Source organism: Gammaproteobacteria bacterium (genome assembly GCA_040183005.1).
Lineage (GTDB): Bacteria > Pseudomonadota > Gammaproteobacteria.
The window spans coordinates 1-57,671 of the sequence record JAMPIW010000007.1 but is presented as its reverse complement, the minus strand read 5'-3'; the positions used below and the strand labels follow the sequence as shown (position 1 = coordinate 57,671).

Genomic DNA, 57,671 nt, shown 5'->3' with positions numbered 1-57,671 from the left:
ATGTGTGGGTTTTGGGCATCATGCGCTATGAGTTTGCACAACTCGGAATCATCTGGGTTGATGATTATTTCGATGACGGCGCTGTCTTTTGTCTCAACCTTCTGCGCCCCGGCCCACAACTGCTTAATGGCGTCATAGCGATTGACCCAGATACCTCCGATGGCAACCCGGCTAGGTTTGCAATTGGTAACCTTCCCCGAAGGATTAGGAACCCCTGCCGTAACAATTTCGGTGTGGCGCCAAATGGCAACCGCATTGCCAGCCGCATCGAAGGCGATCTGGGGGAGATCGGCATCCCCAGCGTTGTCATTCTCGATCATCTGCGGCCTGCCCCAGCCGGAACCTGCCACATATCGATTGGCCCAGATATTCTTGCGCGTGCCATCGAACTTGGCCCATACCGCAAACGCATTGCCGTTGCCGTCGACCGCGATTTGAGGGTCAAACGACGCGTTAGATACAACACCCGTGTGGCCGGGTATCGGGCCGATTTGCGGCTGCTCCTTATCGCCCCCGCCGCATGCGGCAAGAACAAGAACAATCACCAGCAATGCAATCCTGGAGGCCAGCGGCATGACAGTTTCCTTAGTTTTGAACTTTTATTTTATTAAACGGTTGTACCAGACATCCCACCACGCACCCCTGCGCTGTTGCCATACAACAATCGGATTGCCGCTGCCACCCACGGCAACTTGAGGGGCAACCGCATCACCCTCATCATCGGTTTCGACAAGTGCCGCGCTTTCCCATCCCGAAGCGCCAACATAGCGGTTGACCCATATGTTATGGTGGGTGTCGTCAGACTGGTCCCACACCACCACGAAACTACCTTTACCATCTGCGGCAATGCTGGGATTGTAAGCATCATGTGCTGTGACTTTGCACTCAGAGTCCACCTTTTTGACGAAGGCACTGTTGTCCGTCTCCACGCGCTGAAGCCCAGCCCACTGTTGACTACTTGCATCGTAGCGAATCGCCCAGATGCTCCTGATAAAGACCGAAACAGGCTTGCAATCGGGGGCCTTTGTGTCTGCTATAACAACTTCGGATTGCGTCCATACGGCAATCGCATTGCCGTCGGCATCGAAGGCGATCTTGGGCACCAATGCATCCCCTGCGTTGTCGGCTCCTATCGGCACCTCTCCTCTCCAAGAGCCGGATATATAACGTTTCGCTAAAATGTTATACCGCGCACCATCGGATTGACTCCACACGGCAATCACCTTACCGCCGCCATCCAAACCTATCTGCGGATTGATCGCCGCGCCCGCATCGTTGCTTTCAACGAGTGTTGCCGAGCCCCAAATAGGCTTCTTGAGAGCAGCTGAGAAACTACTATTATTAGAATAGATACTGCTGATAGGCGTGGCATCGGGAAGACTGGACTGTTGCCATACAACAACCGCATCGCCTAAGCTATCCATTACAACCCGAGGGTTATATGCGTCATGCCCTTTCGCGTCATCCGTCTCAAGTGACGCCACGGCGCTCCATGTCAAGTCATCATACCGAACAGCCCGGACACTCCATACGTTATAACGTTTATTCTGGGTCCCTTGCTCCAAAAATGGACCATCGGCATGGCGCCAAACGACAGTGGCCTGGCCGCTCGGGTTTACCGCAATCTGGGGTTCGTGTGCATCGGCGATTTCTGTCTCGATGAGGGCAGGCGCGCCCCACCCCACCCCAGCGGCGTAATGACTTGCCCAGATGCTGGAGATGGGAGCAGCGCTGCTGTTATCGTGCTGCTCCCAGACTACCCAGGCGTTGCCGCTGCCGTCCATCGCAATCTGAGGACTGCGCGCATCTCCCTTGCCATCGTCTATGGGTTTCGCAACGGTATCCCAACCGGCTATTGCATCATAATGCCTGGTCAGAATCCTCCAATAGCGAACCTCGTCATCCCACTGTTGCCACACGGCAATTGCGTTGCCGTTGCCATCCATGACAATCCGAGGGGCGACCGCATCCCCTCTATTGCCCAATGTGAAGCGCCAAACATACGGCGCCGCCAGGGGATTGCCAGCAAGGTCTTTTGCTCCTGTGGTAATCGTGGCCGTATAGAGGGCATTGCCATCAAGATCCGCGGCAGGGGCAAAGGTCACGGTGTTGCCACTGTAACTGATCGTGCCTGGAACGGAGCTTCCAACCGCACCCGGAATGAGACTACCGCCCGCGCTCACGATAAATGTGACGCCGCTCAGCGTGGCGGGGTTCATGGCCTCTGAGAATGTTGCGGTGATGACGGGCCTTGCCGTGATGACGGGCCTTAATCCCACATTTTTTGCGCTATCAAGGGGGGTAGACACTTTAACTCTGGGGGATACAGTATCAGGAAGCGGCGGCGTTTCATTACTCCCACCCCCACAGGCGGAAAGAATCAGGCTGAACAGCACCGCAACGAGCAACACATGACCTGAACTCGTCCGCATGGACCCTCCCTCAATAGGAAATATTGTTTTTGTATCGAGCAAGTGTCCATCCATGGCACCGTGCCTGTCAATACACTCTTGCTTTATCTCCCCCACAACCATGCCGCACCGCGCACGCCGCTGGAATCGCCGTGCAGGGCGGGGACCAGGCGGGTATCTACGCGATCCGAGAACACATAACTACCCCACAGGCGGGGAACATTGCTATACAAACGCGACAGGTTCGACACTCCACCGCCTAACACGATCACATCCGGGTCAAGGATATTGATCACACTCGCCAGGGCGCGCGCCAGGCGGTCTTCGTAGCGGGCGAGTGTTGCCTCGCATACTTCATCGCCCGTAGCAGCGAACACGCTTATTGCGTCCGGCGTGAGACTATCGCCGGTGAGCGCAAAATGATCGCGTGTCATGCCTGGGCCGGAGAGCAGGGTTTCGATACAGCCCGTCCTGCCGCAATAGCACGGCGGGCCGGGCCACTCGTGTTGCTGCGGCCATGGCAAGGGATTGTGGCCCCACTCTCCGGCGATGGCGTTCGGCCCCGCCAGCAACCGGCCATGCGCGACGATGCCGCCACCCACGCCGGTGCCGAGGATGACGCCAAACACCACATCTGCACCCGCCGCCGCGCCGTCGATAGCTTCCGACAGGGCAAAACAATCGGCGTCGTTCGCGATACGCACAGGGCGGGCCAGCGCTTGCTCCAGATCCTGATGCAAGGGCTTACCGTTCAGGCAGGTGGAGTTGGAGTTTTTGATCAGGCCGCTGGCGCGCGATACCGCCCCCGGCGTGCCGATGCCAACGCTGCCATGCGTGCCAAGTTCGGACTCGATGCCCGTCACCAGATCAATGACGGTGCATAGTGTGCCGTTATAGTCGCCGCTGGGGGTGAGCAAACGGCGGCGGGCAAGGATGGCACCGTTATCATATAGCGCGATGGCCTCGATCTTGGTGCCTCCGAGGTCGACGCCAATGCGTAGGGCGTTTGTCATCGGTTGTCTGGATTAAACGCAGGCTGGTTCGGAATACTGCTGCGCACCTGATCAAGATGCCCGCACATCAGGCGCACGCCTTCCAGGATGCGAGGCGTGGGACGGGTGATCAGGTCAGGACGGATGGCAAGCAAACGACCGCGCTTTTTGACGGCCTGCAATTGCGGCCAGCGCCGCCACTCGTCGAGCCAGGGGGCGCGCTTTTCGCCGGCGCTGCTGACGATGATGGCTTGCGGGTCGGCCGCAAGCACGGCCTCGATATTCACTTCCGGCGCCAGGACGGGAAGATCGGCAAAGATGTTAGCGCCGCCACACAACCGTATTGCATTGCCTATCAGCTGCGTGCCGTTGACTGTCATCAGCGGGCGATTCCATATCTGAAAAAAGACACTCACCGGGCGACGCTCGGCGTACTGATTACGCAAACGCGCATATTCCGCGCGAAATGCCGCTGCCGCCTGCCGCGCTAGCGCTTCCGTTCCCGCCAGGCGTCCCAAGGATTCAATATTCGCCGCCGCATCCTCAAAACGACGCGGCTCGCTGACATAGATCTTCAACCCAAGCTGGCGCAACTTTTCGATCTGTGATTTGGCATTGCCGCTATCCCAGGCGACAATCAGGTCGGGACGCAGCGCGACAATCGCCTCCAGATCAAGATTATTGCTGTCGCCGACGCGGCGTATCCGGCCAGCTTCGGGCGGGTAGTCGCTATAGCTGACCGCGCCCACCACGTATGCCCCGGCTCCTGCCGCGAACAGATTTTCGGTAGCGTGCGGGGCGAGGCTTACGATGCGCCGCGCCGGGCTGGCCAGAGACACGGTGCTGCCAGTGTCGTCCTTTACGGTAATGGCGGCCGCGGAAACCGACGAGAATATGCAAAGGAGACAAACGATACTAAAACGGAGATGGCGAAACAGAAAAATCATCAGGGTCTCAGGTTTTGAAATGACGTTAAAGAAAAAGCGGTTAGCCACAGAGAACTCAGAGTTCACAGAGAAAGAAACCAAGGGTTACCCTGGATTTCCCCTTATCCCAGATTGTCCCACGGCGAAATAAGGGAGTACACCGCCGTTCGTGGTGAGCTTGTCGAACCATGAACGGCCCTTCGACAGGCTCAGGGCGAACGGTTTTGGAGCGTGGGACAATCTGGGCTTATTCCAATTTTATTTCTATCTCCGACTGTCCTCTCCCCAACGGCTTCGCCCCCCTCGCTACGCTTTCCCCGCCTTGCGGGAGAGCAACTGTGTGATCACGCAGAACCCGTGTCACCTCTGCGTTCTCTGTGGCTTACGTCTGAGGTTGATCGGACAGTACGCCCAGTAATTTTTTGTGCTCACAGCTTTTGCGAAATCGCTTTCTCCAGCGCGCCCAGCAGGCGGGGATCATCAGGTGTCATAGAGCTCTCGAAATCGGCGATCACCTTGCCCTCCCGGTCAATCAGGTATTTGTGAAAATTCCATTGGGGATAGCTGCCGTTGCGCTGGCGCGCGAGCTCCTGGTAGAGCGGGTCGGCGTGGTGCTGCGCGACTTTGGTCTTTTTGAACATGGGGAATTTGACTTTATACGTCGCGTCGCAGAAGTCCTTGATGGCCTTGTCATCACCTGGCTCCTGCTGGCCGAAGTCGTTGGAGGGGAAGCCCAGCACGTAAAATCCTTGATCCCTGTAGCGCTGGTACAGTGACTCCAGGCTCTTGTACTGCTTGGTAAAACCACAGAAGCTGGCGGTATTGACCATGAGCAAAACCTTGCCCTGATATTCCCGGCAAAGATTGACGGGCACTTTTCCGCCGAGCGGGATTTTTTCGAAGTTTAACGCGGGTGAACAGGTATCGGCAGCGTGGGCATTGCCAATGAAAAAGCCAAACAGCGTGACAAGAAGTAGTTTCTTCAACATGGTTGCTATTCTCCTCTTGATGCAGGGGTTAAATGGCATACACCTTCGACCTTTATATCTTGATGCAGTTCCGCACTGAATTATCCTGATCGCTAGCCGTCCAGAGAAGCGGTCAACTGCCGTTTTTAGGATTATGCTTTTACCCCCACACCAGCACCACGATCATCAGCACACCGGCCTCCGTCAACTCGCATATCGCTCCGGCGATATCGCTGGTCAGCCCGCCGATGCGGTGAATCATCATGCGCCGCAATACGTAACCGGCCACCAGCAGCAAGAACAGCAGTATCAGCCCGCCCCATCCCACCAGGAATAACGTGCCTGCAGCCACCGCGAGCAGCGTCCAGCCCACCGCCTGCTTCGGCACATTGGCTGCGCGTTCCGCGCCGACTTCATCCGTCTTGGCGTAGGGGGTATTCAGCAGCAGCGCGGCAATTGCAGAGCGGCCCAGCACAGGGGCCAATAAAATAATTTCCAGCGCCGATTCGGCCACCAGCACCGACAACGCGGCAAATTTCATGATCAGCGTCAGCATCACCACCATCATTGCCGCCGGGCCGCTGCGCGGGTCCTTGAAGATTTCCAGAGTGCGCTGCCGGTCGCCATGGCCGCCTGCCCAGGCGTCGGCGCTGTTCGCCAGCCCCATGATATGCACACCACCGGTAATCAACGTCCACACCAGCAGCAGCAGGGCCGCCTGCACACCTGGATCGGTGTCGGAAAGCAGCCAGTGCATCAGCACCAGCAGCACACCAATCAACAAGCCCACCAATGGATAGGCCAATACCGAGCGCCCCCAGTCCTGCGGTGTGGGATAGGGCTGCGCGGGTACCGGGATACGGGTCAGTAACTGCAACGCCAGCCAGAACGAACTCAGCATTACAGTGCCCCCGCGTGAAATAGCAAAGACGGCAAAATTTGCCCCTCACTCTCATCCATGCGGATGCGCGTGATGCCGGCGTTCGGCACCTGCAGGCGGAACATGCGCTCCAGCGGCATGTCCAGCACGCGGTGCACGATCATGCGGATGACGCCGGCATGGCCGACGATCAGAACATGCTTTCCGGCATGGCGCGTCAACAGATCCTCCCAAGCGGGAATCACGCGGTCACGAAATGCGGTGAGGGGCTCCGCACCTGGAGGACTGGTATTAAGCGGATCGGCCCAGAACTGCTTCAGCAATAGAGGATTTTGCGCGGTGACTTCAGCGGCGGTAAGCCCTTCCCATTCGCCGAAGCCGATTTCAATTAGGCGTTGATCAAACTCCAGGGGCAATGCGTGGCGCGCCGCCAGTTCGCGGGCAAAATCGGCGCAGCGCGACAGCGTGGAACTGACGATCACGTCCCACGGGCGATGGTCGGCCACGGCCGCGCGCATTTGCGCCCAGCCCTTTTCGCTCAGGGGGTCATCAATCTGGCCGCGGTATTTACTACCCCCCACCGGCTCGCCATGGCGAATTAAATCTATTATCGTCAACTTATTAACCTAAACAAGGATCAGAGGCCAGGGAACGCCCCAGCCCCCGTTAAACTCAGATTACCCACCCAGTCACGGTAATGAAAGCAATCACTACCAGCCACAACGCCACCGTGCGCCACACCAGCGCCATGGCCGCTTTTACTTGCAGGGTATCGGCGAGGTGTTCATCCGTGCGTACGCGCAGATCATCGCCATCCATGCGCAGGGCGCCAAGACCACTCGCCACCAGTACGCCCTCGCATCCATTCATCCAGTCGGCGCGCTTGCCACGCCCTTCCTCCCGCCATTTATACATAGCATCGGCAAAGCTGCCGGCCATGGCATAACTCAACGCCGTTAACCGCGCAGGAAGCCAGCCAAGTATGCCACACAACGCTGAGCTTGCGTCAGCATAGCCGCTGGTTTCCTGCGGTTGCTGGCTCGCCGCCAGATTTTTCAGAAGGGATGACAGCCTGTAAAGGACCGCGCCCATCGGGCCAAGCACGATAAACCAGAACAGCACCCCAAAAATACGTTCGCAGGCCTGAACCAGAATGGCTTCGATAACGGCATAAACCAGTTGTTTCGAATCGACCGGCGCACCGGCGGTGCCTATCAGTGCAACCGCGTAGCGACGCGCAGCTTCCTTGTCGCCCGCTCTGTACGCATGAATAAATTCGCGGGTCTCGCTATCCAGATCCCCTGGACCTAAACAAAGAAGCAGGACTGCAACTGAAAAGACGAATGCCAGCACGCCCAACATCTCGCCAAGCATGTAATGCACCGCAGCCACGCCAAACGCCACAGGGAGAATTGTGAGCAGCACGCCTGCCGCGCCTTTCCAGCCAGCGCCTCCACCCAGCCGCGTCTCTACCCATCCGGCAAAACGCCTAAACCAGCCGAAGCTCCGCCATACCGCGATTTTCCCCCAAACACGATCCAACGCCAGGCCGACAAAAATCTCAAGCAGTATCATGATCCGGCTCCGTCCCTATTGCCTGTCCCAATAGCATGCGCAATCTATCCCACTCGAAGGCAGGGCCGGGGTCCGTCTTGCGTCCCGGCGCGATATCGCTGTGGCCCACAATGCGATCAGGCGTGATGGCGGGATAGGCCGCCATCATCTCGCGCACAACTTCCGCAAGGGCGAGATACTGTGCATCCTCGTAAGGCTGGTCATCACACCCCTCCAGCTCGATGCCGATGGAAAAATCATTGCAGCGATTGCGGCCATCGAAACACGACTGCCCTGCGTGCCAGGCACGCTGCTGTAATGACACATACTGGATTATCTCACCATCGCGGCGGATCAGCACATGCGTCGACACGCGCAGCCCGGCGATTTCCTGGAAATAGGGGTGCGCGTGCGGATCGAGGGTGTTGGTAAATAGCGCATCAATCCACGGGCCGCCAAAGTCGCCGGGCGGCAGGCTGATGCCATGAATCACCAGCAGGTCGATCACTGTGTCTGGCGGGCGCTCGTCATGGTTAGGCGACGCCACCTGGCGCGCGCCTTCCAGGCAGCCGCTAGCCACATCCACTTTCATGCTCAACATGCCATTAGCTTACGGCCATCGGCGTGACAAACATAGCATCACCATAGCTAAAAAAGCGGTAGCGCTGCTCTATCGCATGGCGATAGGCCTCCATGACACGCTGATAGCCGCCAAAGGCGCACACCAGCATCAATAGCGTGGATTCCGGCAGGTGGAAATTGGTGATGAGTGCGTCCACACTGACAAAACGGTAACCGGGATAAATAAATATGTCCGTATCGCTCTGAAAAGGCTGGATGCTGCCGCTACGCGAGGCGCTCTCCAGGCTACGCACCGCCGTGGTACCTACAGCAATCACACGCCCTCCCCGCGCACGCGTGGCACGCACCTGCTCGCACACCGTAGCGCTCACTTCCACATATTCGGAGTGCATGTGATGATCTTCGACCCGCTCGCTGCGCATCGGCTGGAAAGTGCCCGCACCGACATGAAGCGTAACAAAAGCTGCTTGCACTCCCATGGCGCTGATCTGCGCCAACAAGGGGTCTGTGAAGTGCAATCCGGCGGTGGGTGCCGCCACAGCACCGGGGCGACTGGCATAGACGGTCTGATAACGCTCACTGTCACCTCCCTCGGCGGCCCGCGTTATATAGGGCGGCAACGGCATGCGGCCAATCTTTTCAAGAATGGCAAACACTGGGCGCGGATCATTAAAACGGAGCTCAAAAAGATCGCCCTGTCTGCCCAGCATCTCCACCTCAACCTGCCCCTCCAGCATCAGCAACCCACCGACACGTGGCGGCTTGCTGGCCCGCACCTGCGCCAGGATACGATGCTCGTCCAGCACCCGCTCCACCAGCACCTCCACCTTGCCGCCAGTGGGCTTGATCCCGAACAGCCGCGCGGGAATCACCCGTGTATCGTTAAACACCAACAGATCGCCCGGCCTCAGCAGATCCGGCAATTCCTCGAAGCGGCAGTCTTCGGGCGCCCTCGCCTCGTTCAGACACAGCAAACGGCTGGCGCCGCGCACCTCCGGCGGATGCTGGGCGATGAGTTCTTCAGGAAGATCGTAATGAAAGTCGCGGCGTTGCATGGCGCGCGAATAGTAGCAGCTTTGCCACACCCGTTCGAGGGGGCATGAAGCATCCCGGCAAAAAAACTCCAACCAGCATCTTGCCGATCTGAAGAAATACTTTATACTAGCCGACTTCGTGCAATCCTAAGCCGGGATGGCGGAACTGGTAGACGCGCCAGACTCAAAATCTGGTAATCGTAAGGTTGTGAGAGTTCGATTCTCTCTCCCGGCACCACGCACCTTATACGAAAAACCAATTAAAGAAAGCCCCTTGGCACTTTTTTTGCGTACCTATCTAAGGGGCGCCCTTCGCGGCGCTTTCCCCTTTGGTTACCATATCCTCTATCTATTGCTAAGATGCGCTACTAAAAAATTAAAATACATTTTGGAGCACTTATGCCCGGCACACGCTATACACTAGAAGTCCAACCCCGCATTCCCGCACGCCTGAATGGGCTGACGGAGCTTGCCAACGACCTGCTTTACAGCTGGGACCGCCAGGTACGATCACTTTTTGCCCATCTGGACTATGACCTATGGGAAAGCAGCGGTCACAGCCCCAAGGTGTTTCTGCGCCGCGTCTCGCAGCAACAGCTTGACGAGGCGGCGCAGGACCGCATCTTCATGGAGAGCTACCACCGGGCGATGTCCGCCTACAACAGCTACCACCGGGAACATACCAGCTCAGACACCGAGCAGTTGCTCGACCACAAAACTGACTTGGTGGCCTATTTTTGCGCCGAGTTCGGTTTTCACGAAAGCCTGCCCATTTACTCCGGCGGCCTTGGCATCCTGGCAGGGGATCATTGCAAGGCAGCCAGCGACCTGAATATCCCTTTCATCGCAGTGGGCCTGTTGTACCGGCAGGGATATTTCACTCAGACCATCGACGGGTACGGTAACCAGATCGCCCATTACACGCCCACCAACTTCGCCGACCTGCCGATCATCCCTGCCTGCGATAAAAACGGCGCGGAAATCCATGTGCATGTGGACTTGCCGGGACGGCGCGTCATGCTCAAGGTATGGCAGGCAAAGGCCGGGCACATCACGCTGTATCTGCTGGATTGCGACTTGCCGGATAACTCCGAACAGGACCGCACCATCACCTACCAGCTCTATGGCGGCAATATCGAAACGCGCATTCAGCAGGAAATCGTGCTTGGCATCGGCGGGGTGCGCGCATTGCGCGCCCTAGGACGCCGCCCCACGGTGTGGCACATCAACGAAGGACACTCCGCCTTCCAGATCCTGGAACGCTGCCGCGAACGCGCCCAGCGGGGATGGGATTTCGATAGCGCCCTGGAGTGCATCGCCGCAGGCACCGTGTTCACCACCCACACCCCCGTCCCGGCAGGCCATGACATCTTTGATCATAGCCTGATCAGCGGTTATTTTGCTGATTACATCAAGCAACTGGGGCTCAACCTCGACGACTTCCTGCAACTCGGCTCCAGCCCCGGCAGCCAGGGTGGCTTCAATATGACCGCCTTGGCCCTGCGCGGCTCACGCCTGCACAATGGCGTCAGCCGCATTCACGGCGGCGAGGCGTCGCACATGGAGGGTTACATCTGGCCACAGGTGCCGCACGAGGAGAACCCCATCAGCTACGTTACCAACGGCGTGCATGTCCCCACCTTTTTGGCGCGTGAATGGGTAAACCTGTTCGACATGCGTCTCGGCGGCGAATGGCGCCGGGAGCTGCGCAACGAGAATTATTGGCGGTGCGTTGACGAGATACCCAACCACAGCTATTGGAGCCTGCGCCAGTCTCTTAAATCCAAGCTCCTGGAAAACGCACTGCGCCGCGCCACGCTGCAACACCGCCGCAACGGTTGCAGCGTCACGCAAATCGAACGCCTCACGCGCTATCTCGCGCCTGACAACATCGACACCCTGGTGCTCGGCTTCGCACGCCGCTTCGCCACCTACAAACGCGCCGCACTGCTGTTTAACGATCCCGAGCGCTTGGCACGCCTGTTGAGCGACCCCAAGCGTCCCGTTATCCTGATCTTTGCCGGCAAGGCCCACCCGCGCGATCTGCCCGGCCAGCAACTGATCCAGACCATTCACAACTTCTCACGCCGCCCGGAATTCGAGGGCCGCATCCTGATGCTGGAAGGTTATGACCTGGCGCTGGCACGCAAACTGGTGACCGGTGTGGATGTCTGGCTCAATACACCCGAGTATCCCCTGGAAGCCAGCGGCACCTCCGGTCAAAAAGCGGGCATCAACGGCGTCGTCAACCTCAGCGTGCTGGATGGCTGGTGGGGGGAAGGCTACAACGGTGAAAACGGGTGGGCCATCAGTCCGCATGGGCCCCAATACGATGCCCTCCAGCGCGACGGGGAAGAAGGCCAGGAATTGCTTGATCTTCTGGAGCACGAGGTCATCCCCCTCTACTACGACCGCAACGGCCACGGCTATTCGGAAGGATGGGTGAAAAAGTCCAAGGCATCCATGAAGTCACTCATGCCGCACTTCAACTCGCAACGCATGGTCATGGACTACGTCACCCGCTACTATGCGACCGCCAACCGCCAGTGCAAGGTTCTCTCCGAACAGGATGGCGCCCCGGCGCGCGAGCTTGCCCAGTGGAAGAAAAAAATCGCTCACGGCTGGCACAACGTTCAAATACGCCGCATCGACGACGCGCCCCAGGAGATAAAAGCCGGCAACACCTTGCCCATCCGTGTCACCGCCAACTTGAATAATCTGCTGCCAGAGGACGTGGTTGTGGAATGCCTCGTAGGCACCACCTCCGAGGGCGGCGAGTTTGTTATTAACTCCCGCCAGCAGTTAGCGGCAACAGGGTCCAATACTACCGGCGAGACCCTCTTCAAACTCGACTTCTCGCCAACCCTTTCGGGGCTCCAGCATTACAAGCTGCGCATTTACCCTTACCACAAACTGCTCAGCCACCCATTTGAAACGGGTTGTATGATCTGGCTGTAAAAAATCTCTGGTGAACCTCAAGGATGAGGATTGCCAGAGTAATCCACTCAACAATTACCCTGTTGACAGTAAGTTAATTTCCATTTAAAGTGTATTGAAAGTATATTTTAATGATCGCATCTCGTTATTGAACTAATTTGCTGGCCCAGAAAAGGCCTTATTTTTTATCCACTAACATGTATTTTTTATACATTATTATAGGCGGCCATCATGAATACTCCGTTGCGTGACGATACAGAGACGCGTTACCAAGCGGTCACATGCGCTCTCGTAAATCCGAAAACGCACGTCAGCAAGCATTTTGTAGTGGGGCGTAAGGATTATTAACCTGTTATTGAACATGGATTTTTATACATTTCACAATCGAGGAGAGAACTCATGAATACAAGTCTGTTTGAGAAACTGGGCGGTGATGCAGCGGTAGATGCAGCGGTAGATATTTTCTATCGCAAAGTCTTGAATGATGACCGTATCAGTTCTTTCTTTGAAGGGGTCGACATGGACAAGCAGGCCGCCAAGCAAAAAGCCTTCCTGACCATGGCCTTCGGCGGCCCACATAACTATACCGGCAAAGACATGCGCGCAGCTCACGCCCCCCTGGTGGAACGAGGCCTTAATGACAGCCATTTCGATGCGGTAGCTGAACATCTTCAAGCCACACTTAAAGAGCTTAACGTGCCTGCTGAATTGATTGCCGAGGTTATGGCGATTGCGGGCAGCACCCGCAACGATGTGTTGTGCCGCTGATATAGGCACACGCGGGTACTCCCGGGGCATCCTCTATGTCAGATCTCATCCCCTCTTCCTTGGCGGAGGAAGGCTCCCCTTCCACCCCACCTTTCTCCATCAAACGGGAAGGGGATGAGTTTAGGCCATTGCCCTTAACTAATGAGGTGTGCCATGCCACGAATCTTCTTTGAAAAACAAAGCTACACATGTCAGGACAATGAATCCGTTCTGGATTGCCTGACAGGCCATGGCGTGCCTATTCCATCCTCCTGCCGTAGCGGTATCTGCCAAACCTGCCTGATGCGTGCCGTTGAAGGTGAGGTACCGCTGGCCGCGCAGCAGGGGCTGAAAGAAACCCTGCGGGTACAGAATTACTTTCTGGCCTGTGCATGCAAACCCACGAATGATCTCAAGGTCGCCCTGCCTGATACAGAAATCGGCGCCAGAACCAAGGTAACGGTTTTGGCAAAAGAAGTGCTGGGCGGCAATATCACTCGCTTGAGACTGGGATGCACCCTCCCCCTCGATTACCATCCCGGACAGTTTGTGCAGTTGCATCGCGATGACGGCCTGGTACGCAGCTATTCCATTGCGAGCCTGCCTCAACTTGAGGAACCCCTGGAACTGCATATCCGCCACCTGCCGGACGGACGCATGAGCGGCTGGGTGCATGACATCCTAAAAACAGGGGATACGCTGGAAATATCCGGACCAACGGGACAAGGGTTTTACTTGCCGGGCCAGCCAGATCAAGGGCTGCTATTGATCGGCACGGGATCGGGGCTTGCTCCCTTGTGGGGCATTGCGCGCGACGCCCTGGCACAGGGCCACACCGGCCCGATCCACCTGTATCACGGCAGCCGCGATGCGTCCGGCTTGTATCTGATCGACGAACTTCGGGAGCTGGTAGAGCAATATCCCAACCTGAATTACACCCCCTGTCTATCCGGCCCGAACATACCGAAAGGATTTACCGCCGGGCGCGCTGAACAAGTGGCCTTTTCGCACCTGCCCAAGTTAACCGGCTGGCGCGTCTTTCTCTGCGGTCATCCCACCATGGTGGCCGCCACCAAGAAAAAAGCCTTTCTTACCGGTGCATCGATGAAGGATATTTACGCCGATCCTTTTATGATCGCGGCTGATCGCGTCAAGCCTGCTGCCTGAGCAACAATCAACCTTAAAACCGCTTTTTGTCCACGAAAAATACGAAATTCACGAAATAAAACAAAAACATGGATTGCTTCAGCAATTCACCGGATGGGTGGCAAGTAAAATCGCTATATGTATTTGAGTATTTTCGTGTTTTTTTTCGTGACTTTCGTGGATAACTGAGTTTTTTAGGATCAAACCTTTGCCTCAAATACAAAGAAGCTTTTTATTTTCCGCCAGACATATTACCCTGCCCAACAGTCAGCGTGATTTGTCCGGAGTATTGAATAATGAAAGGCCGCTTCATCACCATCGAAGGCATCGAAGGCGTCGGCAAGACCACTAACCTGGAATTCATCCGCCACACGCTTGAGGCGGTGGGTAAGCCGGTTGTGGTGACCCGCGAACCCGGCGGCACGCCGCTTGGGGAAGAAATTCGCAGCCTGGTGTTGGGCCATCGTGACGACGGCATGACCAGCGATACCGAACTGCTGCTGATGTTCGCGGCACGTGCCGAGCATCTGGCACGCGTGATTCGCCCGGCGCTTGAAGCCGGTCAGTGGGTATTAAGCGACCGCTTCACCGATGCCACCTATGCCTACCAGGGCGGCGGGCGCGGCATCCTCAAAGGACGCATTTCGGTACTGGAGCAGTGGGTGCAAGGTGATTTGCAGCCCGACCTGACGCTATTATTAGACCTGCCCGTGGCGCTAGGCCTGACACGGGCAGGGCGGCGTAGCGCGCCGGATCGTTTCGAGTCGGAACAGACAGCCTTTTTTGAGCGGGTGCGGCAGGCCTATCTGGCGTTGGCGACGCAGCATTCTGAGCGCTACAGGGTGATAGACGCCTCCCAACCGCTGGATGTGGTTCAACACACCATAAAGCACGCCCTATCGGATTTTCTCGCCGCATCATGAATGAATTACTTCCCTGGCATAAAGCCCAATGGCAAACGCTGACCCGGCGCCTGCGCGACAATGTCCTGCCACACGCCCTGCTACTGAACGGCCCCCCCGGCGTTGGCAAAAATCACTTTGCCGGCCTCTTTGCCCAGTCAGCACTGTGCGAAAACACGCCAGCGGACGGCCTTCCTTGTGGGACATGCCGCGGTTGCCTGCTCAATCAGGCGGGCTCGCATCCTGATTACAAACGGGTAAGCCCGCTGGAAGACAAGAAGATCATTGGCGTTGATCAGGTGCGCGAGATCGGCGAGTATTTTTCCTTGAAATCACATTATGCGGGTTACAAGGTGGTCATCATTTCCCCCGCTTCCGCCATGAACACGCAAGCCGCCAACAGCCTGCTCAAAACCCTGGAAGAACCCCCGGCCCGTGCGCTACTGATATTGGTCACTGACAGCGCCGCGCTTTTGCCCGCAACCATCCGCAGCCGCTGCCAGCGGATCGACTTCACTAAACCGCCGCAGGATCTCGCCCGCGACTGGCTCACCACCCGGATTGAACCGCCTCATGATGCCTCGGTGTTGCTGGCACTCGCCGACGGCGCGCCACTTGCCGCCTTGGAACTCGCCAGTGGTGATAAGATAGGCCAGCGCATGGCGATGTTCGCGGATTTTGAGATACTCTCCCGGGGACAAGCCTCGCCGGTTGCAATTGCCGGGGCATGGCTGAAGTTTGAGCTGAAAGAGACGCTATATTGGATACGCGGCTGGATAACCGACATGATCCGCATCAAATCGGCTATCCACCCCCCTGCCCTGGCCAATCGGGACATACAACAGCGTTTGCAAGTCCTGGCGTCGATGCTAGACTTAAAGACTCTCCATCGCCAGCTTGACCGTATCAGCGAAGCGGCGCGGCTGGCAAGCGGGCAGATCAACGGACAGATGTTGCTGGAAGACATATTGATTGCCTGGACGGCATGCCTTTCCAGGCAGGCACGGAAAAAAGATGGTTAAACATGGCTGAAGAAGAAAGCTCAAGCACCACCCCGGCAGCCCAGCGGCAAGGCATACTGTCGCTTGCAATAAAGGACAAAAACGCCTTATATGCCTCTTACATGCAGTATGTCAAAAACGGCGGGCTGTTTATTCCCACCAACAAACCCTACAAGATCGGCGACGAAGTCTTCCTGCTGCTCACGCTCATGGAAGAGACAGAAAAAATTCCGGTAGCAGGGCGCGTCGCCTGGATCACCCCCAAAGGCGCACAAGGCAACCGGATTGCAGGGATAGGCGTGCAATTCGGCAGCGATCCAGAGAGCGATCTGGCGCGCAAGAAGATCGAAACCTACCTGGCGGGGACGCTGACATCGGGACGCCCTACGCATACCATGTGACGCCCCAAAAATCCCCCCTACCCCCCTTTTGCTAAGGGGGGATAAATCAGCAAAGGGTTGTAAACCATGCCCGCCTTACTCGTTGACTCCCACTGCCACCTCGACCGCCTCGACCTCGCCGCCATTGGCGGCGACATGGACGCGGTGATGCAAACCGCGCGCGAGCACGGCATCGGGCATATGTTGTGCGTCTCCATCGACATGGAAAGCTATCCGGCCATGCTGTCGCTGGTGAAACAGTACGATCACGTATTCGCCTCAGTGGGCGTCCACCCCAATGAGCGGGAGGGCCGTGAACCCAGTATGGAGGAGCTGATTACGCTGGCGCAGGATTCTAAAATCGTCGCCATCGGTGAAACCGGCTTGGACTATTTCCGCAATGAAGGCGACCTCGAATGGCAGCATGAGCGCTTCCGCCGCCACATCGCCGCCGCGAAAATAACCGGCAAGCCATTGATAGTGCATACCCGCGAAGCCAAGCAGGACACCCTGCGCCTGCTGCGCGAGGAAGGCGCCGATCAGGTGGGCGGCGTGATGCATTGCTTCACGGAGGATTGGGAGACCGCCCGGCAGGCGATGGACCTGAATTTTTACATCTCATTTTCAGGCATCGTGACATTCAACAGCGCCCGGGAACTCAAAGAAGTCGCCGCGCGCATGCCTGCTGACCGGATACTGGTGGAAACCGACTCCCCCTACCTCGCCCCCATCCCCTACCGCGGCAAGACCAACCAGCCCGCCTACACGCGCTTCGTAGCCGAACAAATCGCCGCGCTGCGCGGCGTGTCGCTAGAGGAAATTACGGAGATCACCACGGCCAACTTCTTTAATTTGTTCAGGCAGGCAAGATAAAGCCAGTAATTCGAATTCTATTTTAAACACCATAGCGTGTATCCTGCGCACCACAACCACCACAGACTTTTTCACGCTAAAGACACGCTCTTTAGGCCAGATCAAAAACCGTGTACCATTCATCGATGGAAAGCAGGGAAAAAAGGAAGGGAGAAAGTCTTATGCCACTGCAATCTATCCCCATCAAGGTCAGCCTGCCCCATCTCAAGGCATCCTGCAGCACATGCAGCCTGTATGAACTGTGCCTTCCCTTGGGCCTGAAACCGGACGATGTCGACTTCCTGGATCAAATCGTCAACAGCCGCCGCAAATACCGGCGCGGCGAGCATCTCTACCGCGCGGGCGACCCGTTTCATTCATTATTTGTAATTAAAAGCGGGTTTTTCAAGGTTTTCGACCTGGACGCAGAAGGCCAGGAAAAAACCACCGGTTTTTATATGGCAGGCGAACTCCTCGGCATCGAGGCGATCAGCGCCAATCGCTTTAACTACAACGCCATGGCGCTGGAAGACTGTGCCGTGTGCGAGATCCCGTTCCACGACCTGGAAAAGCTGAGCATCACCATCCCGGCGTTGTCACATCAGCTCCACAGGCTGATGAGCCGCGAAATCATTGCGGAACAGAAGCATATCCTGATGCTCGGCACCATGAAGGCAATACAGCGCCTGGCGGCTTTTCTGTGCAATTTATCCCAGCGCTTCGGTGCGCGCGGCTACTCCCCTACGCATTTTTATTTACGCATGAGCCGCGAGGAGATCGGAAGTTATCTGGGGCTATCGATTGAAACCATCAGCCGCCTTTTGAGCAAGTTTCAGGAGGAAGGACTCATCAGTGTGCATAGCCGGGACATCGAGATCAGGGACTTGGCGGGGCTGAAAGCTCTGGTTGCCAATCCGGCATAAAAATCGCCAGTAGCCTGCTGGTGTTTATCATTAGCGCCCCGAAGAACATGCTTCTCGGTAAGGCCCGCCTCGGCGCGTTTGGGAAGATGAGCGTCGTACCCGGGCTTCCATTCCGAGAAGTCCCGAACCTTGTGTCGTACGAGCATGAAACTTGTCATTGGAATCCTCCTTTGAGTGGGAATAATAAGGACACCCATAACTCCCGAGACCTCGATCTCTGCTCAAGCAAGTTATAGGTGCCCTTTTTGCTTACTGCGCTCTCTTCTCTATGGCAGAGGTAACGCCTTCGGCAGATGCTTTACCACTCATCCTTGAACAGCGCTGTATCAGTACATCACTTTCATATGTCAACACACCCTAGTCGATCTGCCCGCGAATTTCCCCCCCGCGATGCTCGGTGGTGTGGACATTGAAATAGGTATTGCCGCTGCGCATGGCATCGACCAACGCCTTCATCCGCATACCGGCTAGGGGGCCAACCAAGTCAGTCGCGGTGATGGTGCCGCGTACGAGTACCCCCTGGGTGTTAATCGGGTTGGCAACAAACGGTCCACCACTCAGAAAACCTGCGGTGTCCGGAATAAAGCTCGCGACGATCGGTCCGTTGGCACCTGCCGGCGCCCTATGGATGTGGGCGCCGATCACGTCCTTGATATTGCTGACAACCACTTGGACCTTGAGCTCAGTACCATCTTGGCTGAGCTGAAAGTGTGCGTGCCCTTTGGCTTGGGTGTCGATCGCTACCGGCACCTGTTCAGCGCCGATGAGACGGGTCCTGAAATTACGTGTTTGCTTGTTGCGCGCCAGCGAATCTATCCGCATGACGACCCCCGTCTCGCCGGAGGGTACCCCCGTCATGTTGGCCATCACGTAAATCTCGCCCTTAGCGTCTGTTCCGAAGCCGAGCAGCGACATTCCCAGCCCGTCCTGACCGTAGATGCGCAGTTCAGAGATCGAACTTTTCTTCATGTTCTCTCCGCGAACGATATTGCGTTTATCGAGATAGAACAGCCTGCCGTTGTTGCCGCCAAACCTGCGGGCGTAATCACCGAAAACATAACGATTCATCAGTTCCGGGACTTTGTTGCCGCGATAGACAAAACCGCCAATGATGGAAATGCCTTCATCGTGGTCGTACTCGGCGACGGGATCGATCAACATGGGCGGCTCATTGGCGCAAGGCTTTGCATCGGTGACGAAGCCGGGATTGGTACCATTGGCATCGAAGCAGAAGGAACCTTCCTTGACAGGCCAGCCGTAGTTGCCGCCCGCCACGACGACATCCAGTTCTTCGATATCGTTCTGTCCCACGTCGGCGGCGTACATATCACCCGTTGCGGCATCGAAGGTAAAGCGGAACGGATTACGGAAACCAAAGGCGTATATTTCGTCACAGGCACCATCCGCGCAGCCAGCCGCACCGCCAGTCGGCGGAGCACCAGCGGCTAAGAACGGGTTGTCGGCAGGAATGCCATATTGATGGTTGGGCGCATTGTTTCCCAAGGGATCGATGCGCAATATCTTTCCGAGGAGGTTGCTGAGATCCTGCCCATTCCCCCTAGGGCTGTGACCCGCGCCTTGGTCGTCGGCCGCACCGCCATCACCCACGGCGATATATAGCTTCATATCCTTGCCGAAGTTAAGCGCCCCCGCATTGTGATTGAACTGGGGGTCTCCGATACGCATTAGCACGCGTCGGCTGCCCGGATCGACCACGGACGCGCGATCATGTGGGTTAGGCACGCGCCACTCGCTAACCACAATGTGGTTATTGGCGCCCGCGCCGAAGGGTACGGGAAAATCCGGCTCGCCGCCGCTGGCGAGTTCCGAGGTGTAGGTATAGAGGAGGCCGTTATTTTGATAGTTGGGATGGAATGCCAGGCCCAAAAAGCCACGCTCGTCAAAGGTGCCAGGACCACCGACACCCAGAGGCACCAGTAAGGCGCTGAGATTGGCGAACACAGTCTTGTCGCCCGATTCGAGATCAACCGCCCATAGGATGCCCGTTTGATCGACCACAAAGAGTCGATCATCGTCGCCCGGCGCGGCCGTACCCCAGTTAGGTGCAACCATACCACTGGCGACCATTTCCAGCTTGACCATGGCACCGGCCGGGATGGATGCAGGAATCGGGTTGGTCAGTTCGTTAGCGCCGTTGGCTGAGGTCGGCAGGGAAATATTCAGCGCCATTACAGTCAGGAAAACAAGAGTTTTCAACCGAAAAAATATGTTGTTCATGATTCGCCCTCCATGGGTTAGTAAAAGCATAGGAGACAAAATGACGCTTATCCAACTACTCCCTTACCCTCAAGTGATAGGTATGACTTTGAACAAAAAGGGGCTAGTCTTGTATTATGGCTAACCCGCCTCAAACGCCTATTCCAAATATGGGACAACATCAAGAAAGCAGGGAAAGTCGATACTGCCGAAGAGAGTAAAGCCACAATAGGAGGATTAAGCAGCACGCCTGCTGGACACGGCCAAGATATGCAACAACGCTGAAAGATGAATTGTTGATGCTGTGATAGAGCCATTTTTCTTCCCTCCGTCCCGTCTAAAGTCAGTCAGATTCCCTTAGGCTATCCGTAAAAAACGCAAAAACGGCTCTCGTTTTCAAGCATGCATCACTCGCGCCAATCCTCAGAAAATAATATAAAAGTTTATTAAATACAAATATATATGTAATTCTATAACGCACCACCGTGAGATAACGAGTGTAAAGTTTCTCGACAAACTCTGGAGAGTTTTGATCAATTTTTAATTAGTTTCGAGGGTGGTTACTGCGGCGTCGATAGTGACAAGAGTAGTTGATTAAACTACTATGCTATTGATTTACGGGATCATTCAATGTGCGCAAGGAGGCGGTGCCAAGAGCGGCAGGGCACAGGTTTGGGCACTGTAAAATTATTCGACAGAAATTTACCATGATTACCGGATTACATCATTTTTGATTAATTTCGAGGGTGGCTAGAATGCTTTATTTAACTGATATGTTTCTGATTTGTAGAATATTTTAACATTCACGAGAAAGCGGGGCCGACGGCAACTTGGCACAGATTTTAGTAGTGTAAAATTATTCGACAGAAAATTTTCCATGGTCGCCGAAAAACATCCACTTCGAGCATACCCTGCTCGGCTCTCGCAAACCTACCGGAATATACAGGGGAATTGCAAGCGGCCTGAACTCGGGTTCCTGAATTGTTGGGTTGGGCTTCGCTTCATTCAGCCTACAGGCTTGGAACTATGGGTTATGGTCCATAGCAATGGCGTAGGGGTGAATGAGGCCATCCTCGTCCACCCCTACGTGCATAACTCCTATATCGTTATGGTACGGGAATGAAGCTAACCACCGTCGCCGGGAGCGTGCCCGATAAGCAGGCGTGCCCACCTACGGTGCGCGGCACGATCGTGGCATTCAACATCTTGGTGAGATCCACTACGGCGAGCGTAGATGCTGGCGGCGAATTCGCCAGCAATGCGATCGCATCACCACCGTTCGGACTCTGATATGCAGTCACGGTGTGTGGATCAAGGCCTAACGAGAAGCCGCTCCCAATGCTGCACGTCACCCAGTCTGTGATCGCGGGCGTTCCACTACCGGATGTCGTGGGAAGCGCAATCGCCGTGATGGCATCACCGCCGAATTCCCCCGACACGATACCAGTATGCGTACCCTGCGCCACAGCGAGGCCGCTTGCCCCCGCCGACAGGGTCGACTCCGACAGGGTCTGTACCTGCGAAGGTGCAGTCCACGTGCCGGGTGACCCAGGCGTGAACGTGGCCTGAGTCAAATCGGCAATGTACACATTGGATGGTCCGGAAAATTCGGCAGGCGCCAGAGCGATACCTGTGCTGCAGTCTTCGCCTGAGGAATCAAGCACTCCACCACCCGTGCCTGCGATGGGGTTTTCGAAGAACGTGGGGGTCGTACTCGTCGCCACGTTGACGATCTCGTAATTGTTGCTCTCAGCGGCGGACAATAAGAGATTCCGGACCGGATCGATGAGCGGATCTTCCGAAATCCTAGTTGTCCCGGGCGCCATGGATGCGAATGCCGGCTCGAACGTGGATGTGGCGAGGTTTAGAAACTGGAACCCGCCTATGCCACCGAGGCTGAGCCCAATCACCGCCTTGTTATGCGTGGCGTCCATCGCGATCCCGCAATTGGTGCAACTACCGCCTGAGAAACCGATAGTACCGGTCCCGCTGCTCGTAAGCGTGCTACCCAGCGTCGTACCGGACAGCAGATACACATCTGTGTTGTTCGCGGTGCACGCCGTCGTGCCCGTCACCGGGTTCGAGGCACAGGAGTTCACGACGTTAGACGTCGGGATGAGAGTAGGCGTGACGCTGCTGCCCTCTATATTGACCACGGAAATCCCAGAGGATCCTCCTGACCAAGCCCCCTTGGGAACGTACGAGACGACGTTTGTCCCGCTGACCATTGCGGACAGCGAGCTAGACGGTTGACAGGAACCCTGTTGAACCACGCCCGAAGGGACCTTGAAATTATCCGTCTTGGAGTCCGACTGCTTGAAGACGAGTACCTTGGGGTCGGAGCTCGATATCGTAGCACTGCTGGTGGGGACCAACCATGCCTTGTTCACGGTTCCATGATTTGGCGTTTGCGCGAATGGCGCAAGCTGGACCGGCGTCGCCCCATTCGCGGGATTGAATGTCCCATTAGGATGAGGGCAGGGTCCCGCCGCCCCGACGACCCGTCCGCCCGCCACTGTCAGCTGGCGGCACACAGCCGCATCCGTGGAAAGCAATGTTTTCCCGCTGGGATCGGTGACCTGGAAATAATACGTGCCGTCGCTCAGACCCGAGGCACTTTGGTTCTGAGAGCCGCCGCTAAGGTAGACGTCCGTGGCAAGACCATAGTTGGTGTTCGCGTTGACGATGGTACCCGTCTTGTCGGTGGTGTAAATCGCCCCCGCATAGGCGGTGTCAATTGAGAGCGTAATGAAGATCACACTCGCCGCCATTGCAGCTATACGAAATATTCGATTCATTTTGACTCCTCCTTGTTAACTGATAAGGAAAAAAAGGGGACGCTCCCCTTAACATCAAGAAAGTGGGGCAAGTCGAGACAGCCGATGAGAGTAAAGCCACAACAGGAGGGGTTAATCAGCGTGACTGCTAGACGTGCCCAAGACACACGACAATACTGCAGGATGAATGGTTGATGCTGTGACAAAGCCATCTTTCTTCCCTCTATTCCTCACTATAAAAGCCAGTCACCTTCCCTAAGGCTATCCGTAAAATACACAATAACGGCTCTCGTTTTTAATGATGCATCACTCGCGCCAATCCTCGCCGAATAAGATATAATTTGTTATAAAACAAAATGTTATGTAATATCATGGCGCGTTAACAGGAGATGACGAGTGTAATTTTTTTCGACAAAATATGATGGATTTTGATCAATTATTAATTAATTTCGAGGGTGGTCACCGTGGCGTCGATAGTGACAAGAGTAGTTGATTAAACTTTTATGCTGTTGATTTATAGAGTTATCCTGTATGCGCAAGAAGGCGGGTCAGACAGCGGCAGGGCGCAGATGTAGGTGATGTAAAATTATCCGACAGAAAATATTCTATGGTTGCCGGACGATATCATTTTTGATTAGTTTCGAGGGTGATTGCCACAGCGTTGACAGTAAATAGAGTGGTTGATACCACTACTATGTTATTGACTTATTGAATCTTTCAATATGCGCGAGGAAGCTGGGCCGACAGCGGCAGGCGCAGGTTTGGGCGGTGTAAAATTATCCGACAGGAAATTTGCCATAGTTACCGGATGACATCCACTTCAAGCATATGCTGTGATGATTGGGCATGGGAACTATTCATTGCGGACCCCCAGGCGACGTAGCAAGAGAGTCAAGGGCGTCTTTTATATTCTATATCGCTATTTCTCATCTACTTACCCATCGCCATGCTGTATCAAAGTCAAATATCAGCAGGGGGCAATGCAGAACGTTGTTACAACCGCATCAAATCACCCGTTCACTCCCCCCATCCACCGGCACCTGCGCGGCCGTGGTCTTGGCGAACAACGGCCCGCACATTTCGGCGGCGAGTTCGGCGACGTCGCGGCTGGTGACTTCTACGCCCAGCACGTTGTTGCGTTTATATTCTTCAACACTCAAGCCGTAGTGCCTGGCGCGGGCTTGCAACACTTCGACGGTCCAGATACCAGTGTCGAATACGGCATTGGGATGCAGGGAGTTGATGCGAATACCGTCTTTACCCCATTCCAGGGCAGCAACCCGCGCAAGCTGATTCAAGGCCGCCTTCGAGGCGGAATAGGCAGCGGCGCCGGGGCCAGGCGCGGGGACGTTTTTCGAACCGATAATCACCACCCTCCCCCCTTTGGGCGCATGCTTGAGCAGTGGATGGGTTTCGCGCATCAGTACCAGGTTGGCATCCAGGTTGATGCTCATTACTTTGCGCCATTCCTCCGTAGGTAAAGCATCAATTCTGCGTCCCGGCGGGAAGATGCCGGCGTTGAGAATCAGCATATCCAGGCCGCCAAAGGCACGAACACCGGTTTCCAGGGCGCTGGCAATCTCTGCCTCATCGGTGACATCGCAGACCATGCCGAGAAAGTCGGGACACTTATATAGCTGCGTGATGGCCGGATTGACATCCATCCCAATCACCGCCGCGCCGCGTGCCAGCAGGGCATCCACACAGGCCTTGCCAATACCGGACGCCGCGCCGGTGACCAGCGCAATCTCGCCGGTAAACAGCGGTGGCTTGCCGCTCTTGCGCAGCTTGGCCTGCTCAAGATCCCAGTATTCCATGTCGAAGATGTCCTTGGCGGGCAGCGCTTGCCAACCACCCAATGCCGTTGCGCGCAGAATGACCTCAATGGTGTGCTGGTAGATGTCCTTGACGATGGCGGCATCCTTGGCGGTGCGCCCCACTGCGCACAGTCCCAGCTCGGGATCGAGTATGACCCTGGGCGCGGGATCAAGCATGGTCTTGGGTTCTTTCGCGGTCGGCGCGTATTCGTCAAAATAAGCCTTATAGGCGGCGGCGTAGGCATCGACATCCCGCCCCAAACAGGGCAGGCGCTTGGTGCGGATCACGTGATCCGGCGTGGCCGGACCTTGCTGTGAGATCACCGCAACATCGTCGCGGCGCGCAAAGGCCAGGCTGCGTGGATCCGAATCGGTGGCAAGTATCACAGGAAATCCTGCCACGGCAGAAATATCGCGGCGCAAGTTCGCAATCTCCAGACGTTGCGGTTTGTTGGAGATTCCAACGATAGGCGCTGGCAGATTCCAGGCGCGACGCCGCACCAGATACTGCTCGGCACGCGTCACAAGGCTAATCATGCGTTCATAGGCAATCTTCGCAGTCGACCCGAAGGTAAATATCCCGTGATTCATGAGAATCATGCCCAAGGTATCTTTATGAGCCTGCTCGGCGAATGCCTGCGCGCACAAGCGGGCAAGATCGAAGCCGGGCATGATATAGGGAACGATCACAACTGAATTGCCATAGATCCTTTTGACGCGATTCAGACCAGCCACCGTGTTAGTCAAGGTCACAATGGCGTCGGCATGGGTATGGTCGACGTACTTATACGGCAAGGTGGCGTGCAGGATAGTCTCGACCGACGGCGTGGGCGCGGAAGCGCGCGTCATGTGCGTCACCAACTCGTTCACCATCTGCGGATCAGAGAGCGTATCGAGTTTGGCCAATGCCAGCATATGATCCAAACGCACCGGTGAAAAACCGGCAGCCTCGATAGTCTCCAGATCCCAGCCGCTGCCCTTCACATAAAGCAGGGTTTCATCTTCACCGAGGATATTTTTTTCAGTGATCTTCACCGAAGTATTGCCGCCGCCGTGCAGCACCAGCGTGGTATCGCGCCCCAACAGACGCGAGGTATATACGCGCAGGCCGAGATCTCCAACATACTCGCTGGCTTCCTGGTCATTCCACAGACTGTTCATTACGTCCCCTATACTCTCTACATATATTCTGGTAAGGCGTTATTGTACGTGAAACTCACCCTTACCGTCGTCATGTCCGCGAAGAGAAATAGCCCATTCTATAGCATGCCCATGGAAACTCTCCTTTAACCTAGAAACGGCAGTTGGACGGGGAGGAGTGTGCGGTTTTCGGGGTGCAGGGCATACCCGTGAAGGGCACAATGAGGCGCAACGACGCGGAATGGTTGTTCCACCGTGAAGGTGGCAATGCCATTCCAAGGAGTTGCAACGCTGCCATGCGCACTGAAAATCGTGCAATCTACCCCGTAGCGGACCTCACCAAACAGGTGAACCCGCAGGGTATGACAAAGCCTCAAAAACATATTGCTAGCCGTACAGGGAAGCGGTCAACTGCCGTTTTTAGGTTTAACGGCGAATTAATTCAGCGGTGGTATACAAACAGTTGTGTCCATTGCAGTAAAACACCACGTCCGTTTTTTTTCCGGGCTGAGCATAGAATGCGCCAGGAATAGATAGAAGATTGGCTATCGGATTTATCTCCAGAACATCCTCCTCTTTTATCAAGGCGGTTTTTACATCTGGAGACGTTTTAGAAAGCGGGTTCGCAGCAATGTGTGCCGGGAACGACGTGAGCATTGATATCTGCTCATCAGCAAGACTAAGCGGACTGTTAAATACCATAACGAGCGCCAATGCGCTCCAAGAGGTGTATTTCATTGTTTTTCTCCTTGAAACTGGTTTTACGCTTAAATTCTGGTGGGCCAACGGGCAAGCCAGATAGTTTGTTTAGCGTCCCGGAAAGGCCGGGCTTTAGACACCCGTTAAGACAGACAGGCCGTTGCATGGGAACGGATTCTGGTTTAACCTTCTCCACATATTCCAGATGACCGCGCCCGTAGACTCTTAGGCAGACTCTTATAAAGCCACCGGCAAACCCTGCGTTTTTCAGTTGCACCATAGGAACCTGCCAGCAACCCAACCGTGAAAACCGAAATTCGCAATCCTCCATCCCTCTTTTCCGGCCAGCCCCTTGCCGACCGCATGCGGCCCACGCGGCTGGAGGACTTTTCCGGCCAGACGCACCTGCTCGGGCCGGGCAAGCCGCTACGGCTGGCGATTGAAACTGACCGGCTCCATTCCATGGTGTTTTGGGGTCCGCCGGGCACCGGTAAGACCACACTGGCGCGGCTCATCGCACAGCACGCCCAGGCCCAATTTATCAGTGTCTCCGCCGTACTGGCGGGAGTGAAGGAGATCCGTGCCGCCGTGGACAAGGCGCAGCAGGCGCGCGCCGAGCACGATCAAGGCACGGTGTTGTTCGTGGACGAAGTGCATCGCTTCAACAAGGCGCAGCAGGACGCGTTTCTCCCCTACGTTGAGGACGGCACGTTCATCTTCATCGGTGCCACCACCGAAAATCCCTCGTTCGAACTCAATAACGCATTGCTGTCGCGTGCGCGTGTCTATGTGCTCAAAAGCCTGCAACCCGTGGATATCCGCCATATCATTGACCGTGCCTTGGCAGACATGGAGCGTGGCTTGGGCGCCCGTCCACTCGACATCCCCGGTGATCTGCGCAACCGGATGGCGGAGACGGCCGATGGTGATGCGCGCCGCGCCCTGAATTTTCTGGAAATGGTGACAGACCTCGCCCAGCCACAAAATGGGCGCGAGGTGGTGACGGAAGAGCTGCTCGACGAAGTGTTATCGGGCGGCGTGCGCCGGTTTGATAAAGGCGGCGAATATTTTTATGATCAGATATCGGCCCTGCACAAATCAGTGCGCGGCTCCGCACCTGATGCGGCGCTGTACTGGCTGGCGCGGATGCTCGATGGCGGCTGCGATCCGCTGTATCTGGCGCGGCGCATCGCGCGCATCGCCAGCGAGGACATCGGCAATGCCGACCCGCGCGCCCTGCAACTGGCACTGAATGCCTGGGACGTACAGGAACGGCTCGGCAGCCCCGAAGGCGAGCTGGCGCTGGGTCAGGCGGTGGTTTATCTGGCCTGTGCGCCCAAAAGCAACGCCGTGTATAAGGCATTCAACGCCGCAATGGATGATGCACGTAAACTTGGCACACTAGAGGTACCGTTACACCTGCGAAACGCCCCGACCCGGCTTATGAAAGGTATGGGCTATGGTGGCGGCTACCGCTACGCGCATGACGAGGGGCAAGGTTACGCGGCGGGCGAGAAATACTTTCCTGAGGAAATGGGCGAAAAAAGATATTATCATCCCGTGGCACGCGGCCTGGAGATCAAAATCGCGGAAAAACTGTCTCACTTGAGGAAGCTGGATAAAGACAGCGGAAAGTAGGATTTCGAATCCAGGCACCCTTCAGAGGATCAATGAAATGAAACAGCTACAACTCAAACATATTGCCCTGGGCATGATATTGACACTCGCGTTAGGCGGCTGCGCCTCCGCCTTCAGAACCAGTGGTGGCGTCGTCATGTTAGCGGGAGCCAAGCCCGCCACCCCGGCACCCGTCGAAACAGTCCAGATATTCATTACACCACCCACGCAATCCTACAAGAGGATTGCATTGATCAGCTCAAGCGTTCCCGTGTCCGGCAATTACGGTATTGCACAGGCCGAAGCCGCGGCCCTGGAAGAATTAAAAAAACAGGCTGCCAGCGCCGGCGCCGATGGTGTCATTGACATCACACGCGAAGTGTTGGCGGGAGATACCCTAATCTCCTCATCGGGCTGGGGCGGCACAGTCTTCACCGGCGCGCCCGTCACAGAAGCCCAACTGCAAGCACTACGGCTACGCCCGAATCAACAGACAACATCCATTAGCAGTTATTACACCATCAACTTTCGTGCTCAGGCGATACAGCTTGAGGACAAAAAATAGCAAATTGTACTCAATCAGTTACACCGTATAAAAAAACAGAAAATTTGAACCAGATTTTCCTGATCGCCGCAGGCGGTGCCGTGGGTTCCGTGCTGCGCTTTTTGATGTCCACCGGCGTGCATGGCATCCTTGGGCGCGCCTTTCCGTATGGAACGCTGGCAGTCAATGTGGTGGGGTCCTTCATCATGGGGCTGCTTTACGTCCTGTTGATTGACAGATTCAATATGAGCGGGGAATGGCGTGCAGCATTGCTGGTGGGATTGCTCGGTGGCTTCACCACCTTCTCCAGCTTTTCCATTGAAACAGTTAATTTGCTTGAGGCAGGTGAAACAGTAAAAGCGCTGCTGAATATTCTGCTAAGTGTCGGCGTGTGCATCACCGTCACATGGCTGGGCATCATTATCGGGAGGCAGGTATGAAAACTATCGAAGTCGTCATGGTTCGCGTATACCTCATGGAACATGAAAGCCACTTGAACACCCTGCTCAAGCGCTTGCACGACTGGGGCAAGGTCCGTGGCGTAACCGTATTTCGCGGCATCGCCGGTTACGGAGAGTCGGGGACATACACATCTGCCTTGGTGGATATGTCGCTGAATTTACCGCTGGTCGTCGAATTTTTCGAGGAGCCTGAAAAGGCTGCGGAGATACTGGACTACTTGAATGATGTTATCAAGCCGGGCCACGTTGTGAGCTGGCCCGCAAAATTGAGCGTAAAGGAAGAATAATGCTGGACCCAAAATTATTGCGCAGCGAACTGGAAGAAACCGCTCGCCAACTGGCACGGCGCGGTATGGCGCTGGATACCCAAAAAATTGCCACCCTGGAGAGCAAGCGCAAGGAATTGCAGGTGCTCACGCAAAACCTGCAAAACGAACGCAACACCAGCGCCAAGGCCATAGGCAAGGCCAAGGCAACGGGCGAGGATACCGCGCCGCTGCTAGCCGCAGTGGCAGATCTGGGGGACAGGCTCAAAGAAGCCGAAGCGCAGCTTGAACAGGTTCAGCAAGAATTCAATGCGATTTTACTAGGCATTCCGAATATTCCCCACGCCAGCGTGCCCAACGGCCGCGACGAAAACGAGAATGTGGAAGTACGCCGCTGGGGCACCCCATCACACTTTGATTTCGAACCAAAAGACCACGTCGATCTGGGCGCTGCAAACGGCCTGCTGGATTTTGAAACCGCAGCCAAGATCACCGGTGCCCGCTTTTCGGTGATGTATGGTCCCCTGGCGCGCCTGCACCGCGCCCTGATTCAGTTCATGCTCGACCTGCACACCCAGCAACACGGCTATACGGAAACCTATGTACCCTATCTGGTCAACGCCGACAGCCTGCGCGGCACTGGGCAATTGCCCAAGTTCGAGGAAGACTTGTTCAAAATCCCGAGGACAAAATTCGAAATGCAAGAGGGGGCGGCCCAACGAGCATTGGAGGGAAAAATTTATCAAAGGGGGTCGTTTACACCGAAAGAGGAAAACTGGTACCTCATCCCCACCGCTGAAGTGCCTGTCACCAACATTGTGCGCGATGTCATCATCGAGGCAGACTACATGCCTCGCAAGTACGTGTGTCACACGCCCTGTTTCCGCAGCGAGGCCGGCTCCTACGGCAAGGACACGCGCGGCATGATCCGCCAGCATCAATTCGAAAAGGTGGAATTGGTGCAGATCGTGCGCCCCGAAGACTCCTGCGCGGCGCATGAACAGCTCACCACTCACGCCGAAACGGTACTGCAAAAACTCGGCCTGCCCTACCGCGTCATGGTGCTATGCACAGGCGACATGGGCTTTGCCTCCACCAAAACGTATGACCTGGAAGTCTGGTTGCCCGGCCAGGGCAAATACCGCGAGATTTCCTCGTGCAGCAACTTCGGAGACTTCCAGGCGCGCCGCCTCCAGGCCCGCTGGCGCAACCCCGCTACCGGCAAACCCGAACTGGTGCATACACTCAACGGTTCGGGACTGGCGGTGGGCCGCACGCTGGTAGCCATCATGGAGAACTATCAGGACAAGGATGGGCGCATCCGCATTCCTGATGCGCTACAGCCTTACATGGGTGATGTGACGATGATTGGATAACTCGAAAACCCTGTAGGGTGCGCCATGCGCACCTTTCATTTTCATACGGTGCGTGAGACGCACCCTACCCTTGTGCATTGGCAATCATTAAGGTTCTTTAGCGTGGATTTTCTGCCGGTATTTCTCAATATAAAAAATCAGCCATGCCTGGTAGCTGGCGGTGGCGAAATAGCCATGCGCAAGGTTGGCCTGCTGCTGCGCGCCGGAGCGCGGGTAACCGTGGTATCGCCGCTGTTGAATGATGCGCTGACCGAGTTGCGCGTTGCGGGGAAAATCCAGCACCGCGCCGCCCATTTTCAAGAATCTGATTTGGCCGGTACGGCACTGGCTATCGCAGCAACGGATGACATCGCTGTCAATCAACTGATTTCCGAATCAGCCAAACAGCGCGGCATTCCCGTCAATGTGGTCGATCAACCGGAGCTATGCAGCTTCATCCTCCCCTCCATCATCGACCGCTCGCCGGTCATCGCCGCAATCTCCACCGGCGGCGCGTCCCCCGTGCTGGCGCGGCTGTTGCGCGCACGGCTGGAGACGCTGATACCGGCATCGTACGGGCGACTGGCCGAACTGGCGGCACGTTTCCGCGACCCAGTAAAACAGCGCTTTGAAAACACCACACAACGCCGCCGTTTTTGGGAAAAGATTTTCCAAGGCCCGGTTGCCGAAATGGTATACAACGGCCGTGACGATGAGGCCGCCGCCGCCATCCAGACGGCATTGGAAGACGCATCAAACACAGACTCCCTGGAATGCGGTGAAGTCTATCTGGTCGGTGCCGGCCCCGGCGATCCCGACCTGCTTACCTTCCGCGCCCTGCGCCTGATGCAGCAGGCCGATGTCGTACTCTACGACCGTCTGGTGACACCGGAAATATTAGACCTGGTTCGGCGCGAAGCCGAACGTATCTACGTCGGAAAAAAACGCGCCTATCACACCCTGCGACAAGAAGAAATCAATCAGGAATTAGTCCGTCTCGCCAAAGAAGGCAAGCGCGTGCTGCGTTTGAAAGGCGGCGACCCCTTCATCTTCGGGCGCGGTGGCGAAGAGATTGAAACCCTCGCCGAAGAAGGCATCCAATTCCAGATCGTCCCCGGCATCACCGCCGCCTCCGGCTGCGCCAGCTACGCCGGCATTCCCCTCACCCACCGCGATTACGCGCAATCCGTGGTGTTCGTCACTGGACACCTCAAGAATGGTTCGATGGACCTCAACTGGGCGAATCTGGTGCAACCCCAACAGACCGTCGTGATCTACATGGGGCTGGCAGGCCTGGATATTTTATGCAGGGAATTAATCAATCACGGCATGCCCGCAGACAGACCCATCGCCCTGATACAACAAGGCACCACTCCTCGCCAGCGTGTCATCATCGGCACACTGGAAACTCTGCCAGGCATAGTCGCCACGACTGAGGTGCATGCGCCCACCTTGCTGATCGTGGGAGAGGTTGTGATGTTGCGGGATAAATTAGCGTGGTTTGAAACCAGCAAGTCTGAGCGAAAAGCGATGTAACCCGGGTTCCGTTCCCACCCCAACTACGCGCTGGAAATTATCCAACCTTTTCGGAGTGTTGCGAGAAAAGCGAATTTCAATAACACCCTAATTAAACCTAGCAGCCTGTCGGACTTAGGGATCGTAGCGAGCACGAGGCCACCGTAATCACCGTGAAGGTGACAATGAGGTGGCAATGCCTGCCCTTGGGGCAAAAAGTGGGAGAGATCACAGATATTCGTTTTCGATCCCAGCGGCTAGATCTCCCCATAGCGCCGCCCGCAGCAGCTCCAATAGCGACAACGCGCCCGGAAGTCCGCAAGCTGTTGTTGTGATAAAGAATTCATGTTAACCCTCCTCTTCTATCGATCCTTGGCCTTGCCGTTCTTCCCCGGTACTTCGCACCTCCTCCAGGGACTCTGACCATTCTTTGGTTTCCATATCTGTTTCCTCATACCCCAAATCATCCCGCTCAACATCATCCACGGGTCCGGTCCAATCTTCTGGGGCCTCGATCAATTCCACATCCATGTCATACCACGTGTCCAAATCCAGCGCCTCTACGTCTCCATCGAAATGCTGAATATCGACAACACGGTCAATCTCGCCCACAACAATCACTTGGAATTCTTGACCTTTATCCAAATGCCGGTACCAGTTTCCTACTATCGGATCGATCTCATTCGGCATTGATTTCCCCCTTGAACAATTCCCTTGTTTTCCGCGCAGGTTCACTATAATCACAAAATTGATTCAGAAGAAAGCTGATTAAACAGTTTGTTTGATATAAATCAAACAAGGCGCTGATACTTGCCTTTCGTGGGGCTGCTTTGTCATAATTATCCTGAAAATTCCGCCAGGGAAGGGGCAACAAATAAACCACTTTCTGGCTGAGCCTCGTATGCACAACAATAAACACCTGATTTTATCCCCCCATTACGCAGCAACAACCCGTAAATCAGGGCAATCCGCCTTCACATTGATTGAGTTGCTGACCACTCTCGCCATTACCGGGATTATCGCCATCTCCGCCGCGCCTTCGCTGCAAAACCTGCTCATGGACAATCGTATGGTGGCGCGGGTGAATGATTTAATGGCGCATCTCAACCTGGCGCGTAGCGAGGCGATTCACCGAGGAGCGCGGGTGGTGCTCTGTCCCAGCGCCGATCAACAGAATTGCGCCAAGCACTCCGCCTGGCATGAAGGATGGATCGTCTTCGTCGATGACAACTCAGACAGGAAACACGGGAACAAGGAGATGGTATTGCGCCTGCAAAGCGCCGTGAATGATAGTTTCACGATAAAATCGGGGAGCCACCAGCCTGTTGTTTTTCAGCCGCAGGGCAGTTCGGGCGGCACGAACGACACGTTTACTTTTTGCGATGCGCGCGGTCCATTGAAAGCCCGCGCGATTGTGTTATCCAACTCAGGTCGTCCGCGCATTGCGCACAATAAAAGTGATGGCAAGCCCTTAACCTGCATTTAGGCCTGCTTTTGCCCTAAAGGGCACGAGTGCGGTTCTACATTCAAAAAATCCAGTAGGTGTTCCTTGTTTTTCATGGCGTCGTCATAACCAAGCGCAATTAATTCACGGCAATAACTTTTATCGAACAACAAATAGCTAACAAGATTGGAACCATTACGATTAAAGGCGCCAATACCGCGCAACAGGTAGCGTACCGGGCGCGGCAGGCGGTGCGCGTGGCGTTCGGCAATCTTCGCCAGATCCTCACTGGGCGAGACGGCCATAACCTCAACGGGACGCAATGAGACACCACCCTCGCTCAAATACTCTGCCGGAATAACCTTGAGCGTTTGATTGACACGCTGCAGGCGCTCCATATCAACCTCCAGACTGTCAAGAAAGATGCTGTTCAAGACATGGCCTGCTATCTGTGCCAGTGAAGGATAATCACGCGACTTAACACGCGGCGGCTGCTCTTCGGACTCCTGACGCACACCGATCACCAGCACACGATCCGCCCCAAGGTGCAATGCCGGACTGAGGGGGGCGACTTGGCGCATTGAGCCATCACCGAAATACTCCCTATTGATCTTCACTGCTGAAAAAATGAAGGGTATCGCCGAGGATGCCATCAAATGCTCAACAGTAATCTCAGCCGCACATCCCACGCGCCGCGCCCGTTGCCAAGGAATCAATGACGCAGCACCCTGGAAAAAATTTACGGATTGCCCAGATGTATATCCAGACGCAGCCACGCTGAAGGCATGAAGCGCACCGGCATCTATAGATTCCTGAATTTTTTCACAGGGCAGATAGCGGTTCAGTAGATGCGTCAAGGGTGCGCGATCAAGCAGAGAACGTGGATTACGCTTGCCCAACCCACCGGACAACAAGGCCGCCAACCAATGACCGCCACTCGCCATGATACCCAGGGCATCGGCACGGTATACATGATGCACTTGAAAGTTATGCCAGATCATCGTCAGCCGCCGAACACCTTCCTGAAAGTGCGTCGCATAAATGGCCAGCGCCGCGCCATTAATTGCGCCCGCCGAGGTGCCGCAAATGATAGGAAAGGGATTTTTGGCATCATCGGGCAATAACTCGGCAATCGCCTTGAGCACCCCCACCTGATAAGCCGCGCGCGCACCGCCGCCGGACATGATCAGAGCCACTTTCGGCGTGGTAGGAGATGAGGACTTTACTGGTGCATTAGCCATATCTTATATATCGGATGACGAAGGGTTTTTTCCATGGTTTATTTCAAAAACTTCCTCACCGCCCACTTGCGCAGCTCCTCCAGTATCAGCATACCCAGCGCAAACGGGAGGACAAACAGCCACACCTCAGCGGAAATGGGTGCAGTGCCGAACAGCAAGTTGCCCCACGGGCTATAGTCAATAAAGAGAATCAATGTGATCTCCGCAGCAATGCCCAACAACATCAGTTTGTTGCTGAAAAACCCACGGGAAATCACTGAGTCCCTGTCGCTCCTGCACAGAAAGACATTAACCACCTGCATGACGATAATCGCACTCAGACATGCCGTGGTGGCCTGGAGATAGAGAGGATCATCGTGCGGCAACATCTGTCCGTACTGCCATCCCGCGCCGTGCAGGACATAGAAAAATGCGGCCATCGCCGCTACCGCCTCCATGCCCCCCAAAAACAGGTAGGCACGCAACATCAGCGAGCCGCTTAACAGGCGTTCCCCGCGCGGGCGCGGCGGGCGCTGCATGATGCGGGGATCAGGTTTTTCCGTGCCCAGCCCCAGCGCGGGCAGCATGTCCGTGCCCAGGTCCACGGCAAGGATCTGGATGATGGTCAGAGGCAGCGGGATCTTGAATAGGACAAATGCCAGATAGGGAATGAGTTCCGGAATATTGGAGGTCAGAATATAAGTGAGAAATTTTCGGATGTTATCAAACACAGCCCGTCCCTCCTCGATAGCGGCGACGATGCTGGCGAAGTTATCATCCATCAGCACCATGTCGGCGGCTTCCCGTGCGACATCAGTGCCGGCTATCCCCATGGCGATGCCGATGTCGGCCTTTTTCAACGCCGGGGCGTCGTTCACCCCGTCGCCCGTCACCGCCACGATCTCGTTTTTGCGCTTCAAGGCACTGACAATGCGCATCTTCTGGTCGGCGGCAACGCGAGCGAAGATGATCTCTGGGGCGTCTAACGCCAGCTGGAGCTGGGTATTGGATAGCCGCCGCAGGTGATCGCCGGTAATGACGACAGGGCTGTTCGACTGGACCAGGCCGATCTCCCGGGCAATAGCGCTGGCAGTATGGGGGTGATCGCCGGTGACCATAATTACTTTGATGCCCGCCTCCTTGCACTTCTGTATGGCGGCGGGCACCTCGGGCCGGGGCGGGTCTTCCAGCCCCACCAGCCCTGCCAGGATCAGATTCTGCTCCAGATGATCTTTGTCATACCCTTCGCAGACAGGCCGGTGAGCGAAGGCCAGCACCCGCAGCCCCTGCTCCGCCATGGCCTCCTGGGCTTGCAAAAATTGCGCGCTCACTTCGGCGGTAAGCGGCTGGGCGGTCTCCCCGATCTGTACCTGCCGGCATAACGGCAGCACCATCTCCAGCGCCCCTTTGGTATAGAGGATCAAGCCATCGGAACCCCGATGAAGCGTGGACATGCGCTTGCGCCCCGCGTCAAAGGGGATCTCATCAATGCGCGGGACGACCAGCCCTTCCGGCATAACTTGTTTTGCCATCTGCACCAAGGCCACCTCCATGGGGTCACCCAGCCACTCTTCGCCTCCCGCCTTTCCGGTCTCTTTCAGGTTATGGCACAGCAACGCCCCCTCGAAAAAGGGGCGGTGGGTCTCTTTCAGGTCAGACAGCCGCTCCATCGCAGCATTGTCATAAAACTGGCCAGACAAGAAGAGCCGCTTCACCGTCATGCGGTTCTGGGTGAGCGTGCCTGTCTTGTCGGTGCAGATCACCGTCGCCGAACCCAGCGTCTCGACCGCAGGCAGGTGCCGGATAAGGACATTACGTTTGGCCATGCGCTGTGAGCCCATCGCCAGGGCCAGGGTAACGGTGGGCAGCAGTCCCTCGGGGACATTCGCCACTATGATGCCGATGGCGAAGATAAAATTTTCCCAGAAAGACAGTCCCAACGCCTGGCCGATGAAGAAGAACACCACCCCCAGCCCCGACGCCAACAGCGCCACCAGCCGGCTGAGCTGGATGATTTCCTTTTGCAGAGGGGACAACATCTCGCCCGTGGTCTGGGTCAGATGAGCGATCTTGCCAAATTCGGTGTGCATGGCGGTGGCGAAGACCAGGGCGCGGGCCTCGCCGGAAACCAGCGATGTACCTGCAAGCAGAATATTCTTGCCGCGGATCAACTCTTCTTCGCTGCTAGGATTCACATCCCTGGCCTGGGGCAGTGACTCGCCGGTAACAGTGGCATTGTTCACCCGCACCCCAAATGCCTCGATCAGGCGGCAGTCGGCGGGGATATCGTCCCCCTCCTCCAGCAGGATCACATCACCCGGCACCACGTCTTGCGCAGGAATCACCCGTACCTTGCCCTCCCGCAGCACCTTCACCTGATGGGGCAGCAGCCTTTCCAGCGCAGCTATGGCCTTCTCCGCCCGGTATTCCTGCCAGAAGGAGAACAGGCCATTGAGCAGGATCACACCCAGAATGGCGAAACCCAGCATACCCATGCCCTTCCCAGGTTCGCTGAATTCCGCAACAAAGGCCAGACCCGCCGCCACCCACAGGATCAGGGCAAAAAAATGGACAAATCCCTTCAGAAAGCGCAACACCAGCGATTCGCGCCGTAGCTGCTCCACGCGGTTAGGACCAAACTCCGCCAGCCTACGCCGCACCTCGCTTTCAGCCAGCCCCTCCGGACCACTGCGCAGACTATGGAGTGCTTCGTCAACAGTGAGGTGGTGAATTTTCATTAATCAATGCAACTCGTACCAAGCCGAGAACCCATTTAATATCACTAAACAGACATAAATTACCACCTATCGAAGCAATCGCATTTCATAATCAGACAAATTCACATCGAAGTAACAATCGCGTGATAATAAGAGTGGTTGGAACGCATAATAACCGCAGGTAATATCGCAATGACCCGTGCAGACAAGGCAAAACCTCCGCATCACAATCGACCTGACAAAACGCGCGGGAAGCTAAAAGCGCTGATCGACGAGTTAAGTACTCTGCGCGAAGACATGACCAGATTGGAATCTGCCTTCTTTGCGGAGCCACGTGACATTCACCCCGATCACGTCGCGAGCGCACGAAATCTCGTACATTATCTTGCGCTGCGCCGCCATGATATCCGCGACCTGCAAAAGAAGCTGGCGCGCTTCGGCCTATCGTCGCTGGGGCGTGCCGAATCGCACGCGATGGCCGCCATCGACACCCTCCTCACGGTGCTTCGCCGATTGCTGGACCCCACCTCACCCCTGGATTTTGACGAATGTCAGCCCGGCGGCCCTGCTATTGGTGAGCTTTTGTTAAATACACACACCGACACACTGCTTGGCGCACCCCCGAAGAGTAGGAAGGTGCGCATCATGGTCACCCTGCCAAGCGACGCCGCAGACGACTACTCGATGGTACTGGGATGGCTGAAAAACGGCGTGGACTGCGCACGCATCAATTGCGCACATGACGATGCGATCACATGGAAACGGATGATCTCAAAAATACGCAAAGCCGAACGTGAATCGGGAAAACAATGCCATATCCTGATGGACCTTGCCGGCCCTAAGCTACGCACCGGAGCGATCGAGGCTGGTCCCCAATTCATAAAATGGCATCCCCCGCGCGACAGTCTGGGCCGCGTAACGAGCCCAGTACGCATCGGCCTGATCCCCTCGGACTCGGAGGCAACACATAGCCAATTTACTTGGGCTGATGCAATGTTACCCGTCCCCCAGGATTGGCTGGAACACCTTCAGGAAGGGGATATCGTAGAATTCACTGACGCGCGCGGCAAAAAGAGGCTGCTCAATATCATCAAGAACGGAACGGACTCCTGCTGCGCAGAATGCGAAAAAACTGCCTACGTTCTAGCCGGGACCACGCTTACTCTCCGGCGCCTGGCGGAAAAAGGTCATAAATCCCGTCTATCCGCCAAGTGTATTGTTGGGGAATTGCCCCACACAGACGCCTACATCACCCTAATAAAAGATGACCAGCTTACCCTGACAAAATCCTCAACCCCTGGACGCCCTGCCCAGCATGACGACAAAGATAGGTTGATAAAACCGGCCATGATTCCCTGCACGCTGCCAGAAATATTCTCTGATGTACGGCAGGGCGAACGAATCTGGTTTGACGATGGAAAGATCGGGGGCGTGATCAAATCAGTCACCGCAGAGCAGATAGAAGTCACCATCACCCACGCCCGGGAAAACGGCGATAAATTGCGTGCTGGAAAAGGCATTAATTTTCCTGACAGCAAATTGAAGCTACCGGCACTCTCCGCCGCAGATGTCGAAGACTTGCGGTTCGTCGTGAGACACGCGGATCTGGTGGGATTATCGTTCACGCAGCAGGCCTCCGATGTAGTTGACCTGCAAGAATGGCTACAAAAACTCGATGTACCCCGAATGGGGATCATCTTGAAAATTGAAACCTCCCGTGGCTTCCAGCAGCTGCCGGAAATTCTGCTCGCGGCGATGCGTGCAAGCAGCGCTGGAATCATGATTGCACGCGGCGATCTGGCTGTCGAATACGGCTATGAACGGCTGGCGGAAGTGCAAGAAGAGATGCTTTGGTTATGTGAGGCGGCACATATACCCGTGATCTGGGCAACCCAGGTGCTCGAAAACCTGGCAAAAACCGGCTTGCCTTCACGCGCAGAGATAACGGATGCGGCGCAAGGCGTTCGAGCGGAATGCGTCATGCTCAACAAGGGATCCCACATCCTGGAGGCAATACGTGCGCTTGACGACATTCTCACCCGCATGCAGGCCCATCAAGACAAGAAGACAACCCTGTTACGAAAACTACACTGGTGGTCGCAAATAGGAAAAGAGCAGGGCCAATAAGGCGAACTTGCAATATATTCGATATATCGAATATATTATGACAATGCTTAATGAACAGCTTTTTTTTGAAGCCCTGTCGGATGAAACCCGCCGCCGCCTGCTTTTATTGATTATGAAACAGGATGAGCTGTGTGTATGTGAATTGTTTTTTGCGCTCGACCTGCCGCAACCCAAGATATCGCGCCACCTCGCCGTCATCCGTGAAGCATTAATATTGGCGACGCGCAAGGAAGGGACCTGGGTATTTTACCGCCTGCATCCGCAATTGCCGTTGTGGGCCATCAAGATATTGGAAATGATGGCGCAAGGCATTGAGCATGGAAATATCTATCACCAGGATGAAAAACGCCTGGGATTGATGGAAAACCGCCCATCGAAATGTTGCACATAATATTCGATATAACGAATGTATATTCAGGATAAAAATGAATACACGCAAAACGGTTTTGATTCTCTGCACCGGCAACTCCTGCCGCAGCCAGATGGCCGAGGCCCTGATTGATCATGACCTGGGGCCACATATCCGCGCCCTCTCCGCTGGAACCAACCCAGGCCCCAAGGTGGCGGACGGCGCCATCACTGCGCTACAACAGCTCGATATCGACACCGCCGGGCTGCATCCCAAGACAGTGGACTCCGTGATGGATGAATCCATCGACCTGGTGGTTACGGTATGTGACAACGCCAGGGAAACATGCCCAGTCTTCCCCAAACCCATCAAAAGCATCCACATGCCGTTTCACGACCCCCACGGCGAGCCGCTGGAAAGCTTCATCCGGGTGCGTAATCAAATCCGTGATCAACTGCTGCCGGAAATCAAACGCCGCTTATGCTGATTGCGGCGCTGATTTTCATCGTCACCCTGACGCTGGTTATCTGGCAACCGAAAAAACTCGGCATCGGCTGGAGCGCGTTGGGTGGGGCGCTGGTGGCGTTGCTCAGCGGCGTCATCTCACTTGCAGATGTGCCCATCGTATGGAACATCGTGTGGGACGCCACCTTTACCTTCATCGCCCTGATCCTCATTTCCCTGATACTGGACGCCGCTGGGTTTTTTGAATGGGCGGCGTTGCATGTGGCGCGTTGGGGCAATGGCCGTGGACATTGGCTATTTCTGTTGATCATCCTGCTCGGCGCCACAGTGGCTGCATTGTTCGCCAATGATGGCGGGGTGCTGATACTTACCCCGATCGTCTATGAGATGCTGCGCGCCTTGCGTTTCACTCCCAGAGCCTCGCTGGCGTTCATCATGGCGACCGGGTTTGTGGTGGACACCACCAGCCTGCCGCTGATGATCTCCAACCTGGTCAACATCGTCACCGCCAATTATTTCGATATCTCATTTAGCAGTTATGCGTTGGTCATGTTCCCGGTGAATCTGGTTTCACTGGCAGCTACGATGCTGGTGCTCTGGCTGTTTTTCCGAAAAGATATACCACCGCGTTTCGATGCTTCCGCCCTTGATGACCCTGCACAGGCGATTCGCAATCCATTTGTGTTCAAAACGGGTTGGCTTGTTTTGATACTGTTATTGGTTGGATATTTTTCCTCGCACTCACTGCATTTGCCGGTCTCCGCAGTTGCCGGATCGGCCGCCTTGATCCTGATAATGGCAGCGGGGCGTGAACATTTTCTGAAACAACAACCAAGTGCCGTCATTCCAATATCCACCTTATTGCGCGAGGCGCCTTGGCAGGTGGTGCTATTTTCGCTGGGGATGTATCTGGTGGTGTTTGGCTTGCGCAAACAGGGATTGACCGCCGAACTGAGCCGCACGCTTGAATGGTTGGACGGACAAGGCGTATGGCTTGCCACGCTCGGCTCAGGCTTTCTGTTTGCTGGCTTATCGGCGGTGATGAACAACATGCCGACCGTGCTGATCGGCAGCCTCGCCATCGACGACGCAACGCTCTCACCAGCCGTGCGTGAAGCCATGATTTACGCCAACGTCATCGGCTGCGACCTCGGCCCCAAAATCACCCCCATCGGTAGCCTGGCGACCCTGCTGTGGCTGCACGTATTGGCGCAGCGTGGCATGCACATCGGCTGGGGATATTTTTTTCGCGTCGGCATCGTGCTGATAGTGCCGGTGTTATTCCTCACCCTGCTTGGGCTAACTGCATGGCTGCAATTCTTGCGCTTTTAGGGGGTGATAGATAATTTATTCAGGAATAGGCTCTAAACGCCAGCGCTTTTTTGGGAACTCCCGAGAAGCTGCCTCATTACCTCATCAAAGTAAGGCTTCTCCTTGAGGCCGGCATAGCTTCCAGGGAAATAGATCAAGGTAATGTAGGCGCTTTTCTGATCATACCTGTTAATCACTATCGCACAGCGCTGCCCGGGTAACAGGCGTACGTTATCTATCATTGGAAAATCGAACGAACCCACCCAGAATTCGCTGACACTGGTATTTTCCTTGCCATCCTTGGTGGGCGTGGCAACCGTCAACATGGTCTTCATCTCCCGCGTTGCGGGGTCTTCTTCGGTGATACGAATCCTGAAGGTACGCTTAATACCGTCCACCTCAAGCGTTCCTTCGTCCAGAGCGACACCAACACCTTTATCGCCGGCGCGCAAGCTCTCCAAATCGACAACCCTGTCAAAGCTGCTGCCCGCCCCGCTGAGCACCATGACCTGTTTCATCGCCACATCATGGCCCACGCGCTCTAGCCTCTCCAGGTAATCCTGCTTGTTGGGATCCGTGCTAGCATTGACCTGTTTGGCCACATGCAGGAAAAGCGGCTTAAGATTGAGCGCCTCATGAAAGTTATAGGCGAGCAGCTCGAGGTTGAGCACCTTTTTTTCGAGGGAATCAGCGCCCTTATCAAGAAAGGACTGAAGAATCGATACGAACATGTCCTTACGTAGCGCGCTTTCCGCCTCTTCACGCTTACTCATTATTTCAGCATAAAGTTGGGAGCGCGTTTCATTGGCTTTCATTCTCTCCAATGAATTATTGGTGTAATAACCAACCAGGGCTATTGTTATCGCTGTCAGCAAGCCACCCGATGCCTTCAGCAAATCAATGATGTTCCAGCTCTTACCCTCCTTGTCTTCCATCAACGGCTCCTGGGTCAAAAAAAATCACTTCAAAAAAATCGGGGGCGGATGATCGGGTTTTATTGGGTTACGTCGCAAAAGCCGCGCCTAACCCAACCTACACATCTGCGACGTATGTTTCGTAGTTAATGGGTTCAGATACTGGCGGCCTGTCGATTCTGCTCAGGGCCGGCATGGCGGTTGAATACACTCAACCCTGCCACTGCCGTACCCTGCCCACATCCACGTGGACAAAATCAGAGCCGGGATAATAGCCAACGCCTCCGCCTTGCAGCATCAGCGCGGCGCGGCGTACCTGAATCAGGTCACGGCCTGGAACACGGATATCCGTCGCTTTCCCATCCAAATGCATGCTGTGTCTGGCCACGCCATCACTGCGCGCGGCAAGCATGGCATTGGTGGCGGGCGAGCGGTAACCGGAAACAATATGGAAGGGCTGACGGGCATCCACGGCATTGTTGACGCTGTAAAGCAAGTCCAGCAATGCGGGAGACATGTCTTTTATTTCATCATTGCGGTGATCGCGCAAGATATGGTTAATGCTCGCCAATGCCTCAGGGATATAACCACCTTCCGCCCAATAGACAGTCTTGATGCTTTCTCCGGTGTGGGTGTTATACAAGGCCAACGCCCGTTCCGGTGCCATAACATCGCGCAGTGCAGCGCGCGCTGGAAAGGGAAGCAGCCCTGCTGCCGCGACAAGCAACCCTAGCTTCAAAAATTGGCGTCGGCTGGTGTCTTTCATTGAATGCCTCCATTTGAAACAGGAGCCGGCAAGCCTATTTCACGGGCCAGCCCTTCCTTGAGTCGAATTACGTATTTCACTTTGTCCCAGTCTAACATATCGGTGATCCCCTGGGCCTGGGCTGATCTCTCCACAATGGTTATCGGATCAATCCCCTTTTTGTAAATATCCCGGTTTACCTCAAGAAAGATGCGGCCATCCTCAAGACGCGCCAGCAACACAGGGGTGTATATGATCTTGCCGGACTCGCCTTTGGTCACACGCTGAAAAAGCGCGGCGATGTCGTCCGGGTGCGAGCGAATACAACCATGGCTCTGAAAATGGTAGATACTCGCCGGGGCGATAGTGCCATGAATGCCAATGCCCGGAAGACTCAGGCCAATCCAGTGTTTCCCCAAAGGATTATCCGGGCCCGGCGGCACTTGGGTTAGCACAACTTTTCCTTCCCGGCGCATCTCCTCCTGGATGGACTTGGGCACATGCCAGGTCTTGTTTTCCTGAGGATCGACAACCTTGAAGCGCCCATCCGGTGTCGGCCAGCTTGGGCGCCCTAGCCCTACTGGATAATGGAGCGTCATCTTACCTGCCTGAAAATAATACAGCATGCGCTGCGGCAGGTTGATCAGTATGCCCTCCTCCAGCCGTTCCGGGACGATATGGCGGTTATCAACCCACAACAATTGACCGGGATGGAGCATGGCACTGTATTTTATGTCATTTGTCCGCGCAAGAACGGTCTGCTCGACACCAAAGCGGGCACCGATACGGGTCAGGGAATCACCGGGTTGCACTGTGTATTCAAACGTCTCACCCACCAGTTCCGCTGGAAACACCGCCGTCTCTTGCGCCCCGGCAACGGGTATCCATGCGGCAAACATCAAACATATCAATCCCGAGGAAACCCTTCTATTCATATAATTCCAATTATTGAGATGGCAACGATGCCTTGACCCTCCCCCAATCATACGGGAGGGGCTTACTGCGCCATGTGCCGGCCTCCTTTATAGCGGCGCGCAATGCCTCCATCCGCTCCCTGCTTGCGGGATGAGTGGACAAAAGCGCAATCTGCGCACCACCTCGGTTGGACAACTTGTCAAAAAAACGTTCCATGCCGTTGGGATCGATCTGCGCCCGCTTAAGGAGCTGTAAGCCTTTCAGATCCGCCTCGGACTCTTTGTCTCTGCCATACTTCAAAACGCCCATCTGGGTGGCGAATTCGCCCAGCAAACTGCCCGTCCAGTCGCCGGTCACCATGGCAATCACCGCGCGCCACCCCAGGTTGTGGACCATTGCTTTCAGAGTATGGCGCTGCAAGACATGTTCGATTTCATGGGCTAAAACTCCGGCCACTTCCTCAGACGAATCGGCCGCCTTGATCAGGCCGGAAAATACCACAACATGCCCGCCGGGGATGGCGAAGGCATTGATTGCCGGATCATCGGCGACGTGCCATTTGAACGTATACGGGGAACCTGCGACTAATTTCTGGCCGATCTCCGCCACAACGCGCGGCGCTTCGCCCTGCGTAACGAGCTTGAGCGAGGGCCGGGTCTGCTCAAAGATGAGATCACCCAGCTTCTGCTCGTTCTCTATCGAGATGCGATTGACCGTCCAGCCGATAACCGGATCAGGATTCCACAACAGCACTGCCAGCAAGAGAAAGGGGGCCAACAAAAACAGTATTAGTGCAACCCATCCTGCCCGCATCTTTTTTTGGGCACCATGGATCTTCTTGCGCCACTGCACCAATTGCGGAGCCAGTGCAGGGGGGGCATGGGCGAGCAGGATATCCTTGGCGTGTTTATCCGTCAGCGTCAGCGACCAAGCCTGTGCGTCCTTAGTCCACGCCAGGATCATCTGTTCATGGTCAAAGCCGCCCGCGGAAACTTGGACATCCTGATACGGTATGATCTGTTCCAGTGGCTCTTCCGGCCAAAGGCATAGGCCCTCCTCCCCGATCCGGACAGGAATCTTCTCGCCATGGGGCCGCAGCCCTGGGCCAAAACACGTTGCAGAGAAAGATACCATCCAACGGGAAGAATGACCCGGGTTATCTGTCTCCACCCAGAATATTCCCCAATCCGCCTAACACAGATCCCTCTTCACGGCTTCCCCCTGTGGCAGGCATGGCGGCATAGATACGGTTTGCCAAGCGGCTCAGAGGAAGTGATTGCAGCCAGACCTTGCCCGGCCCGCGCAGTGTGGCGAAGAACAGGCCTTCGCCACCGAACAGGGCCGACTTAATCTTGCCTACATATTCGATGTCATAGGACACCGAGGGTTGCAACGCCACCAAACAACCAGTGTCGACCCGGATCAATTCGCCGGGGGCAAGCGTTCTCTCCATCAACGTCCCGCCCGCATGGACAAAGGCATACCCATCGCCTTCCAGCTTTTGCATGATAAATCCTTCGCCACCGAACAAACCGACACCGAGTTTTTTCTGAAAGGCGATGCCGACCGAGACACCCTTGGCGGCGCACAGAAAGGAATCCTTCTGGCAGATGATCTGCCCCCCCATATCCGCCAGGTGCAATGGGACAATCTTGCCGGGATACGGCGCAGCGAAGGCGACTTTTCTCTTACCGCTGCCCTGGTTCATGAAAATCGTCATAAACAACGACTCGCCAGTCAGCAGGCGCTTGCCCGCCCCCATCAGCGCGCCGAGAAACCCGGATTTCTGTTGCGAACCATCGCCAAACACGGTTTCCAAGGCGATACCGTCCTCCATATACATCATGCCGCCCGCCTCCGCCACTGCCGCTTCCTGCGGATCGAGCTCGATCTCGACGTACTGCATCTCCGAGCCGAAGATTTGATAGTCAATTTCATGCATTTCGGCCATTTTTATCTCCTGGGAAAATAATCAATTGATTGAGTAGGGGGCAAATGTAGGGTGCGTTCCACGCGCCAATGATAATGGTGCGTGGAACGCACCCTACTTACGATCGGCCATTTCAAGGCAGACCTGCAAGCGCGCCCGCGCCCGTTCCAGCGGCAGCAGCGGCATAACATTCGTCATTTCCGGCCCGTCCAGCTCCCCCGTCAGCGCGGCACGCAGGGGATGAAACAGCGCTTTGCCTTTAGCGCCGGTTTCCTGTTTTATGTGATTGACCAGCTCCTTGAAATCGGTGTGATGCCGTTCCAACCCAGCCAGTGCATGTTCAAAAAATGCGCTACCAGCCTCGCTGACCACCTGCCGCGCGGCGTCGTCATTCAGCTCCAGCGGATCGGCGCAGAGAATCCGCGCCCACTTCAATGCATGTTCCGGGAATATGACATTGGTCCGCACCGCCGCGACAAAGGCAGGTACATCCTCCTCCGGCACCAAGGCATGCACCTCCTCTCCCATCCACTGCCATAGCGCGTCAGAATGAGCGTGGACAATCGCCTCGCGCTGCCAGTGCAACAAATGGGTAGTGTCATAATGCGCGGGCGCACGGCCCAGATGGCCGGCGCCGAACTCCGCCGCGAGTCCATCCAGATCCATATAAGCATTGTTTTCATAATGGTGGCCCAGGCGCGCCATATAATTGGTGACCGCCCCCGGCAAATAACCCGTCTCGCGCAACTCACGGATGCTGCGGCTGCCATGACGCTTGGAGAGCGGCGCACCGTCAGCGCCAAGTATCATCGAGATATGCCCATAGCTCGGCACACGCAGCCCCAGCGCCTCAAGCAGCAGGATCTGGCGCGGCGTGTTGGTGAGATGATCTTCTCCGCGCAGCACATGGGTCACCCCCATCAAGGCATCGTCAATCGCATTACTGAAAAAGAACGCAGGCGAGCCATCGGCGCGGCGGATAATGAAATCACCGATATCACCGCTGTTAAACTTCTGCGGCCCGCGCACCAGATCATCGAACTCCACCATCTGACGGGGCGGGACGCGAAAACGCAAGGTCGGCTGCAACCCACGCTGCAATCGTGCCACCACCTCATCTGGGCTCAATCGCGCACATGTGCCCGGATAACGCGGCGGCTGACCCGCAGCGAGCTGCGTCTTGCGCGTCAGATCAAGCTCACGGTCACTGCAAAAACACAGGTAGGCGTGCCCCTCCTGCTCCAGAACGTCGAAATAATTCCGATAAATTGTGTCCCGCTCCGATTGCAGATAGGGGCCATGCTCCCCACCCACGGAGGGCCCCTCCTGCCAATCCAGACCTAGCCAGCGCAAATCTTCCTCAACCGCCTGGATATATTCGGTCTTGCTGCGACCCTGATCGGTATCCTCAATACGCAACAGAAAAACACCCGGTTCAGGTCGGGCAAGCAGCGCGCTGAACAGCGCCGTGCGGGCATTGCCAAGATGCAGAAAACCACTGGGACTGGGGGCAAAGCGGGTTTTAATAGGAGTCGTAGTCATAGCTCAACATGGTAACGGAAACGCGCCTCAACGACAAAAATTATATGCAGATGCCCTACCCTTCTCAGGCAGAATCACTGAACCGACAGGAGCGGCGTATGGTCAAGATCCTCGCCGGTTAATGGGATAGTCGCCCGTCTTGCCCATGAACGGCAGAGCCAGCATCCACGGCAAGGTAAGCCGCTTCGGATCGCGGAACTGCTTGAGCCCAATGGTCATACCCTCATGCCCTTGCTCCGGCTGGGCGCAATAGGTGCCGCACAGCCTATCCCACCACGGCAGGTTGAAACCGAAGTTGCTGTTGGTCTCGCGCGCTATCACGGAGTGATGCACGCGGTGCATGTCCGGTGTCACCACGAAAAGCCGCAGCGCCCGATCCATAGGCAAAGGGATACGCAGGTTACCGTGATTAAACATTGCCGTGGCGTTCAACAGCACCTCAAAAATCAGCACGGCCAGTGCGGGCGGCCCGAGAACGCTCACCGCAGCCAACTTGATCAACATCGACAGAATGATCTCGATGGGGTGAAAACGCGCGCCGGTGGTCACATCATAATCCAGGTCGGCATGGTGCATCATGTGCAGGCGCCACAGCAGGGGAACGGCATGAAACATAACGTGCTGGAGATAAATGACGAAATCCAGCACCACCACGGCCACCACCACCGCCAGCCAGTAAGGCATCTCAATATTATTCAACAACCCCCAGCCGCGTTCTTCGGCCAGCAATGCCATACCCACTGCCGCCATAGGGAACAGCGCGCGCACCGCCAAAGTGTTGAGAAATACAATACCCAGATTGCCAAACCAGCGCACGCCCTTCAAGGTGCTCAGGGTGCGGCGTGGCGCCAGCATCTCACCCACGGCCACCAGGATGAAAACCCCCAGAAAAACGCCTAGCCGGATAGCCGCCTCATGGCCCATGACGAATTCATTCATATTCCGCATTCCATTTGGATCACATTTCTATTCGAGAATTCATTCGTGCCCAGATTTTGCTTCCTATTCAGCGCCCTTTGGGAGTACCGTTATTCTATCGGTTTGCCGGCAATAAGTCCGGCAGGCTCCTGGACTATTTGATGCAATCTTCGCACTGAAAGATAGCGGCGCAACGCGGGTTTGAATAAACTACTCACCACCACACCTTAAGTAACCATACTCGCAACCATGCTGACACACATCGAGATTCGCGACTTCACCATCATCGACCACCTTGACCTGGAACTGAGCCACGGCATGACGGTGCTCACCGGAGAGACCGGAGCGGGTAAGTCCATTCTGGTGGATGCCCTCGGCCTGGTGCTGGGCGACCGCGCCGACAGCGGCGTAGTCCGTCATGGCTGCGAACGCACCGAGATCAATGCGGCGTTTGATGTGAGTGGCATGGCCGCGGCCCAGGCGTGGCTTGCGGAACACGAGCTGGATGCGGACGGCGATTGCCTGCTGCGCCGCACTATCTCCGCCGAAGGACGCTCCAAGGGCTACATCAATGGCCGCACCGTTCCCCTGCAGATGCTTCAGGAGCTGGGAGAAAAGCTGGTGGATATTCATGGCCAGAATGAACATCAGTCGCTGCTCAAAAGCGATGTGCAGCGCCAGTTGCTGGATGATTATGCGGGGCACGCCGCACTGCTCGCCAGCCTCGAAAAAACCTACAAGCAGTGGAAGGCGTCAGGCGCGGAGCTGGAAACATTGCGCCGCGCCGCGCATGACCGCAAATCGCGCCTGGAACTGCTGCGCTATCAGGCAGGCGAGCTGGAGGCGCTGGAACTGGGCGAACAGGAAGTCAGCGCGCTTGAGGAAGAACATGCACGGCTGGCCAATGCCGGGCGCCTGCTGGAAACCTGCCAATCCGCGCTGCACAGCCTCTACGAAAGCGACGAGGGTGCAGTGCTCACCATCCTTGACAAGGTGCTGGGCGAAGTCGAGCAGTTGCGCACCATCGACAACCGCCTCGCCGCCGCGTGCGACCTGCTCAACAACGCACTCATCCAGACCGGCGAATGCGCGAACGAGTTGCGCCATTACCGCGAAAGCCTGGAGCTCGACCCGGAACGCCTGCAATGGATAGAACAACGCCTTGATACGATACATCAACTGGCACGCAAGCACCGCGTCCCGCCCGGTGAGCTGCCCGCCCTGCTGGCACGATTGAGTGACGAGCTGGCGGCGATAGAACACAGCGACGCGCGCCTTGGACAGTTGCAAAACGAACTTGACCAGATTGCCCTCGCCTATCGCGAACAGGCGCGCGCCTTGGGTGAAGGCCGCAGCCGCGCCGCGGGCGACTTGGCCGAACGGGTGACCACCGCCATGCAGCCGCTGGGTCTGCCGAATGCGCGCTTTGAGATCGCACTGCACCCGCTGGATGATGAACGCTTTTCACCCACGGGCATGGAGCGCGTGGAGTTTCTGGTCAGCACCAATCCTGGCCAGCCCGTGAAACCGTTGCACAAGGTAGCATCAGGCGGCGAGCTGTCGCGCACCAGTCTTGCCATCCAGGTGATCACTGCCCACAGCAGCCACATCCCGACCCTGATCTTCGACGAAGTGGACACCGGCATCGGCGGCGGCGTAGCGGAGACCGTCGGTCGGCAACTGCGCGCACTGGGCGAATCTCACCAGGTGCTGTGCGTCACCCACCTGCCCCAGGTCGCGGCGCTCGGCCACCATCACCTCTATGTCAGCAAACAAACTCAACACAACAGCACCACCACCGGCATCCGCCGGCTGGATGACAGCACACGCAACGAAGAAATCGCCCGCATGCTGGGCGGCGTGGAAATCACCGAGCAGACGCGGGCGCATGCACGGGAGATGATTGGACGGGCGGGCACAAGCGAAAAAACACCCGGCCCGGCAGGCACGAAGACCCGCCGGAGAATAGGCAGTGTGAAGCTTTGATCCTTAAAACCTCTTTTTGTCCACGAAAAACACAAAATTCACGAAATAAAGCAAAAACATGGATTGCTTCAGCAATTCACCGGATGGGTGGCAAGTAACACGCGATATGCACTTGAATATTTTCGTGTTTTTTCGTGAATTTCGTGGATAACTGAGTTTTTTTAGGTTGATACCTTTACGATAGGGTAATGGAGAAGAGTCCCCTGTCCAAATAAACCCCCTTATCGTGCCAGTCGCCTCTCCATACCACCGAATTTCCCGTGTAGGTTGAGAGAGCAATGCCTGCCGGGGTGGTGTAGTTAAAGGTTTTGCTGGTGGTCGCTCCTGCCGCAAGGCTGAATGGCGCTATCGACAGATACGGCCATCGGGTATCCCTGCCGCTCAGTCCTGCGCCGATGTCATCCAGAAAATTGGCGACACCAAAGAAGATAGACACGAACATCGGATAGTAGGACGCGGGATCCGGATTGGCGATATAAACTGTGTAGACGGCGGCGCTTCCCGGCGTCGTACCACTGGTCCAGCCCTGCGCATATATATAAGGTGACTTGGAAGATTCGCCTTTGACCTTCCTTAGCAACTGATTTTCATTCAGACAAGAGAAGACCAGCCCCTGATGCTGAATCTCCTCCTTCAGGAGAGCGATTTCCCGCAAGCGTTGATCGACTTCCTGCCTGACCTCTTTCTCGGTTTTCTTTTCCATGGTTTTCTCCTTCCATTAAGCCGCAGATTTTAAAATTTCATCCAAAGCGCTACGGTCTGCTGAAACAGCAGCCTCGTAGAAGAATACAGTGACTCAAGAATGATTTCTTTGATCTATATCAAACATATCTCAACACACACGGTAAACTGTCAGGGTAGCCGTGAACCACATGTAAGAAGTTATTGCTGGACATGATCACCGTGCAGGGGACAATGTGGGAGAGCAACTTTGAGCACACCTGCCTTATCACGTCGTTTTCTAAAAAAACAGCTCGCGCTGTGGGCAATACTTGCCGTTCTATCCCTGCTCACCCTCGTTTCCTGGCCGCAGTTCAACCGCGCTTACGAATCGCTGCTGGTGCTCGCCGACATCAACACCGCCGCCGCACCGAGCCGATTGAAGGCGGTCACCCCGCAACCTAAGCGCACGTCGGTAAACTACACTGTCATGGGGCGCTCTCATCGCGGCGATCTCTACCTGCCTGGCGAAGGACTCCCTGGAGCAGGAATCGTGCTGGTGCCCGGTATCGTGCCCGAGGGCAAGGATGACCCGCGCCTGGTCGCGCTGGCCCACACCCTGGCTCGCGCCCGCTTCGCGGTATTGGTACCGGACATGCCGGGGTTCAGGGCGATGCGTGTGCGCCCCTCGGACGCCCGCGCGGTGGCCGATGCCTTTGTCTTTCTCGTGAGCCGAAGTGATCTCGCCCCGAAAGGGCGGGCGGGGATGGTCGCCTTTAGTTACGCGGTGGGACTGACGGTGTTGGCCGCCCTGGAGAATGACGTGCGCAACAAGGCGCGCTTTGTCGTTGGGGTGGGCGGCTATTATGATTTGACGCGCGTCATCACTTTCTTCACCACCGGCTATTTCCAGGAAAACGGCCAATGGCGCCACATACAACCCAGCCCCTATGGCAAATGGGTATTTGTCGACAGCAGCAAGGATTATCTGCGCAATCCGCAGGACAGGGCCATTCTGGACGCCATGGTGCGGATCAAGCTGCGCGACAACCGCGCGGACATTTCACACTTGGCCCCCGAACTGGATCCGGAGGGGCGCGCCGTGTATGACCTGCTGACCAATACCGACCCAGCGCGCACGCCCGCATTGATTCAGCCTCTTCCCTCAGAGATACTGGCAGACATGACGAGACTGACACTGGCCAACAAAAACCTCAAGCACCTTAAAACGCGCCTGATGCTTATCGCCGACCGCAACGATAACATCATTCCTTATACTGAAAGCATCGCTCTGTCCCAGGCTGTTTCTGAAGGTCAGGCAAATCTTGCCCTGGTAGGTAGCCTGATGCACGTCGAACCCAAGGGCTGGCGCTATTTTTCCTGGGAATTTCTGAGCCGGGATCTGCCTGACTTCTGGCGGATGTACAGAGTGATTTATGAGTTGATGGAGGAGCGAGGATAGGCTTTAATGAAGGCACGGCAGGCTGCTAGGACTGCAGGTGTTGTGGAAGATTGATACTGTGGAGCGGGGACTAAAAGTGAATATTCATAATCAAACAACTTTCGGCAATCTCTCACCCTCCCAACGGATCCATTTACAAGCAGGCGATGCGCTGGTGATCGTCGACGTGCAAAACGACTTTCTGCCTGGCGGCAGCCTTACAGTACCCTGCGGTGATCAGGTAGTACCGGTGTTGAATCAATATCTCTCGCTCTTTCAGGACAGGGCATTGCCGGTCTACGCCACACGCGACTGGCACCCCCTCGATCACTGCTCTTTTCACTCCCAGGGTGGTCCATGGCCACCACATTGCATTGCGGACTCGGCAGGCGCGCAGTTCGCCCCCTATTTACAACTTCCCCCATCGGCGACTGTGATCTCCAAGGCAATCAGCGCTGATAAGGATGCCTATTCGGGATTCGAGGGCACGCACCTGGATGACAGTCTACGCAACGCAAAAGTCCAACGCCTGTTCATCGGCGGGCTTGCAACGGATTACTGCGTGCTCAACACCGTTAAGGACGCGCTCCAGCATGGCTATCAGGTATTTTTGCTGGAAGACGCAATCCGCGCGGTCAATGTTAATCGCAATGACGGGGTGAAGGCGGAATGGGCCATGACGAATCAGGGTGCGATACCTGTGGAGTGGAAAATGTTGTCATGATGAACCCCCAGTCCAGCGTCCTGCTCACCGACCTCTATCAGCTCACCATGCTGCAAGGCTATTTCGAGCAGGAGATGTTCGATACCGCGGTATTTGAGTTCTTTGTGCGCAAGTTGCCACCGCAGCGCAATTTCCTGATGGCCGCAGGTCTGGAACAGACCCTGGACTTTCTGGAAAATCTGCACTTCACCCCGGAGGAATTAGACTGGCTCGCGGCCAGCCGCCATTTCAGCAACACATTTGTTGATTACCTGGCGGGACTACGCTTTACCGGCGATGTCCATGCCATGCCGGAGGGCACTATATTCTTCCCCGATGAGCCAATCCTGCGCATCACCGCGCCATTGCCGCAGGCGCAACTGGTGGAAACGCGCCTCATCAATCTCCTGCATTTTCAAACGCTGATCGCTTCCAAGGCCGCGCGCTCGGTACTGGCAGCTCCGGGGAAGCTGCTGATCGATTTCGGGCTGCGCCGCGCCCACGGTGCCGAAGCCGGCCTGCTCGCGGCGCGGGCAGGCTATATCGCCGGGCTCAATGGCACTTCCACAACCTTGGCCGGGCCGCTCTTCGATATCCCGGTATACGGCACCATGGCCCATTCTTTTGTACAAGCCCATGAGGACGAAGAAACCGCCTTCGAGCACTTCGCCCGCGCACAGCCGGACAATGTCGTGCTGCTGATCGACACCTATGACACCGAGATAGCCGCGCAAAAGGTGGTGGCTCTCGCACCGCGCCTGCGAGAACAAGGCATCGCCATCAAGGCGGTGCGTCTCGACAGCGGCGATCTTGCCGAACATGCGCGCCGTGTGCGGCATATTCTCGATGAAGGCGGACTGCATGAGGTACACATCTTTGCCAGTGGCAATCTTGATGAATATGCCCTGCAGGCGTTCAGCGCAGCACATGCGCCTATTGACGGCTTCGGCATCGGCACTCATCTGGATACCTCCGCAGACGCACCCTACCTCGACTGCGCCTACAAGCTCCAGGAATACGCCGGACGCGCCCGGCGCAAGCGTTCCGAAGGCAAGGCCACATGGCCCGGCCGCAAGCAGGTGTACCGCAGCTATGATGACAAGGGACGATTTGCCGGGGACACCCTGACGTTGGAGGGGGGCGATCTATACGCTGGAGAAGCGCTGATCCAGCCCATTATGCGTAACGGCCAGCGCCTCGCCCCGTCTCCGCCTCTGAGTGAGATACGCCAGCGCGCCAGTGCGCAACTTGCCCAACTACCTGAACCGCTACACAGCCTCACCTCGGTGCCTGGCTATACGGTGACGGTATCGCAGGCACTGCATGAACTTGCAACCGAGGTAGATAGACAGCAGGTTTGATACCTGCCCCATCGCACCATGAACAGCCCCTACACCGACATCCACGTCCACGCCGTGCCACGCGCGGGATATGCAGCGCACGGCCTGCGTGAACGGGCAATATTCCGGCTACTGCGGCAGGCGGGCGGGTTAACGTCGGCACAGGACGATCCCGCAACAGCCTATATGGCAATACTGGAAAAACGCCTGCGCGCCTCGCGCTTTGTGGGCCGGGCGGTATTGCTGGCTCTGGACGCTGCCCATGACGACCATGGCCGTCTGGACCCCCGCCACACTGGCTTTTCCGTGCCTAATGATGATGTCGTGGCATATTGCCAGCAGCAGCCGGACATCTTCCTGTTCGGCGCTTCAGTCCACCCCCATCGCCCGGATGCACTGGAAGAACTGGCACGCTGCAAGGCCTTGGGCGCGGTACTGATCAAGTGGCTCCCCAACAGCCAGAATATAGATCCTTCCGACAGACGCCACATCCCGTTTTACCGCAAGCTTGTCGAGTTGAGACTCCCGCTGTTGTGCCACACCGGCATCGAGGTGGTGCTGTCCATTACCCGGCAATCACTGGGAGCGATCTCTCGCCTGCGCCTGCCGCTGGATGTGGGCGTGACTGTCATCGCCGCGCACGGCGGCTCCAGCGGGCTGGTCTGGAATCATCGCACCCAGCGCGAATACATAGCGATGCTGCGCACCTATCCATATTTTTACGGCGATACCGCCGGACTGGGTTTTCCCAATCGCATGGGCGCCCTGCTCTGGTGGCGCGACCGCCCCGACCTCTGGGAGAGACTGCTATTCGGCACCGATTATCCCGTACCGTTTTATGCACCGCTATGGCGCCCTTTTCTTACCAATGAGGCCTATGCGGCACTGGCGGCGGAACATAACTCCTTCGATCGCATGGCGTTGTTACTGGAAGGACTGGGGGTGCACCTGAAGCCTGAGAGCTTTACGCGCATGCTGGAAGGATAAAAAGTCGGAAATAATGGAGTGTCGGATTTCTTTACACCATATAAAAAAGCTAAAAAGATAAAAAAACAATATAATCAATATATTATAAATTTGACAATAAAAAACCCTTATATGCTGGCTCGACTGCGGCCATTTCTGTGTCGGTTTTTTTTACAATTCCATCCATAAATCTTCCAAGTTAGCTATTGTCAGGTACGTCTAAAAATTTAAGCCCATGTATTAAATGTTAATTTATTTTTACACTCTATTCTGGCATGTATTATGCTTAAAATTATATGAAATAATCAATCTAACTCTAACGGAGTGTATGTATCATGCGTTATTCAATCAAAATGTTACTCTCAGCGTTACTCGGGGCCGGGGCGTGCCTGGTTGGAACGGCTCAGGCCACCACCATCACTTACACGGACTTCTCCAGCACAAGCGGACTCACATTGAATGGCAATGCGGCGCAGGTGGGCAATGTTCTGCGCGTGACGCCGGCTAACTTTAGCCAGGCTGGAAGTGTATTCTCCACAAACCCAATCTCGCTCGCGTCTAACGCATCGTTCAGCACGGCGTTCCAGTTCAGATTCACCAATGCTGGGGGTGCATGTGACGGTCAGGGCTGCGGAGCCGATGGTCTCGTATTTATCGTCCAGACAAATTCGAACAATGTCGGGGGTGCGGGGGGTGGCATTGGTTATGACGGGGTACCCAACAGTGTCGGCATTGAGTTCGATACCTGGAACAACGGCGGTATAGACGGTGGCAGCAGCAACCACGTTGGCATTGATGTCGGCGGCAGTGTGAATTCGCTGGTGCGCGCGGAGGTTACACCGGACATGAACAATGGAGCGATCTGGTACTCCTGGATTGACTACAATGGCGCCACGGATTTGTTAGAAGTACGTCTGTCCCAGACAAACGCCCGGCCGTCTTCGGCGATTCTTTCATTGACCCGCGACTTGGTCACTGATCTTGGCACGACCAACGCTTTCGTCGGATTCTCTTCCGGCACTGGCGCCGCATATGCGAATCATGATGTCCTGTCCTGGACCTTCGTGGACACCTTTGCTCCGATTAACGGGGTTCCAGAACCCGCCTCTCTCGCGTTGATGGGGCTGGGGTTGGTCGGCCTGGGTTTTGCGCGTCGCCGCAAGGCAGCTTGAGCGTTTCGTTTCCCTAACAATAAGCGCCAATTGAAGCGCATGCTTGCCCACCCCGTCACGGGTGGGCATTTTTTTGTCCCGCCGTCACACTTTTTATCTCCCTCCTCACTTATTCATTATGCAGGCGGACCCTATGAATCTCCACGCGCCTATTAAAGGATAG

The 57,671-nt window shown here is 55.9% G+C and carries 51 protein-coding genes and 1 tRNA gene (1 of these 52 running past the window's edge); 27 read left to right on the top strand and 25 right to left on the bottom strand.

Going from position 1 to position 57,671, the window contains the following annotated elements; translation table 11 throughout:
- The 10 genes from M3A44_06245 to queA form a co-directional block, all read right to left on the bottom strand.
- Window positions 1-575, bottom strand: partial view of a hypothetical protein gene (locus M3A44_06245; protein ID MEQ6341252.1) — the start only. It extends 1,147 nt beyond the left edge of the window; the window shows 575 of its 1,722 coding nt (coding positions 1-575); the start codon lies at window positions 573-575; its stop codon lies beyond the left edge, outside the window.
- 24 nt (window positions 576-599) lie between these two features.
- Window positions 600-2,432 (bottom strand): Ig-like domain-containing protein, encoded by a 1,833-nt coding sequence (locus M3A44_06240; protein MEQ6341251.1) that lies wholly within the window; start codon window positions 2,430-2,432, stop codon window positions 600-602.
- A gap of 83 nt (window positions 2,433-2,515) precedes the next feature.
- Complete coding sequence (locus M3A44_06235) at window positions 2,516-3,424, bottom strand: ROK family protein (protein ID MEQ6341250.1); 909 nt, start codon at window positions 3,422-3,424, stop codon at window positions 2,516-2,518.
- Window positions 3,421-4,350, bottom strand: a complete 930-nt coding sequence (locus tag M3A44_06230; protein ID MEQ6341249.1) for a cobalamin-binding protein — start codon at window positions 4,348-4,350, stop codon at window positions 3,421-3,423. The genes M3A44_06235 and M3A44_06230 overlap by 4 nt, the downstream gene beginning before the upstream one ends.
- A gap of 407 nt (window positions 4,351-4,757) precedes the next feature.
- Entirely contained in the window at window positions 4,758-5,318 is a 561-nt protein-coding gene (locus M3A44_06225) for a glutathione peroxidase (protein ID MEQ6341248.1), read from the bottom strand.
- Between the two features lie 139 nt (window positions 5,319-5,457).
- A complete protein-coding gene (locus M3A44_06220) occupies window positions 5,458-6,198 on the bottom strand; it encodes an adenosylcobinamide-GDP ribazoletransferase (protein ID MEQ6341247.1) in 741 nt (246 codons plus the stop codon).
- Complete coding sequence (locus M3A44_06215; protein MEQ6341246.1) at window positions 6,198-6,794, bottom strand: histidine phosphatase family protein; 597 nt, start codon at window positions 6,792-6,794, stop codon at window positions 6,198-6,200. The genes M3A44_06220 and M3A44_06215 overlap by 1 nt, the downstream gene beginning before the upstream one ends.
- A gap of 55 nt (window positions 6,795-6,849) precedes the next feature.
- The gene (ampE, locus tag M3A44_06210; GenBank protein ID MEQ6341245.1) at window positions 6,850-7,752 is read right to left on the bottom strand and encodes a regulatory signaling modulator protein AmpE; all 903 of its coding nucleotides are present in this window, start codon (window positions 7,750-7,752) and stop codon (window positions 6,850-6,852) included.
- Window positions 7,739-8,323, bottom strand: coding sequence for a 1,6-anhydro-N-acetylmuramyl-L-alanine amidase AmpD (gene ampD, locus M3A44_06205; protein ID MEQ6341244.1), 585 nt, complete (start codon window positions 8,321-8,323; stop codon window positions 7,739-7,741). Before ampD ends, ampE begins: the two co-directional genes overlap by 14 nt.
- Window positions 8,324-8,336: 13 nt before the next feature.
- Window positions 8,337-9,368, bottom strand: coding sequence for a tRNA preQ1(34) S-adenosylmethionine ribosyltransferase-isomerase QueA (gene queA, locus M3A44_06200; protein ID MEQ6341243.1), 1,032 nt, complete (start codon window positions 9,366-9,368; stop codon window positions 8,337-8,339).
- Between the two features lie 130 nt (window positions 9,369-9,498).
- On the opposite strand from queA, the gene M3A44_06195 reads away from it, so the two are divergent.
- From M3A44_06195 to fnr, 9 genes are all read left to right on the top strand, one after another.
- A tRNA-Leu gene (locus tag M3A44_06195) sits at window positions 9,499-9,585 on the top strand.
- 161 nt (window positions 9,586-9,746) lie between these two features.
- Complete coding sequence (glgP, locus tag M3A44_06190) at window positions 9,747-12,305, top strand: alpha-glucan family phosphorylase (protein MEQ6341242.1); 2,559 nt, start codon at window positions 9,747-9,749, stop codon at window positions 12,303-12,305.
- Window positions 12,306-12,683: 378 nt separating this feature from the next.
- Window positions 12,684-13,052 carry a group 1 truncated hemoglobin gene (locus M3A44_06185; GenBank protein MEQ6341241.1) on the top strand — a complete coding sequence of 123 codons (369 nt, stop codon included), beginning with the start codon at window positions 12,684-12,686 and terminating at the stop codon, window positions 13,050-13,052.
- Window positions 13,053-13,205: 153 nt separating this feature from the next.
- Window positions 13,206-14,198, top strand: coding sequence for an FAD-binding oxidoreductase (locus M3A44_06180; GenBank protein ID MEQ6341240.1), 993 nt, complete (start codon window positions 13,206-13,208; stop codon window positions 14,196-14,198).
- A 275-nt stretch (window positions 14,199-14,473) separates the two neighbouring features.
- On the top strand, window positions 14,474-15,100 hold the full coding sequence (gene tmk, locus M3A44_06175; protein ID MEQ6341239.1) for a dTMP kinase: 627 nt from the start codon (window positions 14,474-14,476) through the stop codon (window positions 15,098-15,100).
- Entirely contained in the window at window positions 15,097-16,101 is a 1,005-nt protein-coding gene (locus M3A44_06170; protein ID MEQ6341238.1) for a DNA polymerase III subunit delta', read from the top strand. The genes tmk and M3A44_06170 overlap by 4 nt, the downstream gene beginning before the upstream one ends.
- Before the next feature lie 2 nt (window positions 16,102-16,103).
- A complete protein-coding gene (locus tag M3A44_06165; GenBank protein ID MEQ6341237.1) occupies window positions 16,104-16,481 on the top strand; it encodes a PilZ domain-containing protein in 378 nt (125 codons plus the stop codon).
- Between the two features lie 66 nt (window positions 16,482-16,547).
- Window positions 16,548-17,333 (top strand): TatD family hydrolase, encoded by a 786-nt coding sequence (locus M3A44_06160; protein ID MEQ6341236.1) that lies wholly within the window; start codon window positions 16,548-16,550, stop codon window positions 17,331-17,333.
- Between the two features lie 161 nt (window positions 17,334-17,494).
- Window positions 17,495-18,235 carry a fumarate/nitrate reduction transcriptional regulator Fnr gene (gene fnr / locus M3A44_06155; GenBank protein ID MEQ6341235.1) on the top strand — a complete coding sequence of 247 codons (741 nt, stop codon included), beginning with the start codon at window positions 17,495-17,497 and terminating at the stop codon, window positions 18,233-18,235.
- 357 nt (window positions 18,236-18,592) lie between these two features.
- Here fnr and M3A44_06150 read toward each other — a convergent pair whose 3' ends face one another.
- On the bottom strand, window positions 18,593-20,473 hold the full coding sequence (locus tag M3A44_06150; GenBank protein MEQ6341234.1) for a PQQ-dependent sugar dehydrogenase: 1,881 nt from the start codon (window positions 20,471-20,473) through the stop codon (window positions 18,593-18,595).
- A gap of 1,085 nt (window positions 20,474-21,558) precedes the next feature.
- A complete protein-coding gene (locus tag M3A44_06145) occupies window positions 21,559-22,215 on the bottom strand; it encodes a hypothetical protein (GenBank protein ID MEQ6341233.1) in 657 nt (218 codons plus the stop codon).
- A gap of 22 nt (window positions 22,216-22,237) precedes the next feature.
- Between M3A44_06145 and M3A44_06140 the strand changes: the two genes are divergently transcribed.
- The gene (locus tag M3A44_06140) at window positions 22,238-22,705 is read left to right on the top strand and encodes a hypothetical protein (protein ID MEQ6341232.1); all 468 of its coding nucleotides are present in this window, start codon (window positions 22,238-22,240) and stop codon (window positions 22,703-22,705) included.
- Between the two features lie 1,528 nt (window positions 22,706-24,233).
- On the opposite strand, the gene M3A44_06135 is transcribed toward M3A44_06140, so the two are convergent.
- Both M3A44_06135 and M3A44_06130 read right to left on the bottom strand, forming a co-directional pair.
- Window positions 24,234-26,207 (bottom strand): bifunctional aldolase/short-chain dehydrogenase, encoded by a 1,974-nt coding sequence (locus tag M3A44_06135; GenBank protein ID MEQ6341231.1) that lies wholly within the window; start codon window positions 26,205-26,207, stop codon window positions 24,234-24,236.
- Window positions 26,208-26,612: 405 nt separating this feature from the next.
- On the bottom strand, window positions 26,613-26,924 hold the full coding sequence (locus M3A44_06130) for a hypothetical protein (GenBank protein ID MEQ6341230.1): 312 nt from the start codon (window positions 26,922-26,924) through the stop codon (window positions 26,613-26,615).
- Window positions 26,925-27,248: 324 nt separating this feature from the next.
- On the opposite strand from M3A44_06130, the gene M3A44_06125 reads away from it, so the two are divergent.
- From M3A44_06125 to cysG, 6 genes are all read left to right on the top strand, one after another.
- Window positions 27,249-28,523: a replication-associated recombination protein A gene (locus M3A44_06125; protein MEQ6341229.1), complete on the top strand. Its 1,275-nt coding sequence runs from the start codon at window positions 27,249-27,251 to the stop codon at window positions 28,521-28,523.
- A 37-nt stretch (window positions 28,524-28,560) separates the two neighbouring features.
- Entirely contained in the window at window positions 28,561-29,067 is a 507-nt protein-coding gene (locus M3A44_06120; GenBank protein ID MEQ6341228.1) for a hypothetical protein, read from the top strand.
- Between the two features lie 44 nt (window positions 29,068-29,111).
- The gene (gene crcB / locus M3A44_06115; GenBank protein MEQ6341227.1) at window positions 29,112-29,486 is read left to right on the top strand and encodes a fluoride efflux transporter CrcB; all 375 of its coding nucleotides are present in this window, start codon (window positions 29,112-29,114) and stop codon (window positions 29,484-29,486) included.
- Window positions 29,483-29,794 (top strand): DUF190 domain-containing protein, encoded by a 312-nt coding sequence (locus M3A44_06110; GenBank protein MEQ6341226.1) that lies wholly within the window; start codon window positions 29,483-29,485, stop codon window positions 29,792-29,794. The genes crcB and M3A44_06110 overlap by 4 nt, the downstream gene beginning before the upstream one ends.
- Window positions 29,794-31,149 carry a serine--tRNA ligase gene (gene serS, locus M3A44_06105; protein ID MEQ6341225.1) on the top strand — a complete coding sequence of 452 codons (1,356 nt, stop codon included), beginning with the start codon at window positions 29,794-29,796 and terminating at the stop codon, window positions 31,147-31,149. Before M3A44_06110 ends, serS begins: the two co-directional genes overlap by 1 nt.
- Window positions 31,150-31,251: 102 nt before the next feature.
- Window positions 31,252-32,664, top strand: a complete 1,413-nt coding sequence (gene cysG, locus M3A44_06100; GenBank protein MEQ6341224.1) for a siroheme synthase CysG — start codon at window positions 31,252-31,254, stop codon at window positions 32,662-32,664.
- 327 nt (window positions 32,665-32,991) lie between these two features.
- Here the strand turns inward: cysG and M3A44_06095 are convergent, their stop codons facing one another.
- Window positions 32,992-33,333, bottom strand: a complete 342-nt coding sequence (locus M3A44_06095) for a hypothetical protein (GenBank protein ID MEQ6341223.1) — start codon at window positions 33,331-33,333, stop codon at window positions 32,992-32,994.
- Between the two features lie 211 nt (window positions 33,334-33,544).
- Here M3A44_06095 and M3A44_06090 point away from each other — a divergent pair, with 211 nt between their 5' ends.
- Window positions 33,545-34,129: a GspH/FimT family pseudopilin gene (locus M3A44_06090; GenBank protein MEQ6341222.1), complete on the top strand. Its 585-nt coding sequence runs from the start codon at window positions 33,545-33,547 to the stop codon at window positions 34,127-34,129.
- Here M3A44_06090 and M3A44_06085 read toward each other — a convergent pair.
- Both M3A44_06085 and M3A44_06080 read right to left on the bottom strand, forming a co-directional pair.
- On the bottom strand, window positions 34,126-35,328 hold the full coding sequence (locus M3A44_06085) for a patatin-like phospholipase family protein (protein MEQ6341221.1): 1,203 nt from the start codon (window positions 35,326-35,328) through the stop codon (window positions 34,126-34,128). The genes M3A44_06090 and M3A44_06085 overlap by 4 nt on opposite strands.
- A 38-nt stretch (window positions 35,329-35,366) precedes the next feature.
- The gene (locus M3A44_06080; GenBank protein ID MEQ6341220.1) at window positions 35,367-38,045 is read right to left on the bottom strand and encodes a cation-transporting P-type ATPase; all 2,679 of its coding nucleotides are present in this window, start codon (window positions 38,043-38,045) and stop codon (window positions 35,367-35,369) included.
- 171 nt (window positions 38,046-38,216) lie between these two features.
- On the opposite strand from M3A44_06080, the gene M3A44_06075 reads away from it, so the two are divergent.
- The 4 genes from M3A44_06075 to M3A44_06060 are packed head-to-tail and all read left to right on the top strand — an operon-like array spanning window position 38,217 to window position 42,297.
- A complete protein-coding gene (locus M3A44_06075) occupies window positions 38,217-40,151 on the top strand; it encodes a pyruvate kinase (protein ID MEQ6341219.1) in 1,935 nt (644 codons plus the stop codon).
- Between the two features lie 43 nt (window positions 40,152-40,194).
- Window positions 40,195-40,542 (top strand): metalloregulator ArsR/SmtB family transcription factor, encoded by a 348-nt coding sequence (locus M3A44_06070; protein ID MEQ6341218.1) that lies wholly within the window; start codon window positions 40,195-40,197, stop codon window positions 40,540-40,542.
- A 34-nt stretch (window positions 40,543-40,576) separates the two neighbouring features.
- Complete coding sequence (locus tag M3A44_06065) at window positions 40,577-40,987, top strand: arsenate reductase ArsC (protein ID MEQ6341217.1); 411 nt, start codon at window positions 40,577-40,579, stop codon at window positions 40,985-40,987.
- The gene (locus M3A44_06060; protein ID MEQ6341216.1) at window positions 40,981-42,297 is read left to right on the top strand and encodes an arsenic transporter; all 1,317 of its coding nucleotides are present in this window, start codon (window positions 40,981-40,983) and stop codon (window positions 42,295-42,297) included. The genes M3A44_06065 and M3A44_06060 overlap by 7 nt, the downstream gene beginning before the upstream one ends.
- Window positions 42,298-42,329: 32 nt before the next feature.
- Here M3A44_06060 and M3A44_06055 read toward each other — a convergent pair whose 3' ends face one another.
- The 7 genes from M3A44_06055 to M3A44_06025 all read right to left on the bottom strand — a co-directional run bounded on the left by M3A44_06055 (window position 42,330) and on the right by M3A44_06025 (window position 49,261).
- Entirely contained in the window at window positions 42,330-43,211 is an 882-nt protein-coding gene (locus tag M3A44_06055) for a hypothetical protein (protein MEQ6341215.1), read from the bottom strand.
- Between the two features lie 190 nt (window positions 43,212-43,401).
- Entirely contained in the window at window positions 43,402-43,956 is a 555-nt protein-coding gene (locus M3A44_06050; GenBank protein ID MEQ6341214.1) for a DUF882 domain-containing protein, read from the bottom strand.
- Window positions 43,953-44,870 carry a L,D-transpeptidase family protein gene (locus tag M3A44_06045; protein ID MEQ6341213.1) on the bottom strand — a complete coding sequence of 306 codons (918 nt, stop codon included), beginning with the start codon at window positions 44,868-44,870 and terminating at the stop codon, window positions 43,953-43,955. Before M3A44_06045 ends, M3A44_06050 begins: the two co-directional genes overlap by 4 nt.
- A gap of 10 nt (window positions 44,871-44,880) precedes the next feature.
- Window positions 44,881-46,020 (bottom strand): M48 family metallopeptidase, encoded by a 1,140-nt coding sequence (locus tag M3A44_06040; GenBank protein MEQ6341212.1) that lies wholly within the window; start codon window positions 46,018-46,020, stop codon window positions 44,881-44,883.
- Window positions 46,007-46,801: a TIGR00266 family protein gene (locus tag M3A44_06035; GenBank protein ID MEQ6341211.1), complete on the bottom strand. Its 795-nt coding sequence runs from the start codon at window positions 46,799-46,801 to the stop codon at window positions 46,007-46,009. Before M3A44_06035 ends, M3A44_06040 begins: the two co-directional genes overlap by 14 nt.
- A 93-nt stretch (window positions 46,802-46,894) precedes the next feature.
- A complete protein-coding gene (gltX, locus tag M3A44_06030; GenBank protein MEQ6341210.1) occupies window positions 46,895-48,322 on the bottom strand; it encodes a glutamate--tRNA ligase in 1,428 nt (475 codons plus the stop codon).
- A 102-nt stretch (window positions 48,323-48,424) separates the two neighbouring features.
- A complete protein-coding gene (locus M3A44_06025) occupies window positions 48,425-49,261 on the bottom strand; it encodes a sterol desaturase family protein (protein ID MEQ6341209.1) in 837 nt (278 codons plus the stop codon).
- 228 nt (window positions 49,262-49,489) lie between these two features.
- Here M3A44_06025 and recN point away from each other — a divergent pair, with 228 nt between their 5' ends.
- Window positions 49,490-51,226 carry a DNA repair protein RecN gene (gene recN, locus M3A44_06020; GenBank protein ID MEQ6341208.1) on the top strand — a complete coding sequence of 579 codons (1,737 nt, stop codon included), beginning with the start codon at window positions 49,490-49,492 and terminating at the stop codon, window positions 51,224-51,226.
- Window positions 51,227-51,401: 175 nt separating this feature from the next.
- On the opposite strand, the gene M3A44_06015 is transcribed toward recN, so the two are convergent.
- Complete coding sequence (locus tag M3A44_06015; protein MEQ6341207.1) at window positions 51,402-51,929, bottom strand: hypothetical protein; 528 nt, start codon at window positions 51,927-51,929, stop codon at window positions 51,402-51,404.
- 228 nt (window positions 51,930-52,157) lie between these two features.
- On the opposite strand from M3A44_06015, the gene M3A44_06010 reads away from it, so the two are divergent.
- The 5 genes from M3A44_06010 to M3A44_05990 all read left to right on the top strand — a co-directional run bounded on the left by M3A44_06010 (window position 52,158) and on the right by M3A44_05990 (window position 57,508).
- Window positions 52,158-53,348 (top strand): alpha/beta hydrolase, encoded by a 1,191-nt coding sequence (locus M3A44_06010; protein ID MEQ6341206.1) that lies wholly within the window; start codon window positions 52,158-52,160, stop codon window positions 53,346-53,348.
- An 82-nt stretch (window positions 53,349-53,430) separates the two neighbouring features.
- Entirely contained in the window at window positions 53,431-54,051 is a 621-nt protein-coding gene (locus M3A44_06005; protein MEQ6341205.1) for an isochorismatase family protein, read from the top strand.
- Window positions 54,051-55,391, top strand: coding sequence for a nicotinate phosphoribosyltransferase (locus M3A44_06000; GenBank protein MEQ6341204.1), 1,341 nt, complete (start codon window positions 54,051-54,053; stop codon window positions 55,389-55,391). The genes M3A44_06005 and M3A44_06000 overlap by 1 nt, the downstream gene beginning before the upstream one ends.
- Before the next feature lie 18 nt (window positions 55,392-55,409).
- Window positions 55,410-56,357, top strand: coding sequence for an amidohydrolase family protein (locus M3A44_05995; protein ID MEQ6341203.1), 948 nt, complete (start codon window positions 55,410-55,412; stop codon window positions 56,355-56,357).
- Between the two features lie 314 nt (window positions 56,358-56,671).
- Window positions 56,672-57,508 carry an L-type lectin-domain containing protein gene (locus tag M3A44_05990; protein ID MEQ6341202.1) on the top strand — a complete coding sequence of 279 codons (837 nt, stop codon included), beginning with the start codon at window positions 56,672-56,674 and terminating at the stop codon, window positions 57,506-57,508.
- The last annotated feature ends 163 nt before the right edge of the window (window positions 57,509-57,671 follow it).

Bases quoted from the DNA above. Each gene is read 5' to 3' on its own strand.
- M3A44_06240 (MEQ6341251.1), bottom strand. From the start codon at position 2,432: ATGCGGACGAGTTCAGGTCATGTGTTGCTCGTTGCGGTGCTGTTCAGC.
- M3A44_06235 (MEQ6341250.1), bottom strand. From the start codon at position 3,424: ATGACAAACGCCCTACGCATTGGCGTCGACCTCGGAGGCACCAAGATC.
- M3A44_06230 (MEQ6341249.1), bottom strand. From the start codon at position 4,350: ATGATTTTTCTGTTTCGCCATCTCCGTTTTAGTATCGTTTGTCTCCTT.
- M3A44_06225 (MEQ6341248.1), bottom strand. From the start codon at position 5,318: ATGTTGAAGAAACTACTTCTTGTCACGCTGTTTGGCTTTTTCATTGGC.
- M3A44_06220 (MEQ6341247.1), bottom strand. From the start codon at position 6,198: ATGCTGAGTTCGTTCTGGCTGGCGTTGCAGTTACTGACCCGTATCCCG.
- ampE (MEQ6341245.1), bottom strand. From the start codon at position 7,752: ATGATACTGCTTGAGATTTTTGTCGGCCTGGCGTTGGATCGTGTTTGG.
- ampD (MEQ6341244.1), bottom strand. From the start codon at position 8,323: ATGAAAGTGGATGTGGCTAGCGGCTGCCTGGAAGGCGCGCGCCAGGTG.
- queA (MEQ6341243.1), bottom strand. From the start codon at position 9,368: ATGCAACGCCGCGACTTTCATTACGATCTTCCTGAAGAACTCATCGCC.
- glgP (MEQ6341242.1), top strand. From the start codon at position 9,747: ATGCCCGGCACACGCTATACACTAGAAGTCCAACCCCGCATTCCCGCA.
- M3A44_06185 (MEQ6341241.1), top strand. From the start codon at position 12,684: ATGAATACAAGTCTGTTTGAGAAACTGGGCGGTGATGCAGCGGTAGAT.
- M3A44_06180 (MEQ6341240.1), top strand. From the start codon at position 13,206: ATGCCACGAATCTTCTTTGAAAAACAAAGCTACACATGTCAGGACAAT.
- tmk (MEQ6341239.1), top strand. From the start codon at position 14,474: ATGAAAGGCCGCTTCATCACCATCGAAGGCATCGAAGGCGTCGGCAAG.
- M3A44_06170 (MEQ6341238.1), top strand. From the start codon at position 15,097: ATGAATGAATTACTTCCCTGGCATAAAGCCCAATGGCAAACGCTGACC.
- M3A44_06165 (MEQ6341237.1), top strand. From the start codon at position 16,104: ATGGCTGAAGAAGAAAGCTCAAGCACCACCCCGGCAGCCCAGCGGCAA.
- M3A44_06160 (MEQ6341236.1), top strand. From the start codon at position 16,548: ATGCCCGCCTTACTCGTTGACTCCCACTGCCACCTCGACCGCCTCGAC.
- fnr (MEQ6341235.1), top strand. From the start codon at position 17,495: ATGCCACTGCAATCTATCCCCATCAAGGTCAGCCTGCCCCATCTCAAG.
- M3A44_06150 (MEQ6341234.1), bottom strand. From the start codon at position 20,473: ATGAACAACATATTTTTTCGGTTGAAAACTCTTGTTTTCCTGACTGTA.
- M3A44_06140 (MEQ6341232.1), top strand. From the start codon at position 22,238: ATGAGCGGATCTTCCGAAATCCTAGTTGTCCCGGGCGCCATGGATGCG.
- M3A44_06135 (MEQ6341231.1), bottom strand. From the start codon at position 26,207: ATGAACAGTCTGTGGAATGACCAGGAAGCCAGCGAGTATGTTGGAGAT.
- M3A44_06130 (MEQ6341230.1), bottom strand. From the start codon at position 26,924: ATGAAATACACCTCTTGGAGCGCATTGGCGCTCGTTATGGTATTTAAC.
- M3A44_06125 (MEQ6341229.1), top strand. From the start codon at position 27,249: ATGCGGCCCACGCGGCTGGAGGACTTTTCCGGCCAGACGCACCTGCTC.
- M3A44_06120 (MEQ6341228.1), top strand. From the start codon at position 28,561: ATGAAACAGCTACAACTCAAACATATTGCCCTGGGCATGATATTGACA.
- M3A44_06110 (MEQ6341226.1), top strand. From the start codon at position 29,483: ATGAAAACTATCGAAGTCGTCATGGTTCGCGTATACCTCATGGAACAT.
- serS (MEQ6341225.1), top strand. From the start codon at position 29,794: ATGCTGGACCCAAAATTATTGCGCAGCGAACTGGAAGAAACCGCTCGC.
- M3A44_06095 (MEQ6341223.1), bottom strand. From the start codon at position 33,333: ATGCCGAATGAGATCGATCCGATAGTAGGAAACTGGTACCGGCATTTG.
- M3A44_06090 (MEQ6341222.1), top strand. From the start codon at position 33,545: ATGCACAACAATAAACACCTGATTTTATCCCCCCATTACGCAGCAACA.
- M3A44_06085 (MEQ6341221.1), bottom strand. From the start codon at position 35,328: ATGGCTAATGCACCAGTAAAGTCCTCATCTCCTACCACGCCGAAAGTG.
- M3A44_06080 (MEQ6341220.1), bottom strand. From the start codon at position 38,045: ATGAAAATTCACCACCTCACTGTTGACGAAGCACTCCATAGTCTGCGC.
- M3A44_06075 (MEQ6341219.1), top strand. From the start codon at position 38,217: ATGACCCGTGCAGACAAGGCAAAACCTCCGCATCACAATCGACCTGAC.
- M3A44_06070 (MEQ6341218.1), top strand. From the start codon at position 40,195: ATGCTTAATGAACAGCTTTTTTTTGAAGCCCTGTCGGATGAAACCCGC.
- M3A44_06065 (MEQ6341217.1), top strand. From the start codon at position 40,577: ATGAATACACGCAAAACGGTTTTGATTCTCTGCACCGGCAACTCCTGC.
- M3A44_06060 (MEQ6341216.1), top strand. From the start codon at position 40,981: ATGCTGATTGCGGCGCTGATTTTCATCGTCACCCTGACGCTGGTTATC.
- M3A44_06055 (MEQ6341215.1), bottom strand. From the start codon at position 43,211: ATGGAAGACAAGGAGGGTAAGAGCTGGAACATCATTGATTTGCTGAAG.
- M3A44_06050 (MEQ6341214.1), bottom strand. From the start codon at position 43,956: ATGAAAGACACCAGCCGACGCCAATTTTTGAAGCTAGGGTTGCTTGTC.
- M3A44_06045 (MEQ6341213.1), bottom strand. From the start codon at position 44,870: ATGAATAGAAGGGTTTCCTCGGGATTGATATGTTTGATGTTTGCCGCA.
- M3A44_06035 (MEQ6341211.1), bottom strand. From the start codon at position 46,801: ATGGCCGAAATGCATGAAATTGACTATCAAATCTTCGGCTCGGAGATG.
- gltX (MEQ6341210.1), bottom strand. From the start codon at position 48,322: ATGACTACGACTCCTATTAAAACCCGCTTTGCCCCCAGTCCCAGTGGT.
- M3A44_06025 (MEQ6341209.1), bottom strand. From the start codon at position 49,261: ATGAATGAATTCGTCATGGGCCATGAGGCGGCTATCCGGCTAGGCGTT.
- recN (MEQ6341208.1), top strand. From the start codon at position 49,490: ATGCTGACACACATCGAGATTCGCGACTTCACCATCATCGACCACCTT.
- M3A44_06015 (MEQ6341207.1), bottom strand. From the start codon at position 51,929: ATGGAAAAGAAAACCGAGAAAGAGGTCAGGCAGGAAGTCGATCAACGC.
- M3A44_06000 (MEQ6341204.1), top strand. From the start codon at position 54,051: ATGAACCCCCAGTCCAGCGTCCTGCTCACCGACCTCTATCAGCTCACC.
- M3A44_05995 (MEQ6341203.1), top strand. From the start codon at position 55,410: ATGAACAGCCCCTACACCGACATCCACGTCCACGCCGTGCCACGCGCG.
- M3A44_05990 (MEQ6341202.1), top strand. From the start codon at position 56,672: ATGCGTTATTCAATCAAAATGTTACTCTCAGCGTTACTCGGGGCCGGG.